Annotated in this window: 49 protein-coding genes and 1 tRNA gene (2 of these 50 running past the window's edge); 16 read left to right on the top strand and 34 right to left on the bottom strand. The window is 61.8% G+C overall.

The genetic code is table 11. The annotated features are described in order from the left end of the window. Together argF and ACODTY_RS11915 are read right to left on the bottom strand one after the other, a co-directional pair. Positions 1 to 463, bottom strand: partial view of an ornithine carbamoyltransferase gene (gene argF, locus ACODTY_RS11920; protein ID WP_488994475.1) — the 5' portion only. Its footprint begins 449 nt before the window's first position; 463 of the gene's 912 nt are visible here — the first part of the coding sequence; its start codon is at positions 461 to 463; its stop codon lies beyond the left edge, outside the window. A gap of 14 nt (positions 464 to 477) precedes the next feature. Then, on the bottom strand, positions 478 to 1,671 hold the full coding sequence (locus ACODTY_RS11915) for an aspartate aminotransferase family protein (RefSeq protein WP_488994474.1): 1,194 nt from the start codon (positions 1,669 to 1,671) through the stop codon (positions 478 to 480). A gap of 352 nt (positions 1,672 to 2,023) precedes the next feature. Here ACODTY_RS11915 and ACODTY_RS11910 point away from each other — a divergent pair, with 352 nt between their 5' ends. Together ACODTY_RS11910 and ACODTY_RS11905 are read left to right on the top strand one after the other, a co-directional pair. Continuing rightward, entirely contained in the window at positions 2,024 to 2,542 is a 519-nt protein-coding gene (locus tag ACODTY_RS11910) for a GcrA family cell cycle regulator (RefSeq protein WP_488994473.1), read from the top strand. A 603-nt stretch (positions 2,543 to 3,145) separates the two neighbouring features. Then, the gene (locus tag ACODTY_RS11905) at positions 3,146 to 5,125 is read left to right on the top strand and encodes a glycosyltransferase (protein ID WP_488994472.1); all 1,980 of its coding nucleotides are present in this window, start codon (positions 3,146 to 3,148) and stop codon (positions 5,123 to 5,125) included. A gap of 278 nt (positions 5,126 to 5,403) precedes the next feature. Here ACODTY_RS11905 and ppk2 read toward each other — a convergent pair whose 3' ends face one another. Continuing rightward, entirely contained in the window at positions 5,404 to 6,306 is a 903-nt protein-coding gene (ppk2, locus tag ACODTY_RS11900) for a polyphosphate kinase 2 (RefSeq protein WP_488994471.1), read from the bottom strand. A gap of 96 nt (positions 6,307 to 6,402) precedes the next feature. Between ppk2 and ACODTY_RS11895 the strand changes: the two genes are divergently transcribed. Next, on the top strand, positions 6,403 to 7,671 hold the full coding sequence (locus ACODTY_RS11895; RefSeq protein ID WP_488994470.1) for an ATP-binding protein: 1,269 nt from the start codon (positions 6,403 to 6,405) through the stop codon (positions 7,669 to 7,671). Positions 7,672 to 7,801: 130 nt separating this feature from the next. Continuing rightward, positions 7,802 to 8,527 carry a phosphate signaling complex protein PhoU gene (gene phoU / locus ACODTY_RS11890; RefSeq protein ID WP_488994469.1) on the top strand — a complete coding sequence of 242 codons (726 nt, stop codon included), beginning with the start codon at positions 7,802 to 7,804 and terminating at the stop codon, positions 8,525 to 8,527. Between the two features lie 69 nt (positions 8,528 to 8,596). Here the strand turns inward: phoU and ACODTY_RS11885 are convergent, their stop codons facing one another. From ACODTY_RS11885 to ACODTY_RS11875, 3 genes are all read right to left on the bottom strand, one after another. Beyond that, positions 8,597 to 11,623 (bottom strand): autotransporter outer membrane beta-barrel domain-containing protein, encoded by a 3,027-nt coding sequence (locus ACODTY_RS11885; protein ID WP_488994468.1) that lies wholly within the window; start codon positions 11,621 to 11,623, stop codon positions 8,597 to 8,599. A 677-nt stretch (positions 11,624 to 12,300) separates the two neighbouring features. Further along, the gene (locus ACODTY_RS11880) at positions 12,301 to 13,509 is read right to left on the bottom strand and encodes a cyanate transporter (protein WP_488994467.1); all 1,209 of its coding nucleotides are present in this window, start codon (positions 13,507 to 13,509) and stop codon (positions 12,301 to 12,303) included. A gap of 2 nt (positions 13,510 to 13,511) precedes the next feature. Beyond that, positions 13,512 to 13,985 carry a nucleoside deaminase gene (locus tag ACODTY_RS11875; protein ID WP_488994466.1) on the bottom strand — a complete coding sequence of 158 codons (474 nt, stop codon included), beginning with the start codon at positions 13,983 to 13,985 and terminating at the stop codon, positions 13,512 to 13,514. A gap of 153 nt (positions 13,986 to 14,138) precedes the next feature. Here ACODTY_RS11875 and ACODTY_RS11870 point away from each other — a divergent pair, with 153 nt between their 5' ends. From ACODTY_RS11870 to ACODTY_RS11855, 4 genes are all read left to right on the top strand, one after another. Beyond that, positions 14,139 to 15,020 (top strand): LysR family transcriptional regulator, encoded by an 882-nt coding sequence (locus tag ACODTY_RS11870; RefSeq protein ID WP_488994465.1) that lies wholly within the window; start codon positions 14,139 to 14,141, stop codon positions 15,018 to 15,020. A 60-nt stretch (positions 15,021 to 15,080) separates the two neighbouring features. Beyond that, positions 15,081 to 16,616: a sensor histidine kinase gene (locus ACODTY_RS11865; RefSeq protein ID WP_488994464.1), complete on the top strand. Its 1,536-nt coding sequence runs from the start codon at positions 15,081 to 15,083 to the stop codon at positions 16,614 to 16,616. Continuing rightward, positions 16,613 to 17,221, top strand: a complete 609-nt coding sequence (locus ACODTY_RS11860) for a response regulator transcription factor (RefSeq protein WP_488994463.1) — start codon at positions 16,613 to 16,615, stop codon at positions 17,219 to 17,221. Before ACODTY_RS11865 ends, ACODTY_RS11860 begins: the two co-directional genes overlap by 4 nt. Positions 17,222 to 17,311: 90 nt before the next feature. Continuing rightward, positions 17,312 to 17,797 carry a GlcG/HbpS family heme-binding protein gene (locus tag ACODTY_RS11855; RefSeq protein WP_488994462.1) on the top strand — a complete coding sequence of 162 codons (486 nt, stop codon included), beginning with the start codon at positions 17,312 to 17,314 and terminating at the stop codon, positions 17,795 to 17,797. Between the two features lie 71 nt (positions 17,798 to 17,868). Here the strand turns inward: ACODTY_RS11855 and ACODTY_RS11850 are convergent, their stop codons facing one another. The 4 genes from ACODTY_RS11850 to ACODTY_RS11835 all read right to left on the bottom strand — a co-directional run bounded on the left by ACODTY_RS11850 (position 17,869) and on the right by ACODTY_RS11835 (position 22,637). Beyond that, complete coding sequence (locus ACODTY_RS11850; RefSeq protein ID WP_488994461.1) at positions 17,869 to 19,296, bottom strand: FAD-binding oxidoreductase; 1,428 nt, start codon at positions 19,294 to 19,296, stop codon at positions 17,869 to 17,871. Further along, on the bottom strand, positions 19,293 to 20,420 hold the full coding sequence (hisC, locus tag ACODTY_RS11845; protein ID WP_488994460.1) for a histidinol-phosphate transaminase: 1,128 nt from the start codon (positions 20,418 to 20,420) through the stop codon (positions 19,293 to 19,295). Before hisC ends, ACODTY_RS11850 begins: the two co-directional genes overlap by 4 nt. 61 nt (positions 20,421 to 20,481) lie before the next feature. Continuing rightward, on the bottom strand, positions 20,482 to 21,600 hold the full coding sequence (locus ACODTY_RS11840; protein WP_488994459.1) for a 2Fe-2S iron-sulfur cluster-binding protein: 1,119 nt from the start codon (positions 21,598 to 21,600) through the stop codon (positions 20,482 to 20,484). Then, positions 21,597 to 22,637, bottom strand: coding sequence for an aromatic ring-hydroxylating dioxygenase subunit alpha (locus ACODTY_RS11835; RefSeq protein WP_488994458.1), 1,041 nt, complete (start codon positions 22,635 to 22,637; stop codon positions 21,597 to 21,599). The genes ACODTY_RS11840 and ACODTY_RS11835 overlap by 4 nt, the downstream gene beginning before the upstream one ends. A 118-nt stretch (positions 22,638 to 22,755) precedes the next feature. On the opposite strand from ACODTY_RS11835, the gene ACODTY_RS11830 reads away from it, so the two are divergent. Continuing rightward, positions 22,756 to 23,712, top strand: coding sequence for a LysR substrate-binding domain-containing protein (locus tag ACODTY_RS11830; protein WP_488994457.1), 957 nt, complete (start codon positions 22,756 to 22,758; stop codon positions 23,710 to 23,712). A gap of 39 nt (positions 23,713 to 23,751) precedes the next feature. Here the strand turns inward: ACODTY_RS11830 and ACODTY_RS11825 are convergent, their stop codons facing one another. Then, complete coding sequence (locus ACODTY_RS11825) at positions 23,752 to 24,879, bottom strand: acyl-CoA dehydrogenase family protein (RefSeq protein WP_488994456.1); 1,128 nt, start codon at positions 24,877 to 24,879, stop codon at positions 23,752 to 23,754. A gap of 2 nt (positions 24,880 to 24,881) precedes the next feature. Beyond that, positions 24,882 to 26,054, bottom strand: a complete 1,173-nt coding sequence (locus tag ACODTY_RS11820; protein ID WP_488994455.1) for a CaiB/BaiF CoA transferase family protein — start codon at positions 26,052 to 26,054, stop codon at positions 24,882 to 24,884. A 337-nt stretch (positions 26,055 to 26,391) separates the two neighbouring features. Between ACODTY_RS11820 and ACODTY_RS11815 the strand changes: the two genes are divergently transcribed. The 5 genes from ACODTY_RS11815 (at position 26,392) to hutC (ending at position 30,144) form a co-directional block, all read left to right on the top strand. Next, positions 26,392 to 27,219: a transporter substrate-binding domain-containing protein gene (locus ACODTY_RS11815; RefSeq protein ID WP_488994454.1), complete on the top strand. Its 828-nt coding sequence runs from the start codon at positions 26,392 to 26,394 to the stop codon at positions 27,217 to 27,219. An 89-nt stretch (positions 27,220 to 27,308) separates the two neighbouring features. Then, the gene (locus ACODTY_RS11810; protein ID WP_488994453.1) at positions 27,309 to 27,950 is read left to right on the top strand and encodes an amino acid ABC transporter permease; all 642 of its coding nucleotides are present in this window, start codon (positions 27,309 to 27,311) and stop codon (positions 27,948 to 27,950) included. Further along, complete coding sequence (locus ACODTY_RS11805) at positions 27,947 to 28,615, top strand: amino acid ABC transporter permease (RefSeq protein ID WP_488994452.1); 669 nt, start codon at positions 27,947 to 27,949, stop codon at positions 28,613 to 28,615. The genes ACODTY_RS11810 and ACODTY_RS11805 overlap by 4 nt, the downstream gene beginning before the upstream one ends. Then, the gene (locus ACODTY_RS11800; RefSeq protein WP_488994451.1) at positions 28,612 to 29,403 is read left to right on the top strand and encodes an amino acid ABC transporter ATP-binding protein; all 792 of its coding nucleotides are present in this window, start codon (positions 28,612 to 28,614) and stop codon (positions 29,401 to 29,403) included. The genes ACODTY_RS11805 and ACODTY_RS11800 overlap by 4 nt, the downstream gene beginning before the upstream one ends. 9 nt (positions 29,404 to 29,412) lie before the next feature. Continuing rightward, a complete protein-coding gene (gene hutC / locus ACODTY_RS11795) occupies positions 29,413 to 30,144 on the top strand; it encodes a histidine utilization transcriptional repressor HutC (protein ID WP_488994450.1) in 732 nt (243 codons plus the stop codon). 407 nt (positions 30,145 to 30,551) lie between these two features. Here hutC and ACODTY_RS11790 read toward each other — a convergent pair whose 3' ends face one another. Both ACODTY_RS11790 and ACODTY_RS11785 read right to left on the bottom strand, forming a co-directional pair. Beyond that, positions 30,552 to 31,376, bottom strand: coding sequence for a DUF1036 domain-containing protein (locus ACODTY_RS11790; RefSeq protein WP_488994449.1), 825 nt, complete (start codon positions 31,374 to 31,376; stop codon positions 30,552 to 30,554). 399 nt (positions 31,377 to 31,775) lie between these two features. Then, positions 31,776 to 33,314 (bottom strand): winged helix-turn-helix domain-containing tetratricopeptide repeat protein, encoded by a 1,539-nt coding sequence (locus ACODTY_RS11785; protein ID WP_488994498.1) that lies wholly within the window; start codon positions 33,312 to 33,314, stop codon positions 31,776 to 31,778. A gap of 149 nt (positions 33,315 to 33,463) precedes the next feature. Between ACODTY_RS11785 and ACODTY_RS11780 the strand changes: the two genes are divergently transcribed. Beyond that, the gene (locus ACODTY_RS11780; RefSeq protein WP_488994448.1) at positions 33,464 to 33,763 is read left to right on the top strand and encodes a hypothetical protein; all 300 of its coding nucleotides are present in this window, start codon (positions 33,464 to 33,466) and stop codon (positions 33,761 to 33,763) included. A gap of 103 nt (positions 33,764 to 33,866) precedes the next feature. Here ACODTY_RS11780 and ACODTY_RS11775 read toward each other — a convergent pair. Beyond that, a tRNA-Arg gene (locus ACODTY_RS11775) sits at positions 33,867 to 33,943 on the bottom strand. Positions 33,944 to 34,226: 283 nt separating this feature from the next. Between ACODTY_RS11775 and ACODTY_RS11770 the strand changes: the two genes are divergently transcribed. Then, positions 34,227 to 35,186: a DUF1402 family protein gene (locus ACODTY_RS11770; RefSeq protein WP_488994447.1), complete on the top strand. Its 960-nt coding sequence runs from the start codon at positions 34,227 to 34,229 to the stop codon at positions 35,184 to 35,186. Between the two features lie 115 nt (positions 35,187 to 35,301). Here the strand turns inward: ACODTY_RS11770 and ACODTY_RS11765 are convergent, their stop codons facing one another. The 19 genes from ACODTY_RS11765 to ACODTY_RS11675 all read right to left on the bottom strand — a co-directional run. Continuing rightward, on the bottom strand, positions 35,302 to 35,925 hold the full coding sequence (locus ACODTY_RS11765) for a transglutaminase-like cysteine peptidase (protein ID WP_488994446.1): 624 nt from the start codon (positions 35,923 to 35,925) through the stop codon (positions 35,302 to 35,304). A gap of 186 nt (positions 35,926 to 36,111) precedes the next feature. Next, positions 36,112 to 37,389, bottom strand: coding sequence for a polyhydroxyalkanoate depolymerase (locus ACODTY_RS11760; protein ID WP_488994445.1), 1,278 nt, complete (start codon positions 37,387 to 37,389; stop codon positions 36,112 to 36,114). Positions 37,390 to 37,662: 273 nt separating this feature from the next. After that, entirely contained in the window at positions 37,663 to 38,022 is a 360-nt protein-coding gene (locus ACODTY_RS11755; protein ID WP_488994444.1) for a septal ring lytic transglycosylase RlpA family protein, read from the bottom strand. Between the two features lie 384 nt (positions 38,023 to 38,406). After that, positions 38,407 to 39,483: a substrate-binding domain-containing protein gene (locus ACODTY_RS11750; RefSeq protein WP_488994443.1), complete on the bottom strand. Its 1,077-nt coding sequence runs from the start codon at positions 39,481 to 39,483 to the stop codon at positions 38,407 to 38,409. A 160-nt stretch (positions 39,484 to 39,643) separates the two neighbouring features. Continuing rightward, positions 39,644 to 40,279, bottom strand: coding sequence for a sarcosine oxidase subunit gamma (locus ACODTY_RS11745; RefSeq protein ID WP_488994442.1), 636 nt, complete (start codon positions 40,277 to 40,279; stop codon positions 39,644 to 39,646). Next, positions 40,272 to 43,253, bottom strand: coding sequence for a sarcosine oxidase subunit alpha family protein (locus tag ACODTY_RS11740; protein ID WP_488994441.1), 2,982 nt, complete (start codon positions 43,251 to 43,253; stop codon positions 40,272 to 40,274). Before ACODTY_RS11740 ends, ACODTY_RS11745 begins: the two co-directional genes overlap by 8 nt. Next, positions 43,253 to 43,555: a sarcosine oxidase subunit delta gene (locus ACODTY_RS11735; protein ID WP_488994440.1), complete on the bottom strand. Its 303-nt coding sequence runs from the start codon at positions 43,553 to 43,555 to the stop codon at positions 43,253 to 43,255. The genes ACODTY_RS11740 and ACODTY_RS11735 overlap by 1 nt, the downstream gene beginning before the upstream one ends. Before the next feature lie 17 nt (positions 43,556 to 43,572). Continuing rightward, on the bottom strand, positions 43,573 to 44,823 hold the full coding sequence (locus ACODTY_RS11730) for a sarcosine oxidase subunit beta family protein (protein WP_488994439.1): 1,251 nt from the start codon (positions 44,821 to 44,823) through the stop codon (positions 43,573 to 43,575). A gap of 88 nt (positions 44,824 to 44,911) precedes the next feature. After that, the gene (glnT, locus tag ACODTY_RS11725; RefSeq protein ID WP_488994438.1) at positions 44,912 to 46,252 is read right to left on the bottom strand and encodes a type III glutamate--ammonia ligase; all 1,341 of its coding nucleotides are present in this window, start codon (positions 46,250 to 46,252) and stop codon (positions 44,912 to 44,914) included. Positions 46,253 to 46,288: 36 nt separating this feature from the next. Continuing rightward, positions 46,289 to 47,617: an FMN-binding glutamate synthase family protein gene (locus ACODTY_RS11720; RefSeq protein ID WP_056240594.1), complete on the bottom strand. Its 1,329-nt coding sequence runs from the start codon at positions 47,615 to 47,617 to the stop codon at positions 46,289 to 46,291. Positions 47,618 to 47,625: 8 nt separating this feature from the next. After that, on the bottom strand, positions 47,626 to 48,363 hold the full coding sequence (locus ACODTY_RS11715; protein ID WP_056240591.1) for a GltB/FmdC/FwdC-like GXGXG domain-containing protein: 738 nt from the start codon (positions 48,361 to 48,363) through the stop codon (positions 47,626 to 47,628). 4 nt (positions 48,364 to 48,367) lie between these two features. Beyond that, the gene (locus tag ACODTY_RS11710; protein ID WP_488994437.1) at positions 48,368 to 49,264 is read right to left on the bottom strand and encodes a class II glutamine amidotransferase; all 897 of its coding nucleotides are present in this window, start codon (positions 49,262 to 49,264) and stop codon (positions 48,368 to 48,370) included. Between the two features lie 277 nt (positions 49,265 to 49,541). Beyond that, entirely contained in the window at positions 49,542 to 50,510 is a 969-nt protein-coding gene (locus ACODTY_RS11705) for a 2-hydroxyacid dehydrogenase (RefSeq protein WP_488994436.1), read from the bottom strand. A gap of 64 nt (positions 50,511 to 50,574) precedes the next feature. Next, positions 50,575 to 51,474: a succinate--CoA ligase subunit alpha gene (gene sucD, locus ACODTY_RS11700; protein ID WP_488994435.1), complete on the bottom strand. Its 900-nt coding sequence runs from the start codon at positions 51,472 to 51,474 to the stop codon at positions 50,575 to 50,577. Between the two features lie 12 nt (positions 51,475 to 51,486). Beyond that, entirely contained in the window at positions 51,487 to 52,671 is a 1,185-nt protein-coding gene (locus ACODTY_RS11695) for a malate--CoA ligase subunit beta (RefSeq protein ID WP_056240579.1), read from the bottom strand. A 121-nt stretch (positions 52,672 to 52,792) separates the two neighbouring features. Then, entirely contained in the window at positions 52,793 to 53,758 is a 966-nt protein-coding gene (locus ACODTY_RS11690; protein ID WP_056240576.1) for an HpcH/HpaI aldolase/citrate lyase family protein, read from the bottom strand. 18 nt (positions 53,759 to 53,776) lie between these two features. Next, on the bottom strand, positions 53,777 to 54,979 hold the full coding sequence (locus ACODTY_RS11685) for an aminotransferase class V-fold PLP-dependent enzyme (protein ID WP_488994434.1): 1,203 nt from the start codon (positions 54,977 to 54,979) through the stop codon (positions 53,777 to 53,779). 275 nt (positions 54,980 to 55,254) lie between these two features. Continuing rightward, positions 55,255 to 56,274, bottom strand: coding sequence for a branched-chain amino acid ABC transporter permease (locus ACODTY_RS11680; protein WP_488994433.1), 1,020 nt, complete (start codon positions 56,272 to 56,274; stop codon positions 55,255 to 55,257). After that, positions 56,267 to 56,714, bottom strand: the 3' portion of a protein-coding gene (locus ACODTY_RS11675) for a branched-chain amino acid ABC transporter permease (RefSeq protein WP_488994432.1). The gene runs 419 nt beyond the window's last position; the window shows 448 of its 867 coding nt (coding positions 420-867); the start codon falls outside the window, past its right edge; it ends in the stop codon at positions 56,267 to 56,269. The genes ACODTY_RS11680 and ACODTY_RS11675 overlap by 8 nt, the downstream gene beginning before the upstream one ends.

Genomic DNA, 56,714 nt, shown 5'->3' with positions numbered 1-56,714 from the left:
CGAAGGTCCTGCCTGCAACCGAACCGCGGTGCTCCTCATAGGTCAGGATATCGGCCATCAACTGGCACGGGTGGGTGTCGTCGGTCAGGCCGTTGATGACCGGGATGGTCGCATTTTCGGTCAATTCGATCAGCCGGTCGTGCGAGGTGGTGCGGATCATGATCGCATCGACATAGCGCGACAAAACCTTGGCCGTGTCGGCGATGGTCTCCGAGCGGCCAAGCTGCATTTCAGTGCCGGTCAGCATGATGGTCTCGCCGCCGAGCTGGCGCATGCCGACGTCGAAGGATACGCGCGTCCTCGTCGAGGGCTTGTCGAAGATCATCGCCAGGACCTTGCCTTCCAGCGGCTTCGAGCGCTCACCGGCCTTGAGGCGCGCCTTGCGCGCGGCGGCATCGTCCAGAATGGCGCGCAGGTCCTGTCCGGAAATAGCAGACAGGTCGGTAAAATGACGAAGGCTCATCGATGATCTTCCGGCTATTTCGCGGCCGCGAGGGCTTCGGACATGGTCTGTGCAGCCGCGCGGATACGGCCAAGGCCGTCCTGGATTTCCGCATCCGTCACGGTAAGCGGCGGCAAAAGGCGGATGACGTTGTCGCCGGCCGGGACCGCAAGAAGCTTCTGGTCACGCAAGGCGATGTTCACCTTGCCGTTCGGCGCTGCGCATTTGAGGCCGAGCATGAGGCCGGTGCCGCGAATGCCTTCGATGATTTCGGGAAACTCGTCGGCAACCGCCGCAAGCCCCTGCTTCATCAAAAGCGCCTTGCGCTGCACGTCTTCAAGGAAGCCGTCGGCAAGAACAACGTCGAGCACCGCGTTGCCGACCGCCATGGCGAGCGGATTGCCGCCGAAGGTCGTGCCGTGGACGCCGGGGGTCATGCCCTTGGCGGCCTCGTCGGTGGCGAGGCAGGCACCCATCGGGAAACCGCCGCCAATGCCCTTGGCGATCGCCATCAGGTCCGGGGTGATGCCGGCCCATTCATGGGCGAACAACTTGCCGGTACGGCCGATGCCACACTGCACTTCGTCGAAAATCAAAAGCAGGCCGTGCTTGTCGCAAAGCTGCCTGAGGCGCTTGAGCGACTGGACCGGCAAGGAGCGGATACCACCCTCACCCTGCACCGGCTCGACCAGAATGGCTGCCGTTTCGGCGGTGATCAGCTTTTCGGCGGCGTCGATGTCATCGAACGGCACCTGGTCGAAACCGTCGACCTTTGGGCCGTAGCCCTCAAGATATTTCTGCTGGCCGCCAGCGGCGATCGTCGCCAGCGTACGGCCGTGGAAAGCGCCTTCGAAGGTAATGGTGCGATAACGCTCCGGGTGGCCATTTACATAGTGATAGCGGCGCGCCGTCTTGATGGCGCATTCCAGCGCCTCGGCACCCGAATTGGTGAAGAACACCTTGTCGGCGAAACTTGCATCAGTCAGCCGCGCGGCCAGCCGGGTCTGATCCGGGATTTCGTAAAGGTTGGAGACGTGCCAAAGCTTGGCGGCCTGCGTGGTGAGCGCTTCCACCAGGTGCGGGTGGCCGTGGCCAAGCGAATTGACGGCAATGCCGGCGGCGAAATCGAGGTATCGCTCGCCCTTGTCAGTGATCAGCCAGGCGCCCTCGCCCCGGTCGAAGGTCAAGGGAACACGAGCAAAGGTCTCGTAAAGCGCCGAACCGCTCATTATATGCGTCTCCGGAACCGGAAAATCAAAAAGCCGCCCACGCGGCGGCTTTCGCGGCTTATCATGTTTTTCAGCCACAGTGTCAACGGAAACGTGGCCTGGCCCATGATTGGCCTTCCCTAACGGAAGCTCTTTGCATCAGCGAGCGGGCAAGTTGGGGAAAACCGAAAAAACAGATTCGTGTTGCCTTTGGGACTCTTGTCACCGAGTCAGCGCGTAAGGTAATTGTGGTCAGGAAATAACTAGATTTCGTGCGGCGGATCTAATCACCCCAGTATATGTGGTGCCCAACCGGCTTTTGCCGGATCGGGAAGGGATTCCGGAGTCGCACGGTTCAAAGGAGCGCAGTCTCATGAACTGGACTGACGAGCGGGTAGAACTCTTGAGGAAACTGTGGTCGGAGGGCTTGAGCGCCAGCCAGATCGCGGCACAACTCGGCGGTGTCAGCCGCAATGCGGTCATCGGCAAGGTGCACCGGCTGAAATTGTCCGGCCGCGGCCGCACAAGCGCCGCGCCTGCTCGCCAGAAAAAGGCTTCGCAAGGCGCAAGCGTCACCAAATCGGTCTCGCGGGCCGCCAGCACCACGCGCCATGTCACGACTTCAATCGGGGCGACCGCGCTGCAGGTTCAGTTCGACGCCGAACCGGTCGCGCGCACCTATCTGCGCCCGGTGGAAAACGTGGTGGTTCCGATCTCGCGCCACCTGACGCTGGTGGAATTGACCGAGCGCACCTGCAAGTGGCCGAACGGCGATCCGCTTTCGGAAGATTTCCATTTCTGCGGCAACGATGCGGCAGAAACCGGCCCTTACTGCACCTATCATTCGCGCATTGCGTTCCAGCCGGCTTCGGAACGGCGACGCGTTCGCTAAGGCGCCAAGCGCGCCCTTGCAATGCAAGGGCGGCTTCTTCTCCGTTGAACAAGCGCCGCGCGGTCTGGGAACGGGCCGCGCGGTGCACGTTTGGCTATGCAGCCTCCCCCCGCCCGCATCTTTTGCGTGTGAGCGATTCAACCTGAAGCTGATGGCGCGATCTAGATCGTACAACTACGATCCAGATCGTTAATTGGAATAGGCTTGTCGAGGCGATGAGGCAGCCATTTTGTGCGCCCGTCCTGTTTGAAGTTCTGCAGAGAAGCGACGCCAGCGTGAAACGCGCGCCGACGCGGCTCGGTCATAGCCTGATTGCCTGCCGGGCCAGCGATATCGTCGGCCCCGGCACACTGACCATCTCCACCATCGGAATGAATTCCACGCTGCCCAGCGGACTCATTTTACGCGCCCGACGCAAATCTGCAGGCAACAGATCACATCACGCTTAAGCCACGGGAGGACACTGACATCCGGCCGGGAGCTCGGGGTGCGGCGAAGGCCAGGGAGGTATTGGCCTAGTCGAATCCCGAAGAAAATTTCAAACGTGCATTCCGCTATCGGCCGGGGGGCCGTCCGGTAGCGGCAGGGGCTTGGGGGAATTGAATGCAGTCGTCCGATGCGGGCGGCGGGAGGGGTGCGCAGCGTGGAGGAGACGTTGCGCACGGGAAAGGCTCGGCACTTGCTGGACATGCTCCAGCGCGTGCCTCGCGTCAAACCGCCCATCCCGATGTCGATGAATGGCAATCGGTTCTCGCGAGACTTGCGATAGATCGAGAGGCCGCGATTGAAATTGCGGCTCAGGCCCGTCAATCCGGCGAAGACTTCGCTTCCTGCCTGCTTGCGTCAGGTGCTGCCAGCCGGGTCGATTTGACCAGGGCAATCGCCGCGGATCTCGGCCTGAAGGCGAGTATCGGCATCGACCCGAAAAGGCTGATCGCCAGCGACGAGCAACTTCTGACGCTGTTGCGGGGCAGCGGCGACAATCTTCCGGTGAAGCTTCTGGAAAAGGATGGTTCCGTTTCCTTCCTCATTCCCACAAGGCGTATTCGGCTGGGGTGGATGCGCGACTATATCCGGTCTCATCCCGACCTTACCCAGCATCTCAGAATTGCCGACACCGACGAACTTCGTGCGGCCGTGACCGAGCGGGCCAGGCCGCTTTTGGCGCGCGTTGCGGTCAACGGACTTTCCGATCGCTTTCCGCAGATGTCGGCCCGCGTCGTCGCCAACGGATGGCAAGGAACGGTTCTGGGAATTGCCATTACCGTGCTGCCTGTCGGCTTTGCCCTGGCGCCTGAGCTTACACTCGGGCTGCTGCACGGCCTTGCCACTTTTTTCTTCTTCGCCTGCGTGGCTCTGAGGTTCGCCGCAGTGGCGTCGGTGACAACAGGCAAGCGCCTGAACCGCATCGAACCACCGCCGGCCAATGCGCCCGTCTATTCGGTGCTTGTCGCCCTCTACAAGGAGGCCGACATCGTGCCGGACCTTTTGACGGCGCTGGACTGGATTGTCTGGCCTCGCGACAGGCTGGAAATCAAACTGGTGTGCGAGGCTGACGACACCGAAACGCTGGCTGCCATCAGCACCCAACAGCTACCATCGCACATCAAGGTCGTCGAAGTGCCGGCAACCGGGCCGCGCACCAAGCCCAAGGCCCTCGCCTACGCCTTGCCGATGACGAGCGGCGAGTTCGTCGCGCTCTACGACGCTGAGGATTGGCCCGACCCGATGCAGCTTGCCGAGGCATGGCAAAGGTTTCGTGCCAGCGGGCCGGAACTGGCGGTTCTGCAGGCTCCACTCGTGATATCGAACCCGGGCGAAAGCCTCATCGCCCGCATGTTCGCCTTCGAATACAGCGCCCTGTTCCACGGACTTTTGCCGTGGCTGTCGCGCCATGGGCTGATGCTGCCGCTGGGCGGCACATCCAACCATTTCCGCCGCGCCGCGCTGGAGGCTGTCGGCGGCTGGGACCCGTTCAACGTCACCGAGGACGCTGATCTGGGCACGCGCCTTGCGCGCTTCGGCTATCAGGCCGAGACCATTTCCGCGCCAACCTATGAACAGGCGCCGACCAGGCTCTCGGTCTGGCTGCCGCAACGCACGCGCTGGTTCAAGGGTTGGGCACAGACCTGGCTGGTGCATATGCGCGACCCGGTCAAGCTTGCAGGCGACCTTGGGCCGCGCTCGTTCGTAATCGCACAGGTGTTGTTTGCCGGCATGCTGGCTTCGTCGCTGCTTCACCCGCTGTTGCTCGCCACTTTCTGCTTCGGGCTGGTTCAATTGCTGCTGACGGCTTCGTCCGGGCCAGCCCATTCGGCGCTGCTGATTGTCGACGTCATCAACATCACCTGTGGATACCTGTCGTTCCTGCTGCTCGGCTGGCAAACGCTGGCGAAGAACCAGCGCCGCGGCTTCTGGAAGATCGTCGCCTTGACCCCGATCTACTGGGCCATGATGTCCTATGCCGGGTGGCGGGCGGTGCTGCAGTTGTGGCGGCGGCCTTTCCATTGGGAAAAGACCCCGCACAAACAGGTGCAGGCCGCACCGGCGGGAGTGGTGCCCGCCCCCGCTATCGGCACCTAGGGTCAGGACCTGTTAATATGACTGGAATGGCGTTCGAAATGGCGAGAGATGCAAGGAAAAGTCCGTGGAGCGGGGTCGTTCCCCCGGTCAAGGACTTTGACGCAGCAGTTCGACGCCAGTTCGAACGTCCTTCAGATCGGACGGATTTGCACGGGCTACAGTGTCGCGAAGCCTTGAAAGGCTTCAGCCTTCCTGCGCCTTCGCTCCTCGTATCCGCACAAATCCGCTCCGACCATTTCAGTCAGATTAATAGGTCCTGACCCTAGGCGCTTGCGCGCCTATGCCAGCAGGAGCGATGCCCCCTCGCCAATGATCTTCTTGTCTTCCTTGCCGACGACATCCAGGTCACGCCCATCATAAGGCAAGGACAACAGGATGCGGCGAATGGTGGAAAGCCTGGCGCGCCGCTTGTCGTTGGCGCGCACGACGATCCACGGCGCTTCCTTGCTATGGGTCCTCTCGATCATCTGGTTTCGCGCCTGCGTGTAGGCATCCCATTTCGACAGGCCCGCAATGTCGATCGGCGAGAATTTCCAGTTCTTCAGCGGGCTATGGCGGCGGTCGTGGAACCGCTCCAACTGCGTTTCCTGGCCGATATCAAGCCAGAACTTGAAGAAATGGATGCCTTCGTTGCGGATCATTTTTTCAAAGCGCGGCGCTTCGTTGAGGAACTGCTCATGCTGCTCGGGCGTGCAGAAGCCCATGACGGGCTCGACGCCGGCACGGTTGTACCAGGAACGGTCGAATGTGACGAACTCTCCCCTGGTCGGGAAATGGGCCACGTAGCGCTGGAAATACCATTGACCGGTTTCGGTTTCCGTCGGCTTGGTCAGCGCCACATTGCGTGCCGTTCTTGGGTTCATGTATTGGCGCAGCGCAAAGATCGTGCCGCCCTTGCCTGCGGCGTCGCGCCCCTCGAACAGGGCCAGAACCCGCTGGCCGGTGCGCTGCAGCCAGGCTTGCGCCTTCACCAGCTCAATCTGCAATTCCTCGAGCTTGGGCTCGAACTCCTCGCCTTTCATCTTCTTGTCGTAAGGATAACCTCCTGCCGTAAGCTTGTTGTCCTTGATCCAATCGGGAAGATCCGGGGCATCGACATCGAACTCGCGCTGCTTGCCCGCAACCGTAATTTTCAGCGGTCCTGACGCTGCTGTCACAGCGTTGTCATTGGAGTTTTTCATTCAGGCGAACCTTTCCAGTTGGAAACTTCATGCTATTGGGGGCTTCGGCACCGGTCCAGACTGAATTTGCCGTGCCGGCGAGCCATTGGGGCGCGTATGAGCGATATGGATGGTCAGCGACAAAATTGGGGCCGGCGCGCCTTGCAGCGCTTGCAGGCTAGTGGCTGGCTGATTGCCGCAGGCATGGTCGCGATGATCGTTGTCCAGGCATTTTCCGGTCTGTCGCCTCTCGTCGGACCGTTGGCGATGCTGGGGTTCGTGATCACCGCAATGGCATTGCCTCAGCAAACCGGACGGGCGGACATGGACCATGACGCATCCGCACAGGGCGGGCTCTTGCCGCAGCTATCGGCGGAACATCTTGCTGCTGCCGTCACCGATCCGCTGATCGTGTTCGACCAGACGGCGACCGTCGTCCACGCCAATGCCGCCGCCATTTCCATCTTCGGCAACATATCCGCGGGCATGTCGCTGCCGTTGAAATTCCGGGCGCCGGAAATGCAAGCGCTTATCGAAGACATGCTGGCAGGCGGCGTGTCGTCGCAAGCCATCGACTATGTCGAAAAATTGCCTGTCGAGCGGGTCTATCGGGTCAGTGCATCGGCCATAGGCCACGGAACCGGCCTCTATGTTCTTGTGTTCAAGGACCAGAGCGAGGCGCGCCGGATCGACCGGATGCGAGCCGACTTCATCGCCAATGCCAGCCATGAAATGCGCACGCCGCTTGCCTCGATCTCCGGCTTCATCGAAACGCTGCGCGGGCCGGCCCGCAACGATCCTGCCGCCCGCGAGCAGTTCCTGCAGATCATGCAGAACCAGGCTGGGCGCATGGCGCGGCTGATCGACGATCTCTTGTCTTTGTCGAGACTTGAGATGAAGTCGTTTCACAGGTCAGGGGTTCGGGTCGACCTGCGCAACGTGGTCGAAAGCGTCATCGATTCGCTTGCGCCTCTGGCCAAGGACAGCGGCCTTGAAATCGAGCGGAACTTTGCCGACGGGGCGCTCGAGGTTCCAGGCGACCGCGACGAACTCTACCAGGTGTTTGAAAACCTGCTCGAAAACGCCTGCAAATATGGCCAATCGGGCGAGAGGGTCATCGTCTCCATCTCGCCCAGCACCAAGGGACCGGAACCCGGCATCGACGTGACCATCCGTGACTTCGGCCCGGGCATTGCCGAGGAACACATCCCGCGCGTCACCGAACGGTTCTACCGGGTCGATGTCGAAACCAGCCGATCGCAAAAGGGAACCGGCCTCGGCCTCTCCATCGTCAAGCACATCTTGACGCGCCACAACGGCCGCCTGTCGATCGAGTCTGAACTCGGCAAGGGTGCGGCCTTCACCGTTCATTTGCCGACAAACTAGCTTTGCGGGCAAGCAGGCGTTAGTCTCTCTGCGATTTGGCTGATACGCCATTCGCGCAATTGTCATGCGGGCAGCGTATCGGCACAGATTCAAGAGACCGAATCGTCAAAGGTCCCGGAGGTTTTCGCGCATGCAATCGCTACACATCGTCACCGCCTACGACGAGGAACTGCAGTATCTGTCGAAACGGATCGCTGCGATGGGCGGTCATGCCGAGCGCATGGTGGATCAGGCGATTGCCGCCCTTGTCGGCGCGGACCAGGATCTCGCCCGCAAGGTCGTCGGCGACGACACCGTGCTTGATGACGGGCAGCGCGAGATCGACGACAAGGCCATTCTGCTGATCGCCAAGCGCCAGCCGATGGCGAAGGACCTGCGCGAAATCGTGGGCGTCATCCGCATTTCAGCGGACCTGGAGCGCGTGGGCGACCTGGCCAAGAATGTCGCCAAGCGCGTGGCTTCCGTGGCGGACGGCCGCCAGCCGACTTCGCTGTTTCGAGGCATCGAGGCACTTTCGAACCTTGCGCTTACGCAGTTGAAGGAAGTGCTCGACGTCTACGCGTCGCGCTCGGTCGATATCATCGGTTTCGTGCGCGACCGCGACGACCAGATCGACGCGATGTACACTTCGCTGTTTCGCGAGTTGCTGACCTACATGATGGAAGATCCGCGCAACATAACCTCGTGCACGCACCTGCTTTTCTGCGCCAAGAACATTGAGCGCATCGGCGACCACGCCACCAACATCGCCGAAACGATCTATTACATCGTAACCGGCGACCAGATGCCGGCGGAGCGTCCCAAGGGCGACAAGACGGACCGCATCGTGATCAAGGCCGACGCGTCGTCCAAATAGTCCTCCAACTTGCCGGCACGCAGCCAAAACCCGCCATTGAGCAATGGCGGGTTCTGATGGCGGCGTCGATTACCACTGATGCTTCAGGATCACCGTCTCGGAATAGACGTTGCCGCCGGAAGAGAACTCGCCGTCGAACCTGCCGCTCAGCGTAAAGTTCCCGGCGAAACCAACCTCCACGCCTGCCGAAACAAGCGCGCTGTCCTCCGTGGAAGACGCACCATCAACCGTGAAGCTCGATCCCGGCAGCGAGTGGAATGCGGTCGAGATATTGCGATTGTTGTCGAAGTCATGGACCCAGGCAGCACGCCCCTGCAGCGTCAGCAAGGTGCCATCATCCAGCGCAAACAGCTTGTCGAGACCGGCACCGATTTCGCTGCGTGTCGTCGAGGTCGTCTGTGAGGCGTAGTCAAGCGCGAACTGGTCCGACCCCGACTTTGCATACTCCGCGTAAGACGGTGTGTGCACGGACTGTGCCTCGAGGGCTGCATAAGGCGTGATGCCCAGCATAGGCGTATCGAACCTGTAGCCGCCTTCGACCCTTGCGCCGAACACATTGGCATCAAAGTCGGCAGCGAGTTCGTCGGTGCCGGCAATAGTAACTGTGCGCGTCGTGCTTGTATCATGCCAAGCGTAGGCAAGCGCGCCGGACAGGTAGGCCGCGCCGAAGTGCGTCTTACCGTAGACGCCAGCCTGGAACATGTTGCTGTCGCCGCCGCCCAGACCACTGTCGAGGCTCCACGAAGTGGTGCCGCCGGACAGCGCAAAGCCGGCGACCGTGTCGGGGCCGAGGCGGTAGTCGATGCCGACGGCCAGCCCCGTTATGTTGTCATGTGTTTCATGCGTGCCGACCACGACGGCATCGGCGTCCAGTCTGGCCTGACCGCCATAGACCGAGCCCCACATGCCATAGCTGGGTTGCTCGGCCGCGAGCACAGGCGATGCTCCATCCGAACCGGTGTCACCATAGGCCGAAGCAAGGGCCGGGAGCGAACCGCGCTGCGGGGCGAACGCCAAGGGAGGCGCTTGCGTCGCAGCGCGCTGGCCGATGGTCGGGTCGAGCAGGACGCCCAGGAATATGTCCATCGCATGGAAGGGAGTCTGGATTGCGCCGGACGCTGCCTCGCCCGTCAGTTGCGACAGACCGTTGACCAACTGGTCCTGCGGCAGCCCCAGCAGCGTGGCGAAGCCGGAACCGATGCCGCCGCCACCATTGAAGGCTTCATCAAGTTTTTCGGCAACGGCCTGCTGGTTTTCGGTCAACTCCTTCATCTTTGCCGTCGCCGCCACGAGATCGATGCTGACTTCGGTTTGGCTGTAAGCAAGGCTCGCCTGCAAAGCGGGTGCATCGACAATGTTGAAGGCGTCAAATGTCGTGCCGCCAAATCCACCGGTCGCCGACAAGATGACATAGCTTTTCGGAAGGTAAGCGCCCGCGCCGAAGCTTGCTTCGACCGCGCCAGCGAGTGTTGCGCTGCCCGTAACGGAAATCTTATCGGCGACGGTCGGCGACACATCCACCGCGTATTTGCTTCCAGTCTTCAGAGTAAGATCGCCGGCTACCGTAAGAGTGCCGATCGAGCTATTGCCTGCGCCGAGCGTCCCGTCCGTATCGATGATGGTGGACGACAAAGTGCCAGTGCCGCCGAGCGTCGCGCCGGCGTGCACAAATACGCTTTCCGAACTTGAAATGCTGCCATTCACCAAGAGCGCGCCGCCAAGCACCTCCGTCGGACCAAGGTAGCTGTTTGTTCCGGCAAGGGTGAGCGTTCCGGTGCCTGTCTTGTTGATGCGGCCTCCAAAGGGAGACGGGGTTTTGCAAGGCTGGCCGACAGCACAATTGCTGATCGAGCCGGAAAAGACGGTAGAGACATTGTTTCCGCCGATCGAAAGACCAAGCTGGCCCAGGTAAATGTTGCCACTACCGGCGATGGACCCGATCGTGGGCGCTAACCGGGTTGCGGAAAAATCCACAATTCCCGTACTGCCGTTGTTGATGGCCGCATTGCCACCTGTTGCATTGTCCACAAACTCCAGCCGGCCACTGTTGGTGATCGTGGCGTCTTTTGCCGAGGTCGGATCAGATGCGCCGATCGGGGAGCTTCTCAGGCCGCGAAAGGTCACGGTGCCGGTGTTGACGATGGTCGCGCTGCCGGCATTGGAAACCTCGGTCACCGTCATGGTGCCGTTGTTGGTTATGTTCGCATTGCCCGCTGTGCTGAAAGGACCAAATGTAAGGGAGCCATTATTGACAATGGTGGAGCTTCCCCCGGACGAAATTTGTGAGGTGTCGCCAAATCCGTTAAAACCAATCTGGCCGAACGACAGATCTCCGCCGGACTCGTTGGTGATGGTTGCGTTGCCCGCCGATGAGGCAGCCAGAAACTGCAACGTCGCGCCGCCTGCGTTGGTAATGTCAGCCTGGCCGGCAGTGCTGGATTGGTCGAAACGCAACAAGCCGCTGTTGGTGATATTTGCCGTCCCAGCCGAACTGGTATCCAGAAAACCGATGGAACCGTGGTTGGTTATGATGGCGGAACCAGCCGAGCTGCTGTCGCGCATGTTGATGCCGCCGAAGTTCGAGACGAGGGCATTGTCCATCGAACTCGAATTGTCGAAATCCAAGCCTGAGTAGTTGTTGAAGGTCTGGTCCTGGCTTGAATTGTTGACGATACCGGCCCCGGTAAAGGCCATCGACGAAGCGCCGAAGTAATTGAAGGTATAGGCCTGCGCAGAGGCATCGAACACGATCGCGCCCATTTGATACGGCAACAGCTCCTGACTCGGCCCAAATGGGGTCATGACAACTGTCAGAATGCCGTCCGGGGCCGTTATGGTAGAGGCGCCGGTAGCGGAAAATGTCGCCGTGCCGTCCGGTATGATGCCGCCGACCCAATTCGCGGAGTTAGACCACTGGCCTGAAACAAGGCCGCTCCATGTGGCGTCCGCTGCGATTGCTCCCTGCGCGAACAGGCCAGTCATGACCAAGACTGCCAATGCGGATGCGGAATTTGCCAGAGACTTGTTGCGCGCGCGCAAAGCAAGCTCCGCCACCGCCGATTTCTCGACGCCGAAATTACCCCGGAAGTGAGTCATGTGCCCCGTTTGCCCCGCTGAAATGTTGCCCTTCAAGCCGTCTCAATTCGCGCGACGACGGACGCTCCGGGCACATAGTCGATGGGGCCAGAACCGGGTTGTATCGGAATACGACCAAACTTGGTATCGGCTCACAGGAACTTGATCTGGATCAATAACTCTCGCCAACTCTCGAAATATTTCGCGTGAAGAACCGCCGACCAGGGCAGGCCAGTGCGGTTGTGACGAGGCCGCCGACAAGTAAAGTCGGGAGCCGATAGCGATGCAGGTGGACCGGAAGCCCGCTGGTGACTTGATCTCATCGGGAGGCACAAGCTGCGATGACGGTATTCTATTTGTCGCAGCGCAAAGCCAAGCTCGTCCCGATCTGCAAACAATGCCACCTGCTGCAACGGAGCGGCACACGCTGCAACGACGCAGTAAAAACCCTCCTTCTTGCCTCGCTTCGGCGAGGCTTTTCTTTGCGGTCGCGCAAAGCGGCCCCATCGCAGACGCGCTAGCAGTTCTCGTAATAGAACATCTTGAGATCGAGAGACAAAAATGAACTACGTTCTTTACCTGACCGGCTTCACGGTTGCCGTCGTAGCAATCCTGTCATTCCTCGGCTTCAGTTGATCTTTGACGGCTGCCAGCCATTTCGTGGCATGACTTTTGCCGGTCCAGCAGCCGACGATCGGTCAAATGCGGGGCGTTGGGGCCGTCGGGTTCATGGCGGCGACATAGCTTGCCGGCGAGGCGCGCCAATATAGCACTGTCACGACGGCTACGCAGGCGAGGTGCAATACCCAACCGGCCACGAAGTTGCCGGTGGCGTCGTGAAGGACGGCCACGACCCACGGCGCCATCGCGGCGATCAGGAAGCCGCCTCCCTGCATGAGCGCAGAGAGAGCGCCAGCCTCGACCGGGTCATGCAGATGGTCCAGTGCGAGTATCATGGACAGGGAAAAGCAGCCGCCCAATCCCGCGCCAAGCAATGCCGCCCATACAATGGGCGCAACCTCCGGTCGTAGTGCCAGCGCGGCAAAGCCGGCTGCCTGCATGGCGAGCGTGAGCCAGAGCCATGGCCGGCGATCTTCGCCTCTGCCGGCCAGTATTGGCAGCGCAAGGGCCGCAACCGCCTGACCCACCGATACGACCGCCAGCAGGCTACCGCTTGATGCGGCGCTCCAGCCGAAGCCTTGATAATACGGCGAAAGCCACGCCACGACCGTGGAATAGCCGCTGTTGACCAGGCCGAAGCATGCCATCAAAAGCCATGTCCGCGGCCGTTTGAGGAAAGCCTTTGCCGCATCGCCTCCCCGTTGCCGTGCGGTGCCGCGCGGCAGGCTGCGCGCCGCCAGCAAAAGCGCAAGCAGCGCCAACCCGGCCATCCAGCCGAAGCCGGCATGCCAGTCGCCCGCGGCTTTCGCCATCAGTGGCGCAAATTGCGCGCCGAGGGCGCCGCCGCCCATCAGCATGGCGGAATAGAGCCCCATGACGAGGCCAAGCTGGCGCGGAAACTGCTGTTTGATGACGCCTGGAAACACCGCCTGCACGATCGCCGCGCCCAGCCCCAGCAGGACCGCCGTTGCCACCATTTCCCAACCGGTCGAAACGAACAGGCGCAGGAACGATGCCAGGCCGAGCACGGCGAGCGCAGCAATGATTGCCTGCCGCGCGCCGAAGCGCGCCTGCAACGACGGACCGGCAAAGGCGAACACGCCCATCAACAACATCGGCACAAGGGTTAAAAGCGCCATGCCTTGCAGACCGAGCCCGGTTTGCGCGCCTATGTCTGCCGCCAGCGGGCCGACACCGGTCATGAACGGCCTCAGATTGAGGCCGATCAGGACGACCGCAGCGAGCAACCAGATACGACTGGACGACGAGAGCGCCTTTCCTTCCATCGCTAGCGCTTTCCGGCGCGGCTGCGAGACCATTGCTCGTAGAGACCAGCCCTGCCCTCGGGCCGAACGGGTTGATGGCTGATGGCCATGGATTGCTGGGCAAAAGGCCTGGCGAGTTCTTCGTAGATCGCCGCCGTCGACAGCCCGAAAGGTGCCCCGTCTTCGTTGGAATAGGCGTAGGCAACCTTGCTCACGCCGGAAAGCCGCATCGCCGCCATGCACATCGGGCACGGGTGGCCGCTGGCATAGACGGCGCAGCCGCTGAGATCCGGAGAGCCAAGCTTGCGGCTGGCGGCCCGGATCGCCGACATCTCGGCATGGGCCGTGGGATCGTTGGTCGTGTGAATCTCGTTCACGCCAGTGGCGATCACCTCGCCATCTCTGACAACCACCGCGCCAAAGGGACGACCACCTTCGTCGATATTGGCGCGAGCCAGTTCGACGGCCTGACACAGGAAGCCCTGATCTTCGGTCATGCTTATTTCCCTTCCAGCAATACGCGGGCTTCCGTACGCGCCAGAGCGCGAGATAAGCCTCGGGGTTGATGATCCGCAGGCATGGAATGCTGATAAGGAGAAAGGGGTGCATTTGGAAATTAAATGTATGGATGAATAACATTTGAGATATAAATGAAGGAAGTTTTCGGTGATTTCATAGCAATGCTCGATCAACGCCTTCTCCGCGCCTTCGTGGCAATCGCCGATGCGCGTAGCTTTACGCTCGCGGCAGAGCGCCTGAACATGACGCAGTCTACTATCAGCCAGCAACTTGCCCGGCTGGAGGAAGCAGTCGGAGCGGCACTGATCGACCGCGCGGCGCGGCCCGTCGAGCCGACTCCGACGGGCGAGCGGCTGCTGGGCTACGCCCGCAGGATCCTCGCCCTTCAGGAAGAGGCGGAAGCAGCGCTTGGCGACCCGGCCGGCACGACATCGATAAGGATCGGCGTTCCCGAAGATATCGTCACAAGCACCATGGCGGCGGTGTTCAGCGACTTCGCCCGGCGACATCGCACGATCAGGCTGGACGTGACCGCCGGGCTGAGCCGCGACCTGACCCGTCGCTACCGCGCCGGTGAATTCGACATTGTTATTGTCAAGGAACCATCCGCCGATCCATCCTGCCGGGCGACTTATCCGGAAGCCATGGCATGGTTCGAAAGTGCCGATGCGGCGGGCGAGTGGCTCAACCCGACACCGCTGGTTACTTTCCCGCCGGGCGGCCTCTATCGCGAAGCGATGTTCCAGCGCATCGAGCAGGAGCAACGGCGCTGGTATATCGCCTTTTCGGGCAGCAGTCTGCATAGCGTTCTGGTGGCGGTCGAGGGCGGAATAGGCCTCTCTCTCTTGCCCAAGAGCGCCGTTGCCAGATATCGCGTACGGCAATGCATGGCGTTCGGCACGGAACCTGAGATGGCCGTCTCGATCTACTCGTGGGAAAGCGCGGGCCCGGGCGCGGAGTTGATGGAGCAGATGAGCGCGGTGCTTGCTGCCAGAGGGTCCGCCCATGGATAGAACAACTTGTTGCTCGCGGCGGGCATTCCGGTCAGGCCCACAAGCTGCCAGAATGTCCAGATGACGCCCAGCAATCGCCCAATCCTCGACAGCCTGTTCAAGCAGATCGCCATCGGTTGCCTGCTGCTGCTTGCCGCTGCCGGCGCACTTGCCGCTTTCCAGCGCCATGCCCTGGTTGCGGAGCTGGAACAGGAAAGCACGGTTCTTCAACGCCTGGCATCGCAGCGCGCCGACCAGCATGACGCCCATCTCACCGCCTTGTCGGCGATAGCGGTGGCGGCGGGAAGCGAACAGCACAAGCTGTTTCTCGACGTGGCCGATACCATCACGCGATTTTACCCGCGCATCGACGAGGTTCAGCTTGTTCCGCTCGATCCCCAGAGCGAAATAGTCGGGACCGAGCCCCTCGATCCCGCCGCCGCCGATCTTGTCCGTTCGGCGGCGCAAGCATCCAAAGGCGAGATCGCGCTTCTGCCGCATCCGAACCGGCCACAGCATTACATCATGGTCAAACGCAGCCCCAACTCCGATGCAGCGATCTACGGGTTGATGCTTGGCATCGACGCGCAAAAGCTGCTTGATGAGGCTGGGGCGTTCTGGTCGCGGCCGGGCATTGCGCTCAGCCTGTCCTTGCCGGATGGCCATGCGCTTATCGGCTATCCGGGTTCGCCCGAAACGGTGCGGTTTTCCAAGGCGCTTGGCAGCCAATCCCAACCCCTGCTTCTGGAAACAGGAATGAAGATTGGAGTGGCGGACCTCTATCCGCCGCTGCAAACCGGCCTGGCGCTGATTGCCGTCATGCTTGCCTATCTGGCTGCACTCGCCGCGCTGCGCCAGCGGAGGCGAGCACGAGTTGCCGTGGAGCAGGCGCGGCTCAGCGCGCTGGAATCGCGCCTTGCCCATGCCTCGCGCGTCAACGCGTTGGGCGAGATGGCAAGCGGTCTCGCGCATGAATTGACGCAGCCGCTGACCGCCATTCTCGCGCAGGCGCAAGCAGGGCGGCGGATGCTTGGCCAGGGCGACGCAACGGTGCTGGCGCCGGTGCTGGACGACACCGTTGCGCAGGCGCGCCGGGCTTCGGCAATCCTGCAACGCTTCCGCAACTGGTCGCGCCCGCAACGCGGAGCGGCGACGGCTTTCGACCTGCGCGAAGTGCTCGGCAATGTGCGGTCATTGCTCGCGCCGCAAGCTGCGACGCATGGTGCACAGCTGGAATTTGACATGCCCGACAATCCCGTCTCGGTCGTTGCCGACCCCGTTGAAATGGAGCAGGTCGTTTTCAACCTCGTGCGCAACGCCATAGAGGCGGTTGGTGATCAAAGCGGGGTCGGGCTTATTGCCGTCAGGCTCCAGCAAGATGGAAACCAAACCGTGCTGGAGGTCACCGACAATGGTCCCGGCATCGCGGATGAATTGCGCCCGCGCCTGTTTACGCCGTTCACCACCACACGCGCCGACGGCACCGGGCTTGGCCTTGCGCTCAGCCAGCGCCTCGTGGAACGCGCCGGCGGTGAAATCGCCCTGATCGACGGCGGGCCGGGAGCGACCTTCCGGGTCACCTTGCTGCGCAATGGAGTTGCGGAGGCCCCGCAATGAGCCGTCCCGTCTATCTGGTCGATGACGATGAGGCGGTGCGCCGGGCGCTCAGCCTGCTTTTGTCCACGGTCGGCATCAAGGCGGTGGGCTTCGCCGATCCGCAGGCGTTCCTGGCGCAAGTGCCGAAGCTTTCACCCGGCTGCCTGATCCTCGACATCCGCATGCCGGTCATTTCCGGGTTAAAGCTTCAGGAGCGCTTGACCGAGCAAGGCATCGACTGGCCGACCATCGTCATTTCCGGACACGGCGATATCGAAGCCTGCCGGCGAGCATTCCGCAATGGCGCGGTGGATTTCCTCTCCAAGCCGATCGATGAGCAGGACCTGATCGATGCGATCCAGAAAGGACAGGAAGCGCTGGAGCGCACTATCAACCGCCGCGCCGAACGGGCGGAGTCGCAGGCCCTGCTCGCAGCGCTGACGGCGCGCGAGCGCGAAGTGCTCGACCGCATCGCCGAGGGCTTTACCTCGCGCCAGATCGCCGAAGGGCTTGGCCTGTCGCCGCGCACAGTGGAGAGCCATCGCGCCGCGATCGGCGCCAAGCTTGGCACCACCTCGCAAGCGGAGATGACCCGGCTGTGGATCGAGGGCCGCGAGGCTCCGTAGAACTACGGATGCCATTGCAAGGGCTACGAATGCCCGTCGTTCAAGACGTGGGCTAGCTTCCTTCCATCAACTTGGAAAGGAAACCAACAGATGCTTCGCAACCTCGTTCTCGCCGCTACCGTCCTCGCTCCCCTTGCCGCTACCGCGCAGGAACTGCCGACCGCTCCCTACCTGCCGCTCGACATCGCCACCAAGGCTGCGGACGCCGCGCTGAAGGCCTGCGTCGCCGAAGGACACAATGTCAGCGTCGCCATCGTGGCACGCGACGGTTCGACCAAGGTTCTCATCAAGGCCGACAATTCCGGCCCGCACACCGGCTCCAGCGCGCAGGGCAAGGCGTTCACCTCTGCCGCTCTCGGCCGCGATACGGCCGGTCTTGCCGAATTCATCGCTTCCAAGCCGGCAAATGAAGGCCTGCGCGACATGGATGTGCGCATGGTCATCCAGGCCGGCGGCCTGCCGATCAAGTTCGGCAAGGCGCTGGTTGGCGGCATCGGTGTCGGCGGCGCTCCCTCGGGCGACATCGATGCCGGCTGTGCCGTGGCCGGACTGAAGGCAATCGGTGCTGCCGAGTAAATCCAACGCACAACATGGAAACGGCTCGCTTGAAGGCGAGCCGTTTCCTGTTTCAATCGAGCGTGAGCGATTTACCGGCGCTTCAGCGGCAATACCTTGCCCGGATTCATGAACCCCTGGCCGTCCAGAGCGGCTTTTACCTGCGCCATGGCGCTGAGCTTGGTCGGGTCCGCGGTTGCCATCAGAGAATGGATGCGCTTGGAGCCGACGCCGTGCTCGGCCGAGAACGATCCACCGCGTTCGCGCAAGCCGTTGTAGAGGACGGCTTCCACAGCGCTTGCCATGCTTTCATTCAACGGGCCAGTCCGATTGAGCGCGATGTGCAGGTTGCCGTCTGCAAGATGCCCGAACAGGTAGGGCGCCAGATCCGGCTCGATTTCGGCAAGGCCGCGCAGGATGTGCGCGACATAGCTGTCGATTTCCGACAGCGGCACCGAAACGTCGTAGGACGGCGAGGCCGGATGGGTGCGGTAGACGACATCCGTATCTTCGCGCAGCCGCCACAGCCCGATTTCCTGTTGCTTTGAACTCGCGATGATGCCTGTCGCTTCCGGGAAGCGGTCGAGTATTTCGCCAAAGAGCCGTTCGAATTCCTCGTAGAGTGCCTGCTCGCTGGCTCCGCCGAGCGACACCAACAGGCAGATCGGCTGGTCGAGCGGAAAGTCCGGCTCGGCCCAGCCATGGGCGGACGCAGCCAACTTGATGTAGGACTGCCACAACGCTTCCGCCGCGCGCAGATGGCCGGCCTCGGTGTCGAGGGCAAGGCGGATCGTTTCCAGCGCGGCGCTGACCGAAGGCAGGCCGAACAGGGCGGTTGCGGTGGCCTTTGGCAGCGGCTCCAGCTTAACCACGACGCGGGTGACGATGCCGAGCGTGCCTTCCGCACCGATGAAAAGGTGCTTCAGGTCGTAGCCGGCAGAGGTTTTCACCACGCGGGTCAGGTCGGTCATGATCGAGCCGTCGGCCAACACCGCCTCAAGGCCAAGGACGCGGTGGCGCATGACGCCGTTGCGAAAGGCCATGATGCCGCCCGCATTGGTGGAAACCATGCCGCCAATGGTCGCCGAACCGCGCGACGGCAGGTCGATGCCCGGTTCGAGACGATGCTCGGCCGCGGCTGCTTGCAGTGCTTCCAGCGTGCAGCCAGCCTGAACGACAGCTACCCTTTCGATCGGGTCGAGCCGCTCGATGGCGCTCATACGCGCCAGCGACAGCACGATCTGGCCCTGGCTTGAGACGCTTCCGCCGACAAGGCCGGTGCGTCCGCCCTGCGGCACGACGGACACGTGGTGGTCGCGACAAAGGCGGATGACGGCGGCAACCTGTTCGGTCGAGCCGGGAGCGACGACGATGCCCGCGCCGAAATTGTCAGGGTTCCAGCCGGGATCGGCAGACGTTACCGCCTCCCCGGTCCGCACGTTTGGTGCGCCGACGATGGTGCGTAGAGCGTCGATCGTCGCGTCGGGAACCGGGTTTGGCGAAGGAGAAGCGGACGTCATCGCGATACCAATTGTCCAAGGGCCTCGATCAGCCGATCGTTTTCAGCCGGCGAACCGATTGTCACACGCAGGAACCGCTCATAGCCCTTTTCGCGCCAAGCCTTGACGATGATGCCTGCCTGAAGAAGCGACTCCGCGAGTGCGGAACTGTCGCCGCCGCAATCGAAGAACAGGAAATTGGTCTGGGACGGCGCAAGGCGTAGCCCGAGTTTTTGAAGTGCCGCAGCAACACGCGCCCTCTCGGCACGGATGCGTGCGACGGACGCCTTCATCCACGCATCGTCTTCAAGTGCTGCGATGGCGGCGATCTGGGCGGCGGCGTTGACGTTGAAAGGCGTCTTGGCAGCCGAGACGACGCGCGCGACTTCGCTATCGGAACAGACGGCGTAGCCGACGCGCAGGCCAGCGAGCCCATAGGCCTTGGAGAAGGTCCGCAACACGACATAAGCGATGCCGCTTTTGCGCAGCAGTTCGATACCGTCCACCGCATCAGGATCGGCAAACTCGAAATAGGCTTCATCCAGCACAAACAGCGTTCCGGGCCGCGCCGCCCTGACCAGACGCTCAAGCGCCTGCCGGTCGAGCCCCGGTCCGACCGGATTCCACGGGGAGGATAGGAAGACGATGCGCGGGCCTGCGGCGATCGCCCTCTCCAACGCGTCGAGATCGAAACCGAGCGATGCGGTCATCGCAATCTTGACCACGCTGGCGCCAGCGGCCAGCGGCTCGATCTCGTGCAGGCCGAAGCTCGGCACCACGGTTACGACGGAGGTATCCGGTACGAGCATCGCCCGCGAAATCGCGGCAATCATCTCCTCCGACCCGTTGCCGACAACAATGTGCGACGGCTCGACTTTCAGCCTTGCACCGAGCGCGGCGCGCAGCGCCGTACAGGCCGGATCGGCATAGCGCCACGGTTCGAAACCGGCGGAAGAAAGTGCTGCCATTACCTTTGGCGAGCAGCCGTCCGGGTTCTCGTTGCTGGCGAGACGGGCGATGTCGTGGCGGCCGCTCAAGGCGCGCGCGGCAGCAATGTTCATGCCGGCATTGTAGGCCGGCAGCGATGCGACATGGGGGTTGAAGGGCAGCGCGCCGTCCGGTCTGGTTTTAGCCGATTGTTCCAAGGGAATTTCCGTTTGCGAGATGAACTGTTGTGAAGCTTGCGGTTCGGGATTTGCCAACCGGTCAGATGTCGATCACCACCGGACCCTGGGGCTTTGAGCAGCAAAGCAGCACTTCGTTTGCAGCGAGTTCATCCAGCGGATCCTCGAAATAGGCGACCGCACCTTCAACCAGGTGCGATTTGCAGGTGCTGCAAATGCCGGCGCGGCAACTGAATTCAGGCGACAAACCTTGTGCCTCGGCAAAGTCGAGCAACGACCCGGCTTTCTCGTCCCATGCTACGGTGAGGCCGGATTTGCGGAACTCCACCGTGATGGCGTCGCTGGCGATTTTCTTGTCCGAAACGGGAGGCGCAGCAACGGGAACGGGCGCAGGCGCCTGTTCAAGCACGGTCGCCGGGCCGAAGAACTCATAGGCGATGCGGTTCTTCTCGATGCCGAGGCCACGCAATGTCTGGTACAGCGCCTGCATGAAGGGTGGCGGCCCGCACAGGTAAACCTCGTAGTCATCGAGCGGCAACAGGCTCTGCAACAGCTCGCGGGTGACGACACCCTCGCTGTGATGGCGCTTGTTGGCCCTGTCCTGTTCGGTCGGCAATCGATAGCAGAAATGAGCGCTGATGCCGGGCCGGGAGGCAGCGAGCGTTTCAACCTCGGCACGCAAGGCGTGCACATCGCCATTCTCGCACGCATGGATGAAATAGGTCGGGCGATCGCTTTCGGTGGCGAGCGCGTGCAACATCGACACCATCGGCGTCAGGCCGACACCGCCGCTCAAAAGCACGACGGGCCGGGTGCTGGTGCGGTCCAGCACGAACTCGCCGCGCGGACCCTCGGCCACGAGCACGTCGCCGACCTCGATCGTATCGTGCAGATAGCAGGAACTCACTCCGTTCGGCACATCGGGCCGGGGTGCTGCTTCCCGCTTCACGGTGATGCGATAGCTGCCTTCGCGCGCAGGCGAACAGGAAACGCTGTAATTGCGCAGCACCGTATCGTTGCCGCCTGCCGCCGGCATGCGGAAGACAAGGAACTGCCCCGGTTGGAAAGCCCGCCAGCCTTCCGGCTCGACGGGCTCCAGGTCAAAGGAGGTGATGATGCTGCTTTCGCGGGTTTTCGCGACCACTTTCAGGTCGCGAAAACCGGTCTTGCGCCCAATCTGTGGCGTCACAAGCGCGTTCATTCAGCCGCCGCAAGCTTCTGGTTTTCAGCGGCGATCAGGTTGGCGAGGTTGCGGCGGTAGCGCAGCGGGCCGACGTCGATCTTGAGGTCGAGGTTGGGGGTGCGCTTGTTGGCCATGCCCTTGTGGACGGCATTGAGCACGGCGCGATCCTCGTCGAATGCGCCGCGCACGGACTTGGCGAACTGGCTTGACACTTCTTCATCGTTCGGCGCGAAGTTGCGCATCTGGAACCAGTAATATTTGGTCTGGTTCTCGTCGATCGGCGTCATGAAGTTGTAGCTGTCCATGAGGAAGACGTCGTCATGGTAGGGCTTGCCTTCGCCGCCGGTGTTGGCGGGCACGAAGATCGCCTTGATGATCGCGTTGCTGGGATAGCGAACTTCATAGTGCTGCTTGCGGTCGCAATTACCCTTGAACTTGAGGAAAGGCGCGTAGAAGGGCGCGGGCTCGACGTCGATCATCCAGCGCCAGACCGTCACGCCGTTTTCGCCAACCGTCGTTTCGAGCGGCACGCCTTCGATTGCCGCCACGCCGCCGAACGAAGTCTGATGCACCCATGACACGTGCGAGGGATCGAGCAGATTGTCGGTCATGTAGAGGTAGTTGCAGTCGAGCATCATGGATTCGCCACGGTTGACGCCCCAGGCCGGGTCGCCCCAATGATCGACTTCGAAGATTTTCGCAGGATCGGCCTGTTCCGCCTCGCCCATCCAGATCCAGAGCAAGCCGTAGCGCTCGGCCACCGGATAGGATTGAACGCGGGCCACGTGCGGGATCTTTTCTGCGCCCGGAACACGCGTGCAGGTGCCGGTGCAGTCGAAGGTCAGGCCATGGTAGCCGCACTCGACGTCGTCACCCTTGATGCGGCCCATCGACAACGGCAGCTTGCGGTGCGGGCAGGCATCCTCCAGTGCCGCAGGGGTACCGTCGCTCTTGCGGTAGAGGACGATTTCCTCGCCAAGAATCTTGATGGGTTTCAAATCGCGCCCAACCTCATGATCCCATGCGGCGACATACCAGGCGTTCTTAAGAAACATGTTGGCTTCCTCCCAGGGTGGCTATTTCTGTCTCGAAGATACGCCGCTGGCTGAAATGCATAAAGGGCTTGCAAATACGTTCTGTTTTAGAAAATCTAAAACAAACACCCATAGCGGCATGACCCCCTTGGCCACCAACCTGCCTCCCCTTCGTGCGATACAGGCTTTCGAAGCCTTTGGAAGGCATGGCAGCGTCACCGCCGCCGCCAAGGAACTCGGCGTTTCCGCCGGTGCGATCAGCCAGCAGATCCGCAAGGCCGAGGAGACTCTTGGCCTGAAGCTTCTGGAGCGGCGAGGCAAAACCGTGGCGCTGAGTTCCTGGGGCAGGATCTATCACGCCGAAATCTCGCGCGGCTTCAACCAGATCAGGGAGGCGCAGGAAATCCTGGCCCGCAAGCGGCTGGAAAGTGGCTTCACCATCTCCTGCCTGCCTTCGCTTGCCATCAAGTGGATTGCACCGCAGCTTTTCGACTGGCAGGCGGACCATCCTGACGCGGCTGTGCGCCTTGAAGGCACCGAGATGGAGCCGCGTTTCGGCGATGACCAGGCCGATTTCCGCATTTCCTATGGCGCCAAGGTCAAGGAGTTCGATCACTACGCCGAACTTTTCACCGATTGGGTGGTGCCGGCCTGCTCGCCGGCTTTGCTGGCGAAGTACAAATTGCGAAGGCCCGCCGACATATTGGGCCTGCCGCTGCTCGGCATAGAATGGGACCGCAGCCACAGCCTGCTGCCGGGCTGGCCGGAATGGGCGGCAAGCATCGGTGAACACTACAGCAAGACATCGGGTGAACTGACGCTCTCGCTGTCGAGCGCTGCCATCGATGCCGCCGTCAACGGACGCGGTTTCGTTCTGGCGCAACTTTCGATGTCGGCTGACGAGATCGCATCCGGCCGCCTCGTTGTGCCTTTCAATCAGCGGCTGCGCATGTCGCACGCCTACTTTCTCGCGTGGGACCGGGCCGCTTTGGAAAAGCCCTATGGGCCGGAACTGCGCACCTGGATTGCCTCGATCTCCCGACGTCAGGAAGCGTTTGCAGCCAACTGGACGCCGCCGCCGGTCAAAGCCGGCTGATCCACGAACGTCGAGACCGCTTTCGCCGCTCATCCTTGCCTAGCCCAGTATGGTGCGGGCGATGATGTTGCGCTGTATCTCCGACGACCCTTCATAAATGCGGAAGATGCGGGCATCGCGGGCATAGCGTTCAAGCGGCAGGTCGCGCGTATAGCCATATCCGCCGTGGATCTGGATTGCCTTGTCGGTAACGCGGCCGACCATTTCGGAGGCAAAGAGCTTGACCATGGAGGATTCGCGCGAATAGCGCTCGCCGGCCTCGCGCTTGCCCGCTGCCTCCATGCCGAGAAGGCGCGCGGCTTCGATGTCGGTTGCCATGTCGGCGAACATCCATTGCAGGCCCTGGAAACCAGCTATCGGCTCACCGCCGATCTTGCGCTGTTTTGCCCACTCGATCGCCGCCCCGAGAGCTGCCTCGGCGATGCCGACGGCGCAGGCTGCGATCTCGACGCGACCGCCATCGAGCACCTTGAGCGCGGTGCGAAAGCCGGACCCTTCCGGTCCGAGACGGTCTTCTTCCGCAACGAGGCAATCGATCGATACTTCGAAAACATGGCCGCCGCGCAGGCCCATTGTCCGCTCCGGCGAACCGAAGCGTACGCCGCCCGCCTTGGGATCGACCACGAAGGCGGAGATGCCGCGCGCGCCGGCAGCCGGATCGGTCTTGGCATAGACGACGATGAAGTCGGCCTCCCCGGCATTGGAGATGAAATGCTTGGTGCCGGTGATGCGATAGCCTTTGCCCTCGCGCACCGCCCGCGTCTTCATGTCGGCCGGATTGGAACCTGCGCCGGGTTCAGTCAGGGCAAACGCGCCCAAGCTCCTGTCGGCCGCACCTGTGAGATAGCGATGCCGCTGCGCCTCGTCGCCGCCGTACAGGATGGAATCGGTTGCGAGCCAATGCGCGGTGATCATCGAAGCCGTCGAGCCGCACGCGCCGGCGATCAGCGCAACCGCATCGAACAAGGCGGTCGGCCGCAGGCCAAGGCCACCATAGGCTTCGGGAATGTTGAGCCCAAGCAGACCCATTTCGGCGAGGCTGCCCAAATGACAGGTGGCCGAGCGGCTGGTTTCGTCGATTTCGGCGGCTGCCGGCACCAGCACCTCGGCGCAATAGCGGCGGACAGCTTCGATCAGCGCTTGGTCGTCATCGTTGTGCACAGTCACGTTCATACCTCCTCGCCCAGTTCGGCCAATATGGCCTGACGGTCCGCATCGAGAGCCGGAGCAGCGGCTATGCCGCCGCGAACGACGCCTGAGAAGCGGGCCGGCTGTTCCGGCACCCGCACGGCCCCGAGCACCGGATGCTCGGCTTCCTGCAAGAGGCCGCGCGCTTCAGCATGTGGAGACGTGAGCGCTTCGGCCATGTCGTTGATCTCGGCAGCGGGCACGCCAGCGCCGACCAAAGCGGCGACCGCGCCTTCGGCGGTCAGTTGGCGGGACCAGCCTTCGATCGCCTGGCGCAAGGCAGGCTCGTTGGCCAACCTGTCGGTGTCGCTGCCAAAGCGGCCATCGGCGGCCAGTTCCGGGCGACCGATGAGGTTCGCCAAAATGGCGAACAGCTTGTTGTTGAGCACCGCCAGAACGAACATGCCGTCACGCGCCTGAAAGGCACCGAAAGGCGCGGACAGCGCGTGCCGATTTCCGACGCGCTGAGGCGCCTCGCCGGAAGCCAGATAGCGGGCAACGACCAGCGGCTGGATGGCGATCATCGCATCGAACATTGCGAGGTCGATGTGGCGACCGGCACCGGTGGTCTGCCGCTCGACAAGCGCGGCAAGGATGGACCAGGAACCGAACAGGCCGGCAACCACGTCGGCAATGGATTCGCCCACCAGCGTTGGCGGGCCGTCAGGCGTGCCGGTGACCGACATGATGCCGCTCATCGCCTGGAGCACGATGTCGTAGGCCGGGCGGGCAGCAAGTTCGCCCTGCTGGCCGAAACCGGAAATCGAAGCATAGACCAGCTTCGGATTGATGCCGGATAGCTTCGCCCAGCCGATGCCCAGCTTGTCGGCGACGCCGGGGCGGAAGTTCTCGACGACGACATCCGAGCGAGCGGCAAGTGCCTGCGCGATGGCAAGATCGCCCGGCCTGGTCAGGTCCAGCGAGATGCTGCGCTTGCCACGATTGACGGCGAGGAACAACGCGCTCTCGCCTTCGATGAAGGGACCGACATGGCGGTAGTCGTCGCCTGCCGGCGGCTCCACCTTGATGACGTTGGCACCCAGATCGGCCAGCAGCGCGGTGCAGTAGGGACCGGCCAGCACACGGCTGAAATCCAGCACGCGTATGCCGGCAAGAGGGCGCGCTGTGGCTGGCTGAGAAGAGGGCTCGGTCATCGGCTTCTCCGGCTGCGGAGCATGGTGGATGAAGGTCGGGCAAGACGATCAGTCGAACATCTTCGCTCGCGGCTCTATCTAATATGTATATACATATCATTGATCCGTGCAAGCGGAGAGTCAACGCTTTTTTGAGCAGCCGCCGCCAGTCGCCTTTCAATGGCGCTTTCAACCCAGCATTGAGTTCCGCAACGTCCGCCCTTGAAACGACACGTTGACTCGGTTTCGAAACGCTGCCTATTATGTATAGTCATATCGACTTTCGAGCGGGTCGGCGGTCGATAGTTCTTCAAGCCTACACGCCCGTCAGCGGGCATGAACACATTGGGAGGTGTCAATGCAAAAGAGGTTTTTCCTCAAAGCGCTGGTTGGTGCAGCGTTCCTTTTCGGTGCCACGGCCGGAGCCTATGCGCAGGATGCGCTGGCCCGCGTCAAGGAAGCCGGTGTCCTCAAGGTCGGCACTGAGACCGCCTTTGCGCCGTTCGACTTCATCGATGCCGGAACGCATGCGGGCCTGAACGTCGATCTGTACGACGAGATCGCCAAGGAGCTCGGCGTCAAGGTCGAATGGGTGCTGCTGCCATGGGAAGGCGTGCTGCCGGGTCTTGAAGCAGGCAAGTTCGACATCGTCGGCGGCCCTGCCACGATCACCAAGCAGCGCATGGAGCGCTACCGCTTCACGCCGCCGGTTGCCGAGGCTACCGTTGCGCTTTTGAAGCGTGCCGGCGATGAGACGGTGAAGAAGCCTGAAGATGTTGCCGGCAAGGTAGTCGGCGGCGGCAAGGCTTCGGCCCAGCTCGAACAGCTCAAGGCGTTTGTCGACACGCTGCCCGGCAAGGCGGACGTGCGCGAATATCCCGGCAACAACGAAGCCTACGCCGACCTCGCGGCCGGTCGCATCGTCGCCGTCGGCAATTCGCTGCCCAACATCGCCTTCGTCGCCAAGCAGCGCCCCGACACCTTCGAAGTGGTGCAGCCACCGTTCGGCACCAAGGCCTATTTCGGCTATCCCGGCCTGAAGGACGACGACCACAAGAGCCTGATGGATGCGATCGAAGCCGCCATGCTCAAGATCAAGGGCGACGGCCGCCTCGGCACGATCCAGGAAAAGTGGTTCGGCGCCAAGTTCGAGACGCCTGACCTGGTCAACGACCCGGCGCTCTGACCGATTGAACAGCGCCGCCGCGCTCACCGCAAGGAGAGCGCGGCGGCCTTGCTTCACATCAAGCCAACCCAAAACGGGTAAGCTATTCCATGTCCTGGAAATTGTTTGAACTGCTGGTGCAGGCATCGTTCTACACGGTGCTGATCAGCTTCATCTCCATCACGATCGGACTGGTGATCGGCACGGCGGTTTCGGCAGCCTCGCTTTCGCCGAATCGTGCGCTCTCCATTTCGGGGCGAACCTTCGTCAGCTTCTTCCGCGGCGTACCGCTTCTGGTGCAACTCTTGCTCATCTACAATCTCTTGCCGGCACTCGGCATCAACGTGCCGAGCGTGGTTGCGGCGATCACCGGGCTTTCGCTGTGCACGGCGGCCTATCAGGCGGAGAATTTGCGCGGCGGTTTCCAGAGCGTGCCGCGTGGGCTGCTCGAAGCCGCCGACATGGTGGGCTTGAGCGCGTTCCAGCAATTCAGGCGCATCAAGGCGCCGATTGCGCTCAGGCTTGCCCTGCCCTCGCTGGTCAATGAAGCAATCATGATCCTGAAAGCCTCGTCGCTGGTTTCGGTGGTCGGCATAGTCGAATTGACGCGCATGGCGCAGGATCTAGCCGCCAGCACCTATCGGCCGATCGAGTTGTTTTCGGCTGCCGGCCTGCTCTACCTCATCATCAATTGGCTGATCGCCTCAGGCGGCTCGCTGTTCGAGCGCTCCTTCCGCTGGGGTCGGCCATGAACTTCGATACAAACCTGATCGTGAGCATCATGCCCGAGCTTGCTCGGGCCTTCGGGGTAACCCTTTTGACCTGGCTGGTCGGAGTGATCGGCGCGGCGGTACTGGGCTTCCTGGTTGCGGTCGCGCGGCGCTACGGCAGCCATTGGCTGGGCTATCCGCTCAGGCTGTACGTCGAAGTCATCCGCGGCACGCCGTTCCTGATCCAGCTTTTCCTGCTCTATTATGGCGGGCCGTTCATTGGCCTTTCGCTGGAACCCATCCCAGCGGGTCTGCTCGGCCTGACCGTTTATGGAGCAGCCTATTTCAGCGAGATCTTTCGCGCCGGCTTCGAGGCGGTGCCGCCCGGCCATGTCGAAGCCGCAGAATGCGTCGGCCTCAACCGGCGCCAGATCATCCAGCGCATCCTCATTCCGGAAATGACCATGCTGGTGCTGCCCGCCTCGGTCAACATGGCGATCATCCTGCTAAAAGAAACCGCCGTGCTGTCGATCATCACCGTGCCTGAACTGACGCTCGTCATCAGCGCGATAGGCTCGCAGCAATACGCATTCGTTGAATCGCTCTTCCTGCTTGCCCTGTTCTACTGGGGACTGGTCGAGCTTGCCGGCCGGCTCGGGCGCTACATGGAAGCCCGCTTCTCCAAATACAGGTTTGTGACCGCATGACGATGCCAGCCATTTCCGTAAGAGGATTGATCAAGCGTTTCGGCGACGTCGAGGTGCTGCACGGGATCGATCTCGACATTCCGCAAGGACAGGTATCCTGCCTGATCGGCCCCTCCGGTTCGGGCAAGAGTACGCTCCTGCGCTGCATGGCCTTCCTCGAAGAAGCCTCCGATGGACTGATATTCATCAATGGCGAGCCGCTCGGCTATGCGCCCGGCCCCCAGGGCAAGCCAGTGCGCCTGCCTGCGGCACGCATCCGCGCGGTGCGCTCCCAGATCGGCATGGTGTTCCAGCAGTTCAACCTCTGGCCGCATATGACAGCGCTCGGCAATGTCAGCGAGGCGTTGAAGACGGTTCACGGCGTGCGCAAGAGCGAGGCCGAAGAGCGCGCGATGGTGCAGCTGAAGAAAGTCGGCCTCGCCGAGCGCGCGGGCCATTACCCGTCGCAACTTTCCGGCGGCCAGCAGCAGCGCGTGGCGATCGCGCGCGCGCTGGCGCTTGAGCCGAAGATCATGCTGTTCGACGAACCGACTTCATCGCTCGACCCCGAACTGACCGGCGAGGTGCTCAACGTCATGCGCGCACTGGCGGCAGACGGCATGACGATGGTGGTGGTATCGCACGAGATCGGTTTTGCGGCGGCGGTGTGTCAGCAGATCGCGTTCCTGGACAACGGCAAGCTTTTGATGACCGGCACGCCGCAGCAGATATTCGGCAAGCCGCGCCATCCGCGCCTCGACCAGTTCCTCGACACCTATCTGGACCGTGGCGCCGCGATGCTTGTCTAGGAAAATGACATGGAGGCGCTGGTAAACCCTGACAGACGCTCACTGCACCAGCGCATTCTCGACGACGTACAAGGCCGCATCCTGTCGGGCGAATGGCCACCCGGCCACCGCATTCCCTTCGAGTACGAATTGACGGCGCAGTACGGTTGTTCGCGGATGACCGTGAGCAAGGTGCTGAACCAGTTGGCGAGGGCCGGCCTTATCGAGCGCCGTCGCCGCAGCGGCAGCTTCGTGCTGCGGCCGCACTCGCAATCGGCGGTACTGGAAATCCGCGACATCATGACGGAGGTGCAGGCGCTTGGTCTCGCCTATCGGTTCGAGATCGTTGGACGGGGCAAACGCCGCGCCGGCCGGGCCGACCTCGACCGCTTGCATCTGGAAGCGAAAGTTCCGGTGCTCAACCTCAACTGCCTGCATTTCGCGGGCAAAGAACCGTTCTGTCATGAAGAGCGCCTGATCAATCTAGATGCGGTTCCGGAGGCCGATGCCGAGACATTCGCCGAGCGTGCGCCCGGCCCCTGGCTTGTCGAACGTGTTCCGTGGAGCACGGCAGAGCATCGCATCCAGGCTGTCGGCGCAAACTCGGTCACGGCTGCGGCGCTCGGCATTGCCGAGGGCACCGCCTGCCTCTTGATCGAACGGCGAACCTGGGGCGCGGAAAAGCCAATCACCCATGTCCGCCTGACCTACCCCGGTGATGGCCATGAGCTAGTCGCCCACTTCGCGCCATCGCGAAGCTAGAGCCGGACGATTGACCTCACACGTCTTGCAACGGAACTCCAGGTTTCAGGGAGTTCTGAAAATCAACGTTGGCTATGCAGGCCGGTTATTCCGTCATACAGGCGCGGACAAGTTCCAAACGATCAAAAGGTGACGAGTTTTGCCTGGCCGCGTGAGGAAGACTTCAGATCTGCAATTCTAGAGCGTTTCATGGTTAGATAGAACCATTCTGCCGGCGATGGTTTGGGACAAGGTCGAGGACTTCGGTGAAGAGCGCACTGGCGGTGCGGTCGAGACGAAGGCCGATGGATTTGACCCAAACCATCGCCGGCAGAATGGTTCTATCTAACCATGAAACGCTCTAGTTGCCGAACAGAGGTGACAGGCTGCACTTGTGGACTCTGGCACGGGCCATATTTCGTTCTTCGCTAGCGCTGAACGAGATTCTCAGTCCACTCGTTGATGCCGGGCGAGATCGAACGTTCGTAAAAATTGTTGCTCTTCTCGCTGCATTTGCCACCCTCAGCGTAATACCAGAACTTCTTCGACCGGGTGCAGAGCAACTTTGAGCCATCCCATACGAACCGGCGTCCCTTGCTCTCCGCATAGAGGAAGAATTTCGACCTCTTGAAGCCGCCGAGGTTCGCGCAATTGCCCGGCTGGATGTTCCACCACCCCTCGACAACCCAGCGGTCTCCACGATCGGGACGCCGGCCAGCTGCCGAGACATAAACCAGAAGCCCCGTTTTGTTACATACCTTCGCCGAAAACCAATCCTGGGTCGGCTGAGACGGAGCTGTCTCTGGCGCGGGTGCGGGTGCAGGCGTGCCACCGCCGAGATTGTATTCAGTTGAATCGCTATCGTCGGCCGAACTTGTGTCAGGCTCGGGCTGCGTCTGGTAGTCGTTGTCGTCGGCCGTCGATCCGGACGGAGGATTGAAGATACAGAGATTGTAGCCTGCGCCGCGATCCTTCTGCCAATCGATCATTCCCGGCATGGTTCTGCAGCGGCGCTCCGATCGGGTGTAGTAGTCCATGCTCTGGTCATCGTAGTCGGCAATGACGCAGACATCACCACGCGACTCAACGACGAAATCAAACTTGGGATCGGAGCTTGCGCGGACCGCATCCGAATCGTGATCCGAACACGAGTCGGCCCGGACTGCGCCCAGGAAAAAGAGGCTTGTGGCCAAAGCAAGAAAACAAAGGAGCGCACCACGCGCCATTACTTGGAGCCAAATAGTATGCTGCACTCTCCCCTCCCCGTCCCAAAAATATCTACAATAATACATGCGGATTGGGAAGTACGTCGGTATTTTAAGCTTCGAAAAGGAGAGGCAGTGCATCGACTGACATACTCCCCGGATTGCCAGCCATGTTAAATTGATGTCGAGTCGAGCAAGTTCGGATTCATTGCTCGAAAAACTCGACTACGAACTATCCATTTGACTTCGTCATATGATTTTTTGCGCGCCGGAGAGGATGAAACTGAGCGCCGCTATGTCATTGTAGGAGTTATATGATTTCTCCTCGCCGTTTGCTGCAGGTCCGGGTCGCACCGCCTTCGGCGATGGAAGACCGGGATAATTGGTTGCGGAGCGGCTGGATTAATTCCAACTGCGCCGGCCGGAGAAATATCGCAAAAAGCTAGCCTATAGCGGCAAACCCGCCTTGACATAACCGTCGAGGAAATGCTGCCGGTCCTCATCGCGCCTAAATGCCTGCGTAGCCGCCCAACGAGACGCGAGAAAGCCGGGACTTGTCTCAAGGAACCGACGGGCTTCCTCGTGAGCCTCGGCGAGCTGACCGAGCTGCGCCAAGCTCGCTGCAAGGATGCGTTTTGCCGGTAGCCGGCCAACCTCCTCCATGCGGAGAACCGTGACCGCTTGGGCATAGCTGCCTGCAGCATAGTACGCGAAGCCGAGGTCCCAGTAGTACCGACCCGGCGGATATGGATTGAGCCGGAGAGCCTTCTCGGCAAATTGGACGGCATCGTGGGGTTGGCCTTGCCGGACCCTCAAGTCCGCCATGTTCATGATGGTATCGGCATGGTTCGGGTTGATCCTCAGCGCCGTTTGGAACGCGGACTCCGCCTCTTCGAGCGCGCCTTCACAGAGCCGAACAAACCCAAGGACGCTATGCCCCATGGGATCGTTCACATCCAGGGACATAGCCTTCTCAGCGTAAGCGAGCCCGAGAGCCTGATTCGCGTTAAAGTCCTCTCCGTAGTGGATCGCCGCATTGTAGTGCGAGACGGCGAGCCACGCATGGGCCTCCGCCAGATTCGGATCGAGCTCGATGGCCTTGGCGAGGAGAGTACGAGCAAGCTTGTTTCCGGCGGGCGACTGCATGACAAGAACGCGCCCGCGAACGAGAAAATCATATGCTTCGATGTTTGTCGTCCGGCGCCGGGCGGACGGCGCGTCATCGAGCACGTGTTCAAGCGGCACAACTTTCGCCAGAGCCGCGACGACCTTGTGTACTACTTGGTCCTGCAGACGAAAGACGTCGGCCAGATCGCCATCAAACCGCTCGGCCCAAAGACATCTGTTCGTCGTCGCCTCAGTAAGGTGAACCCCAATTCGGACCTGGTCTGCGACGCGGCGCACGCTGCCCTCGACGACGTAGCGGACGCCGAGTTCCTTCGCGATTGACTGCGTATCGGCGGACCTTGCTTTGAAAGCGAACGACGAATGGCTTGCGATCACCACGAGACCAGGCACTTTCGACAGGTCGGTGATCAAATCGTCCACCAGACCGTCGGCGAAATGCGCCTGCTCCGGATCAAGGCTCATGTTCGCAAAGGGCAAGACAGCGATCGAAGGGTCCGCTTCGAGCGCCGGGCCGGCATCGACAATTGAAGCCTCGTGCTCCTGGATGGTGAGCGGGCCTGCGAACCGATAGCCCACCCGCGGGAAGGTCACGATCCATTCTTCCCCGTCGGGCGAGGCGCGCAGCCGCCTGCGAAGGGCGGCGATCTGGACCGTCAGATTGCTTTCTTCGACATTGGTGTTCGGCCAGGCGGCGTCCATCAAAGCCGCCTTGGATACTACTTGACCGCGCGCCTCCACCAAGGCCTGCAGCAGCGCAATGGGCTTGCTTCCAATCGCAACAGGCAGGCCGTGCTCGAATAGTGCGCCGTTGCCAGCGTCAAGCACAAAGGGACCGAATTCGAAGCGCTGAGGCGCCATGTTCAATCATACGACCTTCGGAAAAATTTTGCGATCAATTCGGAGCTTCTTCAGGATTAGCGCCACGAAATCACCGATGCTCTTCACCTCGGACCGGCCTGAATGGGCAACTGTCCGTGGCTTGGCACAGTACCAAGGGAGAGACTGATATGACGAAGCTAACATTGGCGATGAGTGTGCTTGCCGGCGTGAGCGCGCTTTGCGGCGCTGCCGCAGCCGATTCCTCAATGGTCGGTCCTACTTACATTGGGGATCGAGCGGCGGACCCCGAGGACGAGACGTTCGCCTATTTGGTGAAAACTGAAGGCGATCGGCCACTCGCGTTCATCGGTCCAGCCCGCAACATCGGACCCGTCACGGGCGACGCGGAAAAGGACACCATCGGTTACCGGCCGCTGTTTGGAGTGCAGAGAGACGGCCTTTGGTCATTCGTGCTCGTGAGCGAGTAATGGAAATGCCGCGCTAGCGCCGCGAGGGAGACGCGCCGGACGCAGCTCTGGAGCGACCAGTCCATGACCAAGACCGGTGAACTGTAGCGTGGTAAACTGAAAGTGGCGCACCCGACAGGATTCGAACCTGTGACCTCTGCCTTCGGAGGGCAGCGCTCTATCCAGCTGAGCTACGGGTGCTTTCAGGATCGCAAGCGCGATACGGAAAACGGTGCGCCGCCGAAGCGGTTAGCCAAGGCTTCTTAGCGGAACGAGGCCAGCGCTTCAACGGGTGAAATGGCGCGATGACGGGCCACAAGACCAAACGCGTCCCCTCGCGCCGCCAATCAGGCCGGCCAACTCTGCAAAGGGTGTGGCGAAATGGAAGCATAGGGACCTCTTTCGTGCCATCGCGTCACACAAGCCTCGACTCGCCAAGGCACTTTCCATAGGTTGCGCCGCATCTACTCCCGAGCGGCAACGTATGAAGAAACTGGCCCTTGTTGTTCTGAGCCTTGTTGCGGCGGCAATTGTCGTGCCCGCAAGCGCGGCCACGCTTGTGCCACCCGGCAACAGCTCCGTCGAGCAACCGCCCATTCCGGGCGCCTCGTCACGGCGCACGCAAGCGACCAATACGACCTTCCAGGCCAAGTACCGCAAGATCTATGGGCTGTTGAAAAACGATGCCGCGCTTCGCGACAAGATCAGGCAGGCCGCCGCCGCCTACGGCATCAAGCCGATCCATATCGTAGGCGCGATCGTCGGCGAGCACACCTACAATGTTGACGCCTATGACAGGCTGCAAACCTATTACGTCAAGGCGATTTCGTACCTCTCCAGCCAGCTTACCTTCGCCTACAAGGGCGAGGATGTTTCCGAATTCGTGCAGCGGCCGGAATTCTCGGAATGCGCCAGCCAGGCAGGAAGCTACGAGTTGTGGGAATGCCGGGAGCAGGTGTGGAACCGCGCGTTTCGCGGGAAGAGCGTGGGCGGAACCAGCTTTCCCAACGACCGCTTTGGCGCCACGTTCTTCCAGCCTTATTATGCCGGGCAGACCTTCGGCCTCGGCCAGCTCAATCCTTTGACCGCATTGCAGATGAGCGACATCGTCCACAATATTTCCGGCCTGCCGAAGCTCGACGTGAAGGACCCCAACCAGGTCTACAAGACCATCATGGACCCGGACCTGACGCTTGCCTATGTCGCCGCTACGCTCAAGAAGTCGATCGATGCCTACAAGGATATCGCCGGGTTCGACATTTCGCAGAACCCGGGAATCACGGCAACGCTCTACAATGTCGGCAATCCCGAAGCCCGCGCCTATGCGCTCAAGGCCGAAAACGAGCGCCGCAGCGCGGCTGGCGAAGCCCAGAAGATGCCGGAAGAAAACTATTACGGCTGGTTGGTCAACGACAAGCTGCCTGAACTCGAGGCGCTGTTCTAGAGCAGCGGGCGTTCTGACGAACGCATATCTCGCTGCTCCAGCTAAGTCTCTTTAGCCACATTTGTGCAACGTCAGACGATTCCGTCCGACTGCAAAATGTTCTGGTCTGCCGAGCCTACTCGACCGAACCGACGAGAACCTGCTGGTCGTCGCGGATCGAAACCCAGCGGCCGGTATTGTCGATCGCCTGACGCTTCAGAAAACGATAGCCGGTCTGGTCCCAGGAACGAACCTTGTCGTTCAGATTGTCGAGCACGAAATCGCCCTTGCTCGTGCGCACGGTCAACACGGCATGGCCCTCGCCATCGGGCTTGCGAACCACCGTGATCAGCAGGTTGGAAAATGGCACGCCCATGCGGTTCAGCAAGCGGCGCTTTTCCAGCACATAGTCCTCGCAGTCGCCCACGCCCTTGTCGGGATAGGCCCAGACTTCGTCCTTGCCGTAGATGTCGATATCGTTCATCGGCTTGACGGCGGCGTTGACGGTCACAGTCACACTGGCCAGTTGCTTCCAAAGCGCGCCGGTCATCTTCGCAGGCGAAAGGTCTGTCGAACGAACCGAGCATTCGGTGGGGTTGGCCTTGCAGAAATCATAGTGTCCGATCGGCTGCGAGGTTATGCCGCCGGTCATCATGGCGCCGGCGGCGGATGCGGGGGCGACAGCCGAAGCGGCAGCCACCATTCCAACCATCCCTGCGATGCAGAAGCGCAACCCTAGCGCCACCGGTGAGGAATTCATTGTCCCCGCTCGCCCCTGTTTGTTAACGAAAAGTTAAGGGCGATTTACACTCCGTGTCAATTGAACACGGCGGCTGTTTGCAAGCATGGTTACTCGCGCGGGGGTGACCGCGGCGATTGTGCAACAGTGTCGCATATCGGCAACCGGGTGCCGGTAACGAAAGATGTGGTTAATCCGGGTTGCGGTTCAGCTTCGAGCCGTACGCACCAGGCGAGGCTTGCTTGGAACGCGGTTCTTGCGCCCATGGCTGGCAATGAAATCGACGATCCTCGGCACGATCTCCGAACGGAAGCGCGAACCGTTGAAAACGCCGTAGTGGCCAACGGTCGGCTGCATGTAGTGAGCCTTCATCTCGTCAGGAATATTGACGCAAAGGTCATGCGCGGCCCTGGTCTGCCCGATGCCCGATATATCGTCGTTCTCGCCCTCGACCGTGAACAAGGCCGTGGTGCGAATGGCCGACGGATCGACCGGCGTGCCGCGATGCGTCATCTCGCCTTTCGGCAGAGCGTGGCGGATGAACACCGTGTCGACGGTCTGCAGATAGAACTCGGCGGTCAGGTCCATCACCGCCAGATATTCGTCGTAGAACTCCCTGTGCTTCTCGGCACTGTCGCCATCGTGCTTGACGAGGTGCATGAAGAAATCCTTGTGGGCGATGATATGCCGGTCAAGGTTCATGCCCATGAAGCCCGAAAGCTGCAGGAAGCCGGGATAGACGAAACGCCCAAAGGCCGGAGCCGGCCACGGCGCCTGCATGATGACATGCTCTCGGAACCAGTCGAGGCCCTTTTCCTTGGCAAGCGCATTGACAGCGGTCGGATGGCTGCGGGTATCGATGGGGCCGCCCATCAGCGTCATCGTCGAAGGCGCGAAGGCATCGCCGCGCGCTTCCATCAGCGAGACGGCGGCCAACACCGGCACCGAGGGCTGGCACACAGCCATGACGTGGGTGTCGGGGCCGAGTTCGTGCAGCATGTCGATGACGTAGTCGACATAGTCGTCGAGATCGAAGCGTCCCTGCGCCATCGGCACCATGCGCGCATCCACCCAATCGGTGATGTGCACCTCGGCGTGCGGCAGCATCGCTTCGACCGTGCCGCGCAGCAGGGTCGCGTAGTGACCCGACATCGGCGCCACGATCAACAGCTTAGGACCGGGATGCTTGCCGGCAGGCATTGCCTTGTTGAAGCGGATGAGGTTGCAGAAGGGCCTTGACCAAACCACCTGCTCGCTGACTGGAACACTCTTCCAGTCAGCCTCGACGGAGGTGATACCGAAGCTCGGCTTGCTGTAGTGGCGCGTGGTGCGCTCGAACAGTTCGGCGGTCGCGGCAATCGACCTGCCCCACAAGGTGTTCGAAAGCGGATTGAGCGGGTTGCTGTAGAGCATGCGCACCGCATCCGCATAGGCGCGGGCGGGCTGCAAGGCCGCGTGGTTCAATTCGTAGAGCTGGTAGAACATGCTAGGTCCCCGCTGCTGCTTCCGACGAAGGACGACGAAGCAGCGCCGAGCCTTGACTGTCTCGCGCAGAGGTTAACAACAAATTGCTGCGACGCAATACATCAATATGCGTTTTGGGCATTGGACATTGGTCCAAGCCATTGAGAAAGCGAAAGCATTTTGAAGAGCCGGCTATCAGCGCAGGTGCGAAGCCGGCAAAGTCCCGGACGGAAAATACTTTCCGCCGCGATTGAAGCGGAACTTCCCCAAGGTCAAGTGCCTGACACCGCGCCTCTAGACCTGCGCCATGCAGATCGACGTGTGGCCCGACTTGATGAACCCGAGCCTGTTCGCCGCGCCCTTCGACAGATCGAGAACGCGACCCTTGATGAACGGTCCGCGGTCGTTGATGCGCACAACCACGCTCTTGCCATTCTTGCGATTGGTGACCTTGACGCGCGTGCCGAACGGCAAGGTGCGATGGGCGGCAGTCAGGGCGGAAGGGTTCATGCGTTCGCCGGAAGCGGTGCGCGAATGCAGCGCGTACCACGATGCGCGGCCACATTGTGCAGCGGCGTCATTGGTGGTGAGGCCCAACGCCAGTGCCGCCGTCAAGGTTGCCGCGATAAGGGCAGACTTGCTTTTTCTGTCCATGAAAAGAACTGGCTCCGTTTTCAGATACGGGGCCGTAGGGGGCAAATGAGGCAGCAAATGCGGCGAGCATCCGTCAGAAACGTGGCGGAGTCACACTTTTCGAATCACTTCGACACAGTTTGTCAGGCGTTTTCTAACCTATATCGATTGAATACATATAATGGGCAATTGAAATAGGAAAAAATATCTAGCCCGACAAATGCACCTCTTTGCTTCAATACTCAACGGGTATTCTATCGACTGTTACAAATGATACATTTGGTGCAAAATTTAGATCACAGGATTATTACATCTTGTAGTCCCATATCGGGACATGACTCTGCCCAATCGGCGAGACCAATCGCCGATGCCGGATTGTAAGGTCATCGAAGGGCTGAGGCTGTCTCAGCTGTTTTCGCGGAAGAACTTCTTGACCGTCTTGACGATGCCGGCGTCGGACACGGCGTAGCCCGGCAGCGTCGAGACCGCGCGACGGTAGTCGGTGCCGGAAATGATCTCGCGCAGCCGCTCGATCGGCTTGGAATTGAGGATGTTGGAGCGGCAAAGAAAGAAATAGTCCTCGCGGATGACGTGAACGAAGTCGAGATCGAACTCGACCGCCGCCGCCTCGACACCGAAACCCGTGTCGGCCATGCCTCTCGCCACATGGGCGGCAACCGCGGCGTGGGTCAGTTCCACGTTCTGGTAGCCGGGAATGCGGTCGCTTTCGATCTTCTCCTGCGCCAGCAACTGCTCGAACAGAAGCCGCGTGCCCGAGCCGGCATCGCGGTTGACGAAAGTTATGGTGGGATCGACCAGCGAATGCAGGCCGGTGATGTTGAGCGGATTGCCGCGCTTGACGAACAGGCCCATCTCGCGCGTCACAAAGCCGAGCACGCAATAGATGGAAGGGTCAAGCCAGCGCTTGCAGTCGGCGGCGGCCCGCTTGCGCAACTCGCCATGCGGCAAGTGGATGGCTGCCAGCTCGCATTCCTGGGCCCTCAGCGATTCCAGCGAGGCCTGATTGCTCATGTAGCGCAGGTCGAGATTGGTGCCGGGCTCGCGGGCGATGAATTCGCCCAGCTTGGAAATGGCGAAGCCGTGGCTGGCGTGGATCCTGATGCGCGGCGGCACGTCCGGCAACAGGCTTGCCAGTTCCATCTCCAGTTCCTGGGCAATGTTGTGCAATTGTGGCCCAAGGCGGGCATTGAGATGCTGTTCGGCCCAGACCAGCTTGTTGCCGAGCGCGGTCAGATGTGTGCCCTTGCCGCGCTGGCGTTCCACCAGAGGTTCGCCGAAGAATGCCGACCATTGATCGACAAGGTTCCAGGCATGGCGATAGGACATGCCGCTGTGATCGGCGGCGCTGGCAAGCGTTCCGGTCTGCTTGATTTCGCGCAGGATGCTCAAGATGACGCGCATCGAATGCGGCGAGGTTTCGCTCGTGAAATTCCACAAAGCCTCGATCTGGATCCGCATCATCGCGCGTTGGCCTCCTTGCCAACACTGTTAGATGGCCAAGGCCAAATACACAGTCGAGCACGCGAACCAATATGTCGCTGCCGGAAAATGCGGCGCAAAACTCTGCCTGTTGAGGCATTGGAGCCGGCGCGTGGCACCGGCGTCCAAGGGTCGAAACCCGTCAGTGACCGGTGCCGCTTGCGGCCACCTCAACGCCATATTCCAGCGAAGACTCAACAAAAAGGTGCCACAGCGTGTCCGAGAAGCTGGTGAAGACGAGCGCCACGTAAGCAGGGTTTCCGCTTGCGTCGTCCGCCTCGCGCCAGAAATTCACCGCGGTGTGATCGATCGATGTCGTGGCTGCCGAGCCGACCGGGAACACCGTGTCGTGCAGGTCGAGCGACGTCATCTTGGCAAGTGCGTCCCGCGCATTGGGGCCGGAGATGCGTATCTGGCAGCGGCCGTCCGACTGATTGGAAAGCGACGCCAAACCGGCAAATGCCTGTTCCTGCTGCTCGACGGACGGAGCTGTCTGCGGCAATTCCGAAAAAGCGAGGAACTGGTCAGGACCGGACCACACCAAGGTCACGACCTTGCCGCTCGATATCTTAAGAGCGGCAGGCGGCTCGGCTCCAAAAAGCTTCTTTGTAGCCTTTGCCACGTCCGCGTTGCGGCCGCGCCGCGTCATGACCTGAACAAGCGCGATGTCGCTGACATGCGACAGCGAAACGCCTGGCGCAGCCTTGCCCGCGCCATGACGACCGGGAACGAGCGCCTTCTTGAGCGGCGATTGCGAACTCCAGACAAAATCAGGCACGCTGGCGCACTCCCTCAGGATCGTAGAACACCGGGCTGCAAAGCTCGACATCGTAGGTTTCGTTACGCAACGGATCGTGCGCCTTAACGATTTCGCCGTGGCGTTCTGCGCCATGCGAAACAAGGCCGAGGCCGAGCCACTGGTTCTGGGTCGGCGAGAAGCAGACCGACGTGACGTAGCCCTGATCCGTCTCCGGTCCCGGGATCGCGCCCTTTGGCACGATGTGGGCGCCAGAGCGCAGGCGGCGCGATTTATCGACCGGGCGGATCCCGACCACGACCTGACGGTCGGGAGCGGTCAGCGCCTCGCGTTGCGACAGCACGCGGCCGATGAAGTCCTTCTTCTTCGACGCCATCTTGCCGAGGCCGAGATCGCCGGCAGTGGTGGTGCCGTTCAGTTCCGGACCCGCGACGTGGCCCTTTTCAATGCGCATCACGCCAAGCGCTTCAGTGCCGTAAGGCGTGACGCCGAAGGGCTCGCCGGCAATCATCAGGTTGCGCGCCATCGCCTCGCCGTAGCGGGCGGGCACCGCGATTTCGAACGCCATTTCACCGGAGAAGGAAATGCGGAACAGGCGCGCTTCCATGCCGCCGCGCAGTTTCACCGTGCGCACGCCCATGAAGGGGAAGCCTTCGTTCGACATGTCTTCCGACGGATCGACGAGCGCCTGCAGCAAGTCACGCGTGCGCGGACCGGCAATCGAGAACTGCGCCCACTGGTCGGTCGCCGATGACAGCTGCACATCGAGTTCAGGCCAAAGAACCTGCCGGCAGAATTCGAGGTGCTGCATCACCGGACCGGCCTTGGCCGTGGTCGTGGTCATGAAATAGTGGTCTTCGGCGAGACGCGAGGTGGTGCCGTCATCCATGACGATACCATCTTCGCGCAGCATCAGGCCGTAGCGCGCCTTGCCCACGCCAAGAGCGGAGAAGGCATTGATATAGACGCGGTCGAGGAAAGTGCCGGCATCCGCGCCACGCACATCGACCTTGCCCAGTGTCGAGACATCGCAGAAGCCAACGCCGTTGCGGACGGCCAGCACTTCACGCGTCACCGACTGCAGCCAGTCGGTTTCGCCCGGCAGCGGGAACCACTGCGCGCGCTTCCACAGGCCGGTGTCCACGAACACCGCACCACGCTCCGCGGCCCAATGATGCGAAGGCGTCAGGCGCGTGGCATGGAAGTTTTCATCGCGGTTGTGACCAGCCAGCGCGCCGATCGCGACCGGCGCATAGGGCGGACGGTAGACGGTGGTGCCGGTGTCGGCAATGCTGCGGCCAACCGCGTCGGCCATGATGGCAAGGCCGGTGACGTTGGACGTCTTGCCCTGGTCGGTCGCCATGCCAAGCGTGGTGTAGCGCTTGAGGTGCTCGACCGATTCATAGCCTTCGCGCTGCGCCAGCTTCACGTCGGAAGCGGTGACGTCGTGCTGGAAATCGACGAACGCCTTGCCCTTCACCTGGACATGCCACAAAGGCTTGATCGAGAAAGCTTCGTCCGAGGCCTTGGCGGCGTTGCCGGACTTGCCCTTGGCACCTGCTTCGGCAGCTGCCATCGCGCCTGCGGCATGGCCGGTGCGCAGGCACGCGCCAAGCGACAGGTCGCCATTGGCAGCACCCGCCATGGTCATGCCGGCGGGAGCATTGGCGGGCACGAATGCCGCAATGTCGTCGCGCCATTCAGGCTTGCCGCGATGGAAGCAGGAAAGCGCCAGGTTGGGATTCCAGCCGCCCGACATCGCCAGGCAGTCGGCATCGATCTTCTGGTTGCCGCCAGCACCTGCCACGGTGATGCTGTTGACGCCATCGACGCTGCCGCCGACATCGGCGACGACGCCCTGGATGACACGGATACCGGAGTAATCGCCCGTCGCCGGCTTGCCGCGCGGATCGATCACGGCTGCCACTTCCACGCCGGCACGGCGAATGGCATCGACCGTGCTCCAGCCATCGTCGTTGTTGACGAAAAGCGCGATGCGCTTGCCCGGCAGGGCGGCAAAGCGGTTCACATAGGTGCGGACAGCCGAGGCCATCATGACCGCAGGGCGGTCGTTGCCCGGGAACACGATCGGACGCTCGATGGCGCCTGCGCCCACAACGCTGCGCTTGGCCGCGATGCGCCACAGGCGCTGGCGAACCTGATGCTCGGGCGGTTGCGGCACGTGATCGTTGACGCGCTCCAGCGCACCGAAATCGCCGCTGTCATAGACACCGAACACAGCCGTGCGGGTCATGATGCGGACATTTGGCAGCGAAGAAAGTTCTGCGACCGCCGACTGCACCCACTGCAACGCATCGACGCCGTCGATCACGCCGCCATCGGACTGAAGCCTGCCGCCAAGCCTGCTGTCGTCATCGCAAAGGATGACACGCGCGCCTGCCCGGCCGGCCGACAGCGCAGCCGCAAGACCGGTCGCGCCACCGCCGACGACCAGCACATCGCAATGCGCCCAGGCCTTGTCGTAGTGATCCGGATCGGCAATGCCAGCCGTCTTGCCGAGACCGGCAGCACGGCGGATCGCGGGCTCATAGAGAGCCTCCCAGAATTTGGCCGGCCACATGAAGGTCTTGTAGTAGAAGCCGGCAACAAAGATCGGCGATGCCAACTGGTTGACCGACATGAAGTCATGGCGCAGCGAAGGCCAGCGGTTCTGGCTCTGCGCCACGAGGCCGTCATAGAGCTCCGACGTGGTGGCGCGGGTATTGGCCTCGCGCCGCGCGCCGGTGCGCAGTTCAACAAGTGCGTTCGGCTCTTCCGGGCCGGCGGTCAGGATGCCGCGCGGACGGTGATACTTGAAGGAGCGGCCAACCAGCCTGACCCCGTTCGCCACCAGCGCGGAGGCCAGCGTATCGCCGGCAAAGCCGGTCATCTGCTTGCCGTCGAAGCTGAAGTTCAACGGCGCATTGCGGTCGATCTGGCCGCCGGCACCCAGGCGGTGCGACTGGCCCGCGACGGTTCTGGTGCTACCCTCCATCACCGTTCTCCTGCTTGCTTCGCCTTCGCGGCACCCGCACCGGGGGCTGCCGTTACCGACTTGAATTCATGGGTTGTCGTGCTGCGCTCGGCAATCAGCCAGGACCGGCAGCCACCACCGTGGTACCAGTATTCACGGGTGAGCCCGGCGACGTTATCGCGCAGATAAACGTAGTCGTAGAACTGATCCTCAACGGCCATGCCGCCATCGATCGGGGCATCGGGCCGTTTCGGTGAGGCGTCGCCAAGGTAAGTAAACTCGCCCGAGTCGCGTGCGCCGCAGAAGGGACATGCAATACGCATTCGCCAGTCTCGCTGTTTTAATGCAGGTTCGGTTGGGCGCCCTGGCCCTTTTCGTCGATCATCGCGCCACGACGGAAACGGTCGAGGCGGAAGCGTCTGCCTTCCTCGTGCGGCTCGTCGCGCGCAAGAAGATGGGCAAAGACCAGCCCGGAGGCAGGCGTCGCCTTGAAGCCGCCATAGCACCAGCCGGCGTTGAGGTAGAGCCCGTCCACCGGCGTCTTGTCGATGATCGGCGTGCCGTCCATCGACATGTCCATGATGCCGCCCCACTGGCGCAGCAGCCGCACGCGCCCGATCATCGGCATGATCGCCATGCCGCCTTCGCACACGTCTTCCATCACCGGCATGTTGCCGCGCTGGGCATAGGAATTGTAGCCGTCGAGGTCGCCGCCGAAGACAAGGCCGCCCTTGTCGGACTGGCTGACATAGAAGTGGCCGGCGCCGAAAGTGACGACGCCCGGGATCAGCGGTTTGATGGCTTCCGACACGAACGCCTGCAGGACGTGGCTTTCGATCGGCAGGCGCAGGCCGGCCATAGCCGCGACGCGCGAGGAACTGCCCGCAACCGCCATGCCGACCTTGCCGGCACCGATGGTGCCGCGACTGGTCTCCACGCCGGTGATGCGCCCGTTGGTGCGCTGGAAGCCGGTCACTTCGCAATTCTGGATGATGTCCACGCCGAACTCGTCGGCGGCGCGGGCGTAGCCCCAGACCACGGCATCGTGACGGGCGGTGCCGCCGCGACGCTGCATCAAACCGCCCTGGATCGGGAAGCGCGCATTGTCGTAGTTCAGGAACGGCAATATCTGGCGAATCTGGTTGGCGTCGAGAAGCTCGGCATCGATGCCGTTGATGCGCATCGCGTTGCCGCGCCGTGCGAAGGCGTCGCGCTGGGCATCCGAGTGGTAGAGGTTGATGATGCCGCGCTGGCTGACCATCGTGTTGTAGTTAAGGTCCTGCTCCATGCGCTCCCAGAGCTTCATCGAAAGCTCATAGAAGCTGGTGTTGCCGGGCAGCATGTAGTTGGAGCGGATGATGGTGGTGTTGCGGCCGGCGTTGCCGGAGCCGATCCAGCCCTTTTCCAGCACCGCGATGTTGCGGATGCCGTACTCCTTGGCAAGAAAATAGGCGGTCGCAAGGCCGTGGCCGCCGCCGCCGATGATCACTACGTCATAGTGGCTCTTGGGTGCCGGGTCGCGCCAGGCGCGGCCCCAGTTCTTGTGGCTCGACAAAGCCGCCCGCGCCAAAGAAAAGATCGAATACTTCATGACATCCATTTTCCGCTGCGCGGGATTCATGTTTGGGTCAATGGAACACCGCGGCGCGCAAGCGCCGCGGTGTCCGATAAGTTGCCGATCAACAATCGAGCGTGTTGTCGACTTCCCACTGGGTGAAGTGAGTGGCGTAGGAATTCCACTCCTGCATCTTCAGCTTGATGAAGCCGTTGGACAGGTCTTCGCCCAGCGCTGCCTTCAGTTCCTTGTCCTTGTCGAACATGCGGATGGCGTCGAGCAGGTTCAGCGGCAGCTTCGGACCGGACTTAATCGTGTGACCGTCCTGGTACATGTTGATGTCGCTGCGCTTGCCCGGATCGGCCTTGCTGCGCAGACCGCTGAGACCTGCTGCAACGATGACAGCCTGCATCAGGTACGGATTGGCTGCGCCGTCGGGCAGGCGGAGTTCGAAGCGGCCGGGACCCGGAACACGAACCATGTGGGTACGGTTGTTGCCGGTCCAGGTCACCGTGTTCGGTGCCCAGGTTGCACCTGAGGTCGTACGCGGAGCATTGATGCGCTTGTACGAATTGACCGTCGGGTTGGTGATGGCGGCCATGCCGGAAGCGTGCTTCATGATGCCGCCGAGGAAGTGCATGCCGCGCTCGGACAGGCCGTCCTTGGCGTTCTTGTCGGCAAACACGTTCTTCTTGCCTGTCAGGTCCCATGCGGAGATGTGCGCATGGCAGCCATTGCCGGTGAGGCCCGGGAACGGCTTCGGCATGAAGGTCGCCCTCAAGCCGTGCTTTTCGGCAATCGTCTTCATCATGAACTTGAAGAACGAATACTTGTCGGCAGTTGCCAGCACGTCATCGTAAGCCCAGTTCATTTCGAACTGGCCGTTGGCGTCCTCGTGGTCGTTCTGATACGGCTCCCAGCCGAGTTCCAGCATCGCATCCGCAACTTCGGCAATGATGTCGTAGCGGCGCATGACGGCCTGCTGGTCGTAGCAAGGCTTGTTCGAACGGTCGAGTTCGTCAGCGATCAGCTTGCCGTCCGGCGTCGTCAGGAAGAATTCCGGCTCGACGCCGGTCTTGACGCGGATGCCTTCCTTGGCTGCTTCGGCAACAAGACGCTTCAGCGTGTTGCGCGGAGCCTGATCGACGCTCTTGCCTTCCATGACGCAGTCGGAGGCGAGCCAGGCCACTTCCGGCTTCCAGGGAAGCTGGATGACCGAGGACGGATCCGGCACGGCCAGCATGTCCGGGTGAGCCGGAGTCAAATCCATCCAGGTGGCGAAGCCGGCGAAGCCGGCCCCGTCCTTTTGCATGTCACCGATGGCGCGCGCCGGAACGAGCTTTGCCCGCTGCATGCCGAAGATATCGGTGAAGGTTACCATGAAGTACTTGATATTACGGGCCTTGGCATAGTCGGTAAGGTCGCTCACAGCCGATCCCTCCAGTTTCGCCTCGAATGTTCCCATTGCAGTTCCCCTGTTGTGTAGCTTCGGAGGTATGGCTTAGAGACCGCCCTGCCCGGGGATCCAACCGGTGCCGGCAAGCGGGACGCGCGCCATGGCGGCGGCCTCGATCGTCAGCGCACACAAGTCTTCCGGCTCAAGGTTATGCACGTGGTTCTTGCCGCAGGCGCGCGCGATGGTCTGCGCTTCCAGCGTCATGACTTTCAGGTAGTTCGCCAAACGCCGACCGGCGGCGATCGGGTCGACGCGTTTCATCAGTTCCGCGTCCTGAGTGGTAATACCAGCCGGGTCCTTGCCTTCGTGCCAGTCGTCGTAGCAGCCGGCAGTGGTTCCGAGCTTCTGGTACTCGGCTTCCCAACGCGGATCGTTGTCGCCGAGCGCGATGAGCGCAGCGGTACCAACCGATACGACGTCCGCACCGAGCGCAAGCGCCTTGGCGACATCGGCGCCGTTGCGGATACCGCCGGAGACGATGAGCTGGACCTTGCGGTGCATGCCGAGATCCTGCAGCGCCTTAACGGCAGGACGAATGCAGGCGAGCGTCGGCTGGCCGACATGCTCGATGAACACTTCCTGCGTGGCGGCGGTGCCGCCCTGCATGCCGTCGAGAACGACGACGTCCGCGCCTGCCTTAACTGCAAGTGCCGTGTCGTAGTAAGGACGTGCGCCGCCAATCTTGACGTAGATCGGCTTTTCCCAGTCGGTGATTTCGCGCAGTTCGAGGATCTTGATCTCGAGATCGTCCGGGCCCGTCCAGTCGGGGTGACGGCAAGCCGAACGCTGGTCGATGCCCTTGGGCAGCGTGCGCATTTCGGCAACGCGATCGGAAATCTTCTGGCCGAGCAGCATGCCGCCGCCGCCTGGCTTCGCGCCCTGTCCAACGACCACTTCAATGGCGTCGGCGCGACGCAGGTCGCGTGGGTTCATGCCGTAGCGGGAAGGCAGGTACTGGTAGACCAGGGTCTGCGAATGGCCGCGCTCTTCCTCGGTCATGCCGCCGTCGCCGGTGGTGGTCGAGGTGCCGGCAATGGTCGCGCCGCGGCCGAGGGCTTCCTTGGCCGGGCCGGACAGCGAGCCGAAGCTCATGCCGGCGACGGTGATCGGGATCTTCAACTCGATCGGCTTCTTGGCGAAGCGGGTGCCGAGCGTGACCTTGGTTTCGCACTTTTCGCGGTAACCCTCGAGCGGGTAACGCGAAATCGAAGCGCCGAGGAACAGGAGGTCGTCGAAATGCGGAACCTTGCGCTTGGCGCCGGAACCACGGATGTCGTAGATGCCGGTTGCCGCTGCACGGCGGATTTCCGACATGCTGTATTGATCGAAAGTCGCCGATCCACGCGGTGTAGTAGGAGGATTATGATAGGACATGTTCTACCTCAGTACGCGTCGGCGTTGTCGATATTGAAGTTGTAGAGGGTGCGCGCGGAACCGTAGCGCTTGAACTCCTCCGGCTTGACATCGGTGATGCCCGCTTTCGCCAAAAGATCCTTCAGGATCTCGATGTGCTCGGGGCGCATTTCCTTCTCGATGCAGTCGGCGCCAAGGCTCTTGACCTTGCCGCGTACGAACAGGCGGGCCTCATAGATGGAGTCGCCGAAGGCGTCGCCGGCATCGCCGAGAACAACGAGGTTGCCCGACTGAGCCATGAAGGCCGACATGTGGCCGATGTTGCCGCGCACCACGATGTTGATGCCCTTCATCGAAATGCCGCAACGCGAGGAAGCATTGCCTTCGATGACGAGCAGGCCGCCACGGCCGGTCGCGCCGGCGTACTGGCTGGCATCGCCCTTAACGACGATGGTGCCGGACATCATGTTTTCGCCGACGCCCGGACCTGCCGAACCATGCACGGTGATCGTGCTCTTCTGGTTCATGCCGCCGCAATAGTAGCCGACGCTGCCCTTCACATCGATCGAGATCGGATGCTCTGCGCCGGCAGCCACCGCATGGCTGCCCTTGGGGTTGATAACTTCCCAGCTGGTGGCGTTGGTGCCGTCCTGGATCGAATGAAGCGCCTGGTTGAACTCACGCAAGGTGATCTTGCTGAGGTCGAACACCTTCGGTTCGTAATTCACTTTGCTCGCTGGAGCTGTGGCCAGATTGGTCGCGTGCATGCTCTCAGTGCTCCCAGAAATAAACGGTTGAGGGTTCCGGCTCCCAGACCCGGGCATTCTCGATGCCGGGCAGGTTGGCCAGCGCGCGGTATTCCGAGCCGAAAGCAACGTACTGGTCGGTTTCGGCCATGACGGCGGGCTTGCAGGCAATCGGGTCGCGAACGACGCCGAAGCCATTCTTGGTGCCGACGACGAAGGTGAAGAAGCCGTCGAGATCGTTGAGGCTCGATTCCAGAGCCTCGCCGAGGTTCTGCCCGTGGGCAATCTTGGAGGAGAGATAGGCAGCCGCGACTTCGGTGTCGTTCTCGGTCTCGAAGCGCATGCCGTCGCGGATCATCTCGCGGCGCAGGTTGTTGTGGTTCGACAGCGAGCCGTTGTGCACCAGGCACTGGTCCGGACCGGTCGAGAAGGGGTGCGCACCCAAGGTGGTGACAGCCGACTCGGTCGCCATGCGGGTGTGGCCGATGCCATGGCTGCCGCTCATCTTGGTGACGTCGAAGCGCTTCACGACTTCGGCGGGAAGGCCGACTTCCTTGTAGATTTCAATGGCTTCGCCTGCACCCATGACGCGGGCGTTCGGGCGCAGCTCGGTGATTGCCGCGCGGGCCTCTTCAAGCTTTTCCACCGGCACGTCGAAGACCGCGTGGGTCGACTTGACGATCGACGATACCTTGGTGCCGATCTTCTTGCTGAGTTCGGCATCGAGGCCCTTGAAATCAGCTTCCGGGTTCGGCGACTGGATGGTGATCTTGCCGTGGCCCTTGGCGCCATTGCCGTAGATGGCAATGCCGGCGCTGTCCGGGCCGCGATCGGTCATAGTTACCAGCATTTCGGACAGCAGGGCGCCCAACTGGGGCTCCAATTTCTTGTCCTTCAAAAAGAGTCCCACAATTCCACACATCGCCGTTACCTCAGCCAGTTTGATGTCTGAAAAAGAAGCTAACAGGTTCCAATGACGAATTCAACTGTCATGAATTTTTTATTCCCGTAAGAAAAATCGCGGCGTGCTCCCGGAGAAATTGCTGCGTCGCCTTTGCACACCCAAACGGGCACGAAATGGCGAGGCCTTGCTAAGCCTTTGCAGAATCAACAGTGAATCGGAATTCGGCTCACAAAAGCGAAGGCCCCGGGCAATTAGCCCGAGGCCTCGACGATGAAAGTTCTGATGCTGCCTGCGCTTACGCTACCTTATCTGGTAGGGGCTTTCCGGCGAAGAAAGCCGTGAGATTTTCAAACGCCTTCATGCCCATGGCAACGCGCGTTTCCTCGGTCGCGCTGCCTAGATGCGGCAAAAGCACGACATTCTCCATCTTGACCAGCGCGGCCGGCACTTCAGGCTCATTGGCGAAAACGTCGAGGCCGGCGCCAGCGATGCCGCCGCTTGCCAATGCCTCCACCAGCGCGTCCTGGTCGACCACGTCGCCGCGGGCGGTATTGATGAGGAACGCGCCCTTCTTCATTCCCGCAAGCCGGGCCGCATTGATGAGATGCCGGTTCTCGGCCCCGCCCGGGCAATGCAGGGACACGAAGTCGGATTGCGCGAGCACCTCCTCGATCGAGCCGAGCTGCCTTGCGCCCATGGCGCGCGTCTCTTCGTCATCGACCTTGGAGCGGTTGTAGAAAACGATATCCATGTCGAAGCCGAAATGCGCGCGCTTGGCTGCTGCCTTGCCGATGCGGCCCATGCCGATGATGCCGAGCGTCTTGCCCGTCACCTTGGTGCCGATCATGTGGGTCGGGCACCAGCCGTGCCATTCGCCGGCGCGCAACTGGCGCTCGCCCTCGCCTGCCCGGCGTGCAACCGCCAGCAACAGGCTGAGCGCGATATCGGCCGTGCAGTCGGTCAAGACCCCGGGGGTATTGGTGACGGCGATGTTGTGGTCGCGGGCAGCATCGATGTCGATATGGCTGAAGCCGACGCCGTAGTTGGCGATGAGCCTGGTGCGGATATCCGCTTCCGGAAAAACCGCCCTCGGCAGCTTGTCGCTGACGGTCGGCAGGATCGCGTCAAAATTCAAAAACGCAGCCTTGAGCTGCGTTGCTGTGAGCGGCACGTCGCCCCGGTTGAAGGTCGCATCGAAATTCTCGGCCAGCAACTGCTCGACCGCTGCCGGCCAGCGACGGGTAACGATTACACGAGGCTTCATATCCACTCTCTGCTTTTATGGGATCGGGGCCGGCTTGCGCCGGCCCCTTTGCACCTTGGTCGGGTCAGGCGGCCTTCTGGTGCTGTTCGAGGACGCTTGCAACTGTCGGTCCGAATGCGGCTGGCGTCGGCACGATGGTAACGCCGGCGTCGCGCAGGATTTCCACCTTCTCCTGTGCCGACTCGCCGAAGGCCGAGATGATGGCGCCCGCATGGCCCATGCGCTTGCCTTTCGGCGCAGACAGGCCGGCGATGTACGCGATCAGCGGCTTGCGCATGTTGTGCCTGGCCCATTCGGCCGCCTCTGCCTCCTGCGGTCCGCCGATCTCGCCGATCATGACGACAGCGTCGGTGTCCGGATCCTGTTCGAACAGCTTTAGGATATCGAGGAATGACGAACCGTTAATGGGGTCGCCACCGATGCCGACACTGGTCGAAACGCCAATGCCGAGATCCTTCATCTGCGAGGCAGCTTCATAACCCAGAGTTCCGGACCGGCCAACAATGCCGACACGGCCCGGCAGATAGATATGGCCGGGCATGATGCCCATCATGGCCTGTCCGGGCGTGATCATGCCGGCGCAGTTGGGGCCGATCAGCCGCATGCGGTCTTCGTAGCGGAAGCGGCGCATGTAGCGCTTCACCCGCATCATGTCCTGCGAAGGGATGCCGTCGGTGATGCAGACGCAGAACTTGATGCCGGCGTCGGCCGCTTCCATGATCGAATCCGCTGCAAAGGGCGGCGGAACGAACACGATGCTTGCCTCGGCCCCGGTCTCGCGCACCGCACCCTTGACGGTGTTGAACACCGGGATGCCGTTGTGATCCATGCCGCCCTTGCCCGGCGTGATGCCACCCACGACATTGGTGCCGTAGCGTTTCATGTCGGCTGCGTGGAAGCTGCCAATCTTGCCGGTCAGGCCCTGAACGACGACGCGCGTCCTGTGATTGAGAAGAATGCTCATTTCGTCCTCCCTTCAGTGCTTTTTCGACTTGGAAAAGCTCTTCATTGCTTCGACCGCCTTTTCGGCAGCCTCCGCGAGCGTTTCGGCCACGATGACCTTTTCGCCGGACTCGGCAAGGATCTTGCGACCTTCCTCAACATTGGTGCCCGCCAGTCGAACCACCAGAGGCACGTTCACGCCAACCTCGCGCATGGCCTTGACCACGCCTTCTGCCACCCAGTCGCAACGATTGATGCCGGCAAAGATGTTGACCAGGATGGTCTCGATGTTCTTGTCGGCGAGAACGGCGCGGAACGCCTTGGCCACGCGCTCGGGCGAAGCACCGCCGCCGATGTCGAGGAAGTTCGCCGGCTCGCCGCCAGCGATCTTGATCATGTCCATGGTCGCCATGGCGAGGCCTGCGCCGTTGATGATGCAGCCGATGTTGCCGTCAAGGCCGACATAGGAAAGGCCACGGTCGCTGGCGAAGGTTTCGCGCGGGTCTTCCTGCGACTTGTCGCGCAGCTCCGAAATCTCGGGGCGGCGGAACAGCGCGTTTTCGTCGAACGACATCTTGGCGTCGAGCGCGATCAGGTTGCCGTCGCGCGTCACCACCAGCGGATTGATCTCCAGCATGGAGGCGTCATAGTCGCGGAACACGCGATAGCAGCCGAGCAGCGTGTCCACGGCCTTGCCGATCAGGCTGTTTTCAAGGCCAAGGCCAAAGGCGATCTCGCGGGCCTGGAACTGCTGCATGCCGGCGCCCGGATCGACGGTGGCGCGGATGATGGAGTCGGGCTGCTTTTCGGCGATCTCCTCGATCTCCATGCCGCCGGAAGCCGAAGCTACGATCATCACGCGCTCGGATTTGCGGTCGAGCACCATGCCAAGATAGATTTCCTGGCGGATATCGACCGTTTCCTCGATGTAGAGGCGCGAGACGAGCTTGCCCTTGGGGCCGGTCTGCTTGGTCGCGAGCTTGCGACCAAGCATGGCCTCGGCCGCTTCCGAAACCTCGGTGTCCGAGGCGCAGACGCGGATGCCGCCGGCCTTGCCGCGCGCACCGGAATGGATCTGCGCCTTCACCACCCACTTGCCACCGCCGATCTCGCTGGCGCGATAGGCAGCCTGTTCGGGGCTGTAGGCTAGGCCGCCACGCGGGATATGCACCGAGTAGCGCGAAAGAAGTTCCTTGGCCTGGTATTCATGAATATCCATGTCAGTTCCTCCTGAAGCATCTTGCAGCGAGGCGCATTCGCCTCGCGTCGCCAAATGCGGCAAATCAAATAGTTAGACCGTGATCGCCCAGAAAGCGGGGCCCGCTTTCCGGGATCAAGGCCTAGTTTGCGGGCACCTTGCGGGCGCGCGCCGACTGTTCGATAGCGTCATGCGTGACCAGCACGTTGCGGGCCATGCGCTCGGACGCGGCGTCGATCATCTTGCCGTCGAGAGCTGCAGCGCCCTTGCCCTGCTCCTCCGCTTCCTTCAGCACTTCGATGATGCGGCGTGCGCGGGTGACTTCCTTTTCCGGCGGCGAGAACACCGAATTGGCAAGATCGACCTGCGAGGGGTGGATCGCCCACTTGCCTTCGATGCCCAAAGCCGCGGCGCGCTTGGCCCCTGCGATGTAGCCTTCCGGATCGGAGAAATCGCCGAACGGTCCGTCGATGGCGCGCAGGCCGTAGGCACGGCAGGCAACCGTCATGCGCGAGATAGCGAAATGCCACTGGTCGCCCGGATAATCGGGGTTGAGGCCGCCGATGTTGACGGTGCGCGCCTTGCAGCTCGCTGAATAGTCGGCAACGCCGAAGTGCAGCGCCTCGAGGCGTCCGCCGAAGGCAGCGATTGCCTCGACATTGGCCATGCCAAGCGCCGTCTCGATCAGCGCTTCCAAGCCGACCCTGGTCTTGAAGCCCTTGGCCGTCTCGATCTGGCTGACCATCGCCTCGACCATATAGAGGTCGGAAGGCACGCCGACCTTCGGCACCAGGATGGTGTCGAGGCGGTCGCCGGCCTGCTCCATCACGTCGACGACATCGCGGTACATGTAGTGCGTGTCGAGGCCGTTGATGCGGACCGAGATGGTCTTGCCGCGGGCGCGCCAGTCGATCTCATTCAGCGCCTGGATGATGTTGGCGCGGGCGCGTTCCTTGTCCGGCGGCGCAACCGCATCCTCGATGTCGAGGAAGATGTAGTCGGCAGCGCCGTCGGCGGCCTTGCGGATCATTTCCGGATTGGAGCCCGGCACCGCAAGCTCGCTGCGCTGGAGGCGCAGCTTGCGAAGATGGTGGATGGTGTAGCTCATCTTTTCCTACCCCTGCGATCAGGCTGCTTTGGCGACAGTTTTTTGGGCCGCCAGGCGATAATGCTCGAGAGCGGCACCGACACCGGAGCCGGGCGTTACCTTGACGCCGCAATCGCGCAGCGACATCTCGACCACGGACAGCGCGCCGCAAACCATCGGCTCGTTGATCCAACCAAGGTGGCCGATGCGGAACACCTTGCCGGCAACCTTGCTCAGACCGACGCCGAGCGAGACATTGTAGGCCTCATAGGCGCGCTTGACGATCTCGTTGCTGTCGATGCCATCGGGCGCAAGTACGGCGCTGACGGTGTCCGAATTCCACTTCGGCTCCTTGGCGCAGAGGCGCAGGCCCCAGGCCGAAACCGCCTTGCGAACGCCTTCGGCCAACCGGTTGTGGCGTTCGAAGATGTTGTCCAGGCCTTCTTCCTCGATGAGGTCGAGAGCGGCACGCAGGCCGCGCAGCAGTTGCACCGCCGGCGTGTAGGGGAAGTAGCCGGTGTCGTTCGCGCGGATCATGTCCTCGAAGGAGAAGTAGCAGCGGTTCGAACGGTTGTTCTTGGTCGTGTCCTTGGCGACGTCCAGCGCCTTCTGGCTGACCGAGAGGAAGCCGAGGCCCGGCGGCAGCATGAAGCCCTTTTGCGAACCGGAAACGGCGAGGTCCACGCCCCAATCGGTCTGGCGGAAATCGATCGAGCCGACCGAGGACACGCCGTCGACGAACAGCAGCGCCGGGTGCCTGGCCGCATCGAGGCCTGCACGCACGGCAGCGATGTCGCTGGTCACGCCGGTCGCGGTTTCATTGTGGGTACAGAACACGGCCTTGATGCGGTGCTCCTTGTCGGCTGCAAGACGCTCGGCATAGATCTCGGCCGGAACGCCCGTGCCCCATTCGACATCGACCACATCGACATCGAGGCCCATGCGCTGAGCCATGTCGACCCACAGATGCGAGAACTGGCCAAAGCGGGACATGAGAACGCGGTCGCCGGGGGCCAAGGTGTTGGTGATCGCCGATTCCCAGGCACCGGTGCCCGACGACGGGAAGATGAAGACGCGGCCGCTGTCATTGCGGAACACCTTGGCGATGTCCCGGAAAAGTCCGCGCGTGAAGGACGGATAGTCGGGGGCGCGCATGTCCTCCATCGGCATGTTCATTGCCTGCCGGACAACCTCCGGGACATTCGTCGGTCCTGGAACGAAAAGCTGATTGTAACCGGCCATGTAAATTTCCTCCGAGGATTGTCGGGTGCGCGGACCCTTTGTGTAGCTCTGGGGAAATGATCGTTTTCGGCCCCTCTTCTCACAACACCTGTCCAGATAGATTCATGACGCTACGGGCATTGGTTGCGGCCTACTCAATCAGATGCCCCGGCGCACATTCGGATAGGTTTTGCCCTACCCGTTGGCGATTCCGCCGACGTGCTTGCCTAACGAAAAAGCGCCGGGACTGGCCCGGCGCTCTTTCCTTTGAAGCAATTGTATTCTTGGCCGCCGCGCTACTTCCGTGCGACGGCCTCTCCGTTCGGAACGTTCGCGCCACCCCGGCCACGCAGCGCGTCGCGCGCCTTGATGACAAGGCTTTCCAGACCGTTGGGCAGGAACAGGATGGCGAGGATCAGGATCAGGCCGTAGAGCAGCGGGCGAACCTGATCGACGCCGATCGAACGCAGGATGACCTCATCGACGATGGTCAGCGCCACCACACCGAGGATCGGCCCATACCAGCGGCTGGTGCCGCCGACGATGGTCCAGATCAGCACGTAGACCATGGTGTTGACGTCGAACTGGTTCGGATTGACCGTGCTGAGGTAGTGCGCATAGAGCGCGCCGGCCAGACCGGCGAAGAACGAGGCGATGACGAAGGCCAGCATGCGGTAGCGGAAGGCATCGACGCCGACCGATTCCGACAGCTTGTCCTGCCAGTGGATGGCGTGGAACGTCAGGCCGATGCGCGACTTCTCGACCCGATAGAGCACCCACAGCGAAACCAGAACGACGACCAGCACGAGATAGTAGTAGTTGGCCGGGTCGTAGAAATCGATGTGGATGAAGCCGAGGTCGATCTCCGGGAAGCCCGGAATGCGCTGGATGCCCTTCGGGCCGCCGAACGGATCGGTGAAGCGCTTCCAGATCAGGCGCAGGATTTCGCCGGCGGCAAACGAGCCGATCAGGAAGTAGAAGCCCTTCATGCGAAACAGCGGGAAGCTCAACAACGTCGCGATCAGGCCGGCGGTGATGGCGCCTGCAATCATGGCCAGCGGCACCGGGAAGCCGAAGCTCTTGGCAAACAGCGCGCTGCCGTAGGCGCCTGCGCCCATCATGACCACGTGCGCCAGCGACCACTCGCCAGTCAGCGTCTGCAGGCGGTAGCTGACGACGACCAGCACGTTGATGGTCAGCAGCACCAGGAGTTCCTGCTGCGAAAAACTGACCAGGTGAGGCACCGCGATCAGCACGACAGCAAGGATGAGGATGCCGATCAGGCCGGCTCCGCCGATTGAGGTTTTCTCAGGCACGTTCGCGCACTCCAAACAGGCCCTGGGGCTTGACGACAAGGACAGCCAGCATCAGCAGCAGGCCGACAATGTTGGCGATCACGCCATCGTAGAAGGTGGTCACGAAGGTATGGACGAAGGCATAGAGCACGGCTGCAACCACCGCGCCTTCCAGGCTGCCGATGCCGCCGACGATGATGATGATGAAGGCGGTGACGATGACGCTGTGGCCCATATAGGGCGACGGCGCCACAAGCGGAGCCGTCATCGCACCGGCCACGCCGGCAAGCGCCGCGCCGATGAACATCGCATAGCGCGCCGTCTGGTTGATGGAGATGCCCTGCAAGGCGGCTGCTTCACGATCCTGCGCGCAGGCCCTCAGCGCCCAGCCGAACTTGCTCTTGCGCAGGAAGAAATAAAGCGCGGTCAAAAGCCCGACGGTCGCGATGATCACGTAGAGC

This window comes from Mesorhizobium sp. FG116, from assembly GCF_057809835.1.
This window is presented reverse-complemented; position numbering and strand designations above follow the sequence as displayed.

Excerpts from the sequence above, each read along its gene's own strand:
- ACODTY_RS11915 (WP_488994474.1), bottom strand. The coding sequence starts at position 1,671 with ATGAGCGGTTCGGCGCTTTACGAGACCTTTGCTCGTGTTCCCTTGACC.
- ACODTY_RS11910 (WP_488994473.1), top strand. The coding sequence starts at position 2,024 with ATGAACTGGACTGACGAGCGGGTAGAACTCTTGAGGAAACTGTGGTCG.
- ACODTY_RS11905 (WP_488994472.1), top strand. The coding sequence starts at position 3,146 with ATGCAGTCGTCCGATGCGGGCGGCGGGAGGGGTGCGCAGCGTGGAGGA.
- ppk2 (WP_488994471.1), bottom strand. The coding sequence starts at position 6,306 with ATGAAAAACTCCAATGACAACGCTGTGACAGCAGCGTCAGGACCGCTG.
- ACODTY_RS11895 (WP_488994470.1), top strand. The coding sequence starts at position 6,403 with ATGAGCGATATGGATGGTCAGCGACAAAATTGGGGCCGGCGCGCCTTG.
- phoU (WP_488994469.1), top strand. The coding sequence starts at position 7,802 with ATGCAATCGCTACACATCGTCACCGCCTACGACGAGGAACTGCAGTAT.
- ACODTY_RS11885 (WP_488994468.1), bottom strand. The coding sequence starts at position 11,623 with ATGACTCACTTCCGGGGTAATTTCGGCGTCGAGAAATCGGCGGTGGCG.
- ACODTY_RS11880 (WP_488994467.1), bottom strand. The coding sequence starts at position 13,509 with ATGGAAGGAAAGGCGCTCTCGTCGTCCAGTCGTATCTGGTTGCTCGCT.
- ACODTY_RS11875 (WP_488994466.1), bottom strand. The coding sequence starts at position 13,985 with ATGACCGAAGATCAGGGCTTCCTGTGTCAGGCCGTCGAACTGGCTCGC.
- ACODTY_RS11870 (WP_488994465.1), top strand. The coding sequence starts at position 14,139 with ATGAAGGAAGTTTTCGGTGATTTCATAGCAATGCTCGATCAACGCCTT.
- ACODTY_RS11865 (WP_488994464.1), top strand. The coding sequence starts at position 15,081 with ATGACGCCCAGCAATCGCCCAATCCTCGACAGCCTGTTCAAGCAGATC.
- ACODTY_RS11860 (WP_488994463.1), top strand. The coding sequence starts at position 16,613 with ATGAGCCGTCCCGTCTATCTGGTCGATGACGATGAGGCGGTGCGCCGG.
- ACODTY_RS11855 (WP_488994462.1), top strand. The coding sequence starts at position 17,312 with ATGCTTCGCAACCTCGTTCTCGCCGCTACCGTCCTCGCTCCCCTTGCC.
- ACODTY_RS11850 (WP_488994461.1), bottom strand. The coding sequence starts at position 19,296 with ATGACGTCCGCTTCTCCTTCGCCAAACCCGGTTCCCGACGCGACGATC.
- ACODTY_RS11840 (WP_488994459.1), bottom strand. The coding sequence starts at position 21,600 with ATGAACGCGCTTGTGACGCCACAGATTGGGCGCAAGACCGGTTTTCGC.
- ACODTY_RS11835 (WP_488994458.1), bottom strand. The coding sequence starts at position 22,637 with ATGTTTCTTAAGAACGCCTGGTATGTCGCCGCATGGGATCATGAGGTT.
- ACODTY_RS11830 (WP_488994457.1), top strand. The coding sequence starts at position 22,756 with ATGACCCCCTTGGCCACCAACCTGCCTCCCCTTCGTGCGATACAGGCT.
- ACODTY_RS11820 (WP_488994455.1), bottom strand. The coding sequence starts at position 26,054 with ATGACCGAGCCCTCTTCTCAGCCAGCCACAGCGCGCCCTCTTGCCGGC.
- ACODTY_RS11815 (WP_488994454.1), top strand. The coding sequence starts at position 26,392 with ATGCAAAAGAGGTTTTTCCTCAAAGCGCTGGTTGGTGCAGCGTTCCTT.
- ACODTY_RS11810 (WP_488994453.1), top strand. The coding sequence starts at position 27,309 with ATGTCCTGGAAATTGTTTGAACTGCTGGTGCAGGCATCGTTCTACACG.
- ACODTY_RS11805 (WP_488994452.1), top strand. The coding sequence starts at position 27,947 with ATGAACTTCGATACAAACCTGATCGTGAGCATCATGCCCGAGCTTGCT.
- ACODTY_RS11800 (WP_488994451.1), top strand. The coding sequence starts at position 28,612 with ATGACGATGCCAGCCATTTCCGTAAGAGGATTGATCAAGCGTTTCGGC.
- hutC (WP_488994450.1), top strand. The coding sequence starts at position 29,413 with ATGGAGGCGCTGGTAAACCCTGACAGACGCTCACTGCACCAGCGCATT.
- ACODTY_RS11785 (WP_488994498.1), bottom strand. The coding sequence starts at position 33,314 with ATGGCGCCTCAGCGCTTCGAATTCGGTCCCTTTGTGCTTGACGCTGGC.
- ACODTY_RS11780 (WP_488994448.1), top strand. The coding sequence starts at position 33,464 with ATGACGAAGCTAACATTGGCGATGAGTGTGCTTGCCGGCGTGAGCGCG.
- ACODTY_RS11770 (WP_488994447.1), top strand. The coding sequence starts at position 34,227 with ATGAAGAAACTGGCCCTTGTTGTTCTGAGCCTTGTTGCGGCGGCAATT.
- ACODTY_RS11765 (WP_488994446.1), bottom strand. The coding sequence starts at position 35,925 with ATGAATTCCTCACCGGTGGCGCTAGGGTTGCGCTTCTGCATCGCAGGG.
- ACODTY_RS11760 (WP_488994445.1), bottom strand. The coding sequence starts at position 37,389 with ATGTTCTACCAGCTCTACGAATTGAACCACGCGGCCTTGCAGCCCGCC.
- ACODTY_RS11755 (WP_488994444.1), bottom strand. The coding sequence starts at position 38,022 with ATGGACAGAAAAAGCAAGTCTGCCCTTATCGCGGCAACCTTGACGGCG.
- ACODTY_RS11750 (WP_488994443.1), bottom strand. The coding sequence starts at position 39,483 with ATGATGCGGATCCAGATCGAGGCTTTGTGGAATTTCACGAGCGAAACC.
- ACODTY_RS11740 (WP_488994441.1), bottom strand. The coding sequence starts at position 43,253 with ATGGAGGGTAGCACCAGAACCGTCGCGGGCCAGTCGCACCGCCTGGGT.
- ACODTY_RS11735 (WP_488994440.1), bottom strand. The coding sequence starts at position 43,555 with ATGCGTATTGCATGTCCCTTCTGCGGCGCACGCGACTCGGGCGAGTTT.
- ACODTY_RS11730 (WP_488994439.1), bottom strand. The coding sequence starts at position 44,823 with ATGAAGTATTCGATCTTTTCTTTGGCGCGGGCGGCTTTGTCGAGCCAC.
- glnT (WP_488994438.1), bottom strand. The coding sequence starts at position 46,252 with ATGGGAACATTCGAGGCGAAACTGGAGGGATCGGCTGTGAGCGACCTT.
- ACODTY_RS11720 (WP_056240594.1), bottom strand. The coding sequence starts at position 47,617 with ATGTCCTATCATAATCCTCCTACTACACCGCGTGGATCGGCGACTTTC.
- ACODTY_RS11715 (WP_056240591.1), bottom strand. The coding sequence starts at position 48,363 with ATGCACGCGACCAATCTGGCCACAGCTCCAGCGAGCAAAGTGAATTAC.
- ACODTY_RS11710 (WP_488994437.1), bottom strand. The coding sequence starts at position 49,264 with ATGTGTGGAATTGTGGGACTCTTTTTGAAGGACAAGAAATTGGAGCCC.
- ACODTY_RS11705 (WP_488994436.1), bottom strand. The coding sequence starts at position 50,510 with ATGAAGCCTCGTGTAATCGTTACCCGTCGCTGGCCGGCAGCGGTCGAG.
- sucD (WP_488994435.1), bottom strand. The coding sequence starts at position 51,474 with ATGAGCATTCTTCTCAATCACAGGACGCGCGTCGTCGTTCAGGGCCTG.
- ACODTY_RS11695 (WP_056240579.1), bottom strand. The coding sequence starts at position 52,671 with ATGGATATTCATGAATACCAGGCCAAGGAACTTCTTTCGCGCTACTCG.
- ACODTY_RS11690 (WP_056240576.1), bottom strand. The coding sequence starts at position 53,758 with ATGAGCTACACCATCCACCATCTTCGCAAGCTGCGCCTCCAGCGCAGC.
- ACODTY_RS11685 (WP_488994434.1), bottom strand. The coding sequence starts at position 54,979 with ATGGCCGGTTACAATCAGCTTTTCGTTCCAGGACCGACGAATGTCCCG.